Source organism: Rhizobium sp. USDA 4016, assembly GCF_056279705.1.
This window is the reverse complement of the sequence record NZ_JBWCCY010000002.1, coordinates 397,653-454,002: the sequence shown is the minus strand read 5'-3', so window position 1 is coordinate 454,002 and position 56,350 is coordinate 397,653. Positions and strand designations below refer to the sequence as shown.

Below are 56,350 nucleotides of genomic sequence, written 5' to 3'. Positions count from 1 at the left end.
CAACGCTGACCGTCACCACCGGCACCCCGTCGAGACGCTGCCCGTGCGCAATTTTAAGGTCTTCGACGGTTAGACGGAGTTTTTCAGCGAGATCCGCAGCCTCCACATCGTTGCGCAGGGCCGCGATTACGATGAACTCCTCGCCCCCGTAACGCCCAATCGTCGCCCCTATAGACGCCGCAGCGTCGTCAAGAGCCGTCGCCACAGCGATGAGGCATCTGTCCCCCTCCTGATGACCATAGAAGTCATTATACTTTTTGAAGAAATCGACATCGATCAGAAACGTCGCAAATTCGATCCCATGCGTTTGCCATTTCTCCCAAAAGTCACGCAACTTTTGGTCGACGGCCCTTCGATTTTCCAATCCGGTCAATGGGTCGGTATTCGACAGCCTGAGAAGTGCCTTTCCCCGCTCCGAGGCTTCCTGGTGCTGGAGGTCCGCCTCATGCGCGTTGAGGAAGACGTTGAAGCGTTCCTTGTTAAGCTTCCAATTCACATAGGACGTGAATGTGAAACACGATAAGTAGAACGTCACGAAAGCGAGATCGTAGGAAGGCCCGGGACTGAAGACTGCAAGCGATGCAAGGAATATCGCCAGCACCAGGCTCGATGCGATAACCGATAATGCAAAGCGAAAGCTGAAGAAGAGGTTCGCGCCCATCATGAAGATCGCGCCGAACACCATATAGTAGGACAGACTTTCAACTCTTGTCGTCAACAGCGTCGGAATGACCCATCCCGCATAGCCCAGGACCAAGGCGGCCGCGCATGTCAGATCGAGGCAGTTGGTACGAACGCCTCGCCGAAGTTGAACTTCAAGCACGAGCAGGGCTCCGAGCCCGACGATCACCCGCGCGATGATGGTGAAGATCGCCACATCGGGAACAAGAAGCAGGTCGGTCACGAAGAACATCAGATAGACCGTGACTGCCAACCAAAGGCCAGCGCGGGTCGACGTTCTACGACGCTGATCGCCCTGTTCGAGATAGAGAGCGCGCAGATCGCAGGACTGATAAGCCTTTTCCTGCGCAATGAGCGTTGTCTCGACTTCTGCCAGCGTGTGCCTCATGCACGGTTCACCCGAACTCATCGAAAGGTTTCCGTCCGCTTCCGCGTCGTCGAAACAATTTGCGGTCATTGCAGATGGCACGGCCAAGGTTGTCGCGACGATAGTTATTGTCGATGAAGTTTTGGTTAAGCCCCATGCCGGCACAAGGTTGCCGGGTCACAATGGGTTACCAATTTTCCGCTATTGCGCCATTTATTAAACTCTAGCGCGAGGCAATTTCTTTTTCTATAGTTAGCTTAGTATTAACGGAAACAACAAAGTGAACCGATCTCAGACAGCTCTCGACGGAGTTAGCCTCGTCACCCCTGATCTCATCGCGGGGAGTTCAAAATTATCAGACAGCGGGTATCTGCAAGAACGCTTCATTGAAGGGCGTGCAGAACTGGCGGTTTTGCTCGCCTTAAGCGAGCAGCAATTCAAGAACCGCTTGCCGGCGGCAGAAATCGTCCGGGATCTGACGACGCGGCTGAGTGAACTGAGGCAAAAGCTGCCTTCCTCTGTCTGGCAGCGCCTCACGCCGATTGCTCGCGAACATCCCGTCGCTGCCTATCTTCTTGAAGATCCCCTGACCCGCTGGTCCTTCGAAAAACCTCGCGGCTACTCGGGCGACGCTCAACTTCTCGACTTCATTTACGAGCATCCGAGCATGAACCCGGCGATCGAAAAGGCTTCCGCTCTGGGACGGGATCTTTATGCATACACAAAGCAAGCTTCGTCATCTGTCGCTGTGCGCGAAAGGCGGAACCTTCTGACCGCAAAGGTGGACGCCATCGCATCTGGTCGGCCGGGCGACACCGAGATCCTGACGATCGCCGCTGGACATCTGAGGGAAGCGGACCAGTCGACGGCGTTGCAGGACGGCGCGATCAGTCGCTGGGTGGCGCTCGACCAAGACCCGCTCAGTGTCGGATCAGTGGCGCGCGACTTTGCCGGAGGTCCGGTCGAGGCCATCAATGGTTCCGTACGCACGCTCTTGTCACGTTCTCAGCAACTGGGGCGTTTTGACTTTATCTACGCGGCCGGCCTCTACGACTACCTTGCGCACAATGTGGCAGTGAAGCTTACCGAACGTTGCCTGCAGATGCTCAAGCCCGGCGGTCAATTTCTGTTCGCCAACTTCGCGCGCGACATACACGTCGAGGGATATATGGAAACGTTCATGAACTGGGCTCTTCTATGGCGCTCTCAATCGGAGATGTGGTCGATTATAGGGGGCCTTCCAAATCAGGATCGGTTTGAAGCAAAGGTGGAGTTCGGCGAAAACAGGAACGTCCTCTACGCGATCCTGCAGACCTGAAGTTCGATGCTGATGCGGGCCGCCTGAGACATAGATCGCCTCGACCGGCTCTTACCGGAACGGCGGTCGTGAAGAGGCAGCAACAGCGCCGCGCCTTTGCGCGGCGCTTGAGCCATCTGTGCAGGTTCAAACCGCCAGGACCGCGGCGCAATCGCCAGGTTTTATCAGTCCCGGAAAATGCCGCGCAGCGAGGATGCCGGTCATTCTTGAGCAGAGCTCGACCGGAAGACTGCCGGTTCTTCCGACCGGATGGATGCGTGCCACAACCTCACCCTTTTTCACGGGCTGGCCGAGGTCGACTGCAAATTCGACGAGCCCTGCTTCCTCTGCGAAGAGGAAGCAGTCTCCATCCGGCATGTCGAGCCACTGGGTGGGCTGCTCTTCGACGACACCCTCAACGATGCCGGCATGCGTTAGAACGTTCATCACCCCGCGTTTGGCAATGGCCGCGCTTTTCGCCGTCGCCGTCCCGCCGCCGCCAAGCTCGGTGGTGATGAAGATCTTGCCCATCTCCTCGGCGGCCGTGTCGTACATGCCGACGGCGTCGATCTCCAGCATTTTCATCGAGTAGGGCGCGCCGAACGCCTGCACGAACTCGAAACCCTTTGCCTCCTGTTTCTTGTCTGGAAGAATGTGGGCGGCGCAAAACGGCAGAAAATCGAGTGTCCTGCCGCCCGAATGGAAGTCGAGCACGATATCGGCAAGCGGCAGAAGGACCCGCTGGAAATAATCGGCGATCTTCTGTGTGACCGTGCCATCCGGCCTGCCCGGAAAGCTGCGGTTCATATTGCCCTTGTCGATCGGCGAGGTTCTGGTCTGCGACAGGAACGCCGGATAGTTCATGGCGGGCACGATGATGACGCGGCCTTTAACTTCTTCTGCCCGAAGCGTGCGGGCAAGATCGAAGAGTGCGATCGGCCCTTCATATTCATCGCCGTGATTGCCGCCTGTCAAAAGAGCGGTCGGGCCGCGGCCGTTTCTAATGACGGTGATCGGGATCATGACCGATCCCCATGCGGAATCATCGCGGCTGTAGGGCAGCCGCAAGAAACCATGCTGAACGCCGTCCGCCTCGAAATCGACCGTCGCACTGATCGGCGATGGGCGCATTATTGTATCGCTCATCATCCCATCAGTCCTTGACCATCAACTTTCGCGGCACATTGGCGAGGCACTCGACGCCAGTCTTCGTGATCAGAATGCTTTCGGTCGTCTCGAAGCCCATGTCTTCGAGCCACAGACCTGTCATGAAATGGAAGGTCATGCCGGGTTTCAATTCCGTCTTGTCGCCGGGACGCAGGCTCATGGTCCGCTCGCCCCAATCCGGCGGATAGGAAAGCCCGATCGGATAACCGGTACGATTGTCCTTCAAGATCCCGTATTTTTTCAGGACCGCAAAGAAGGCATTGGCGATGTCTTCGCAGGTATTGCCGGGCTTTGCGACGGCAAGGCCGGCTTCCATGCCTTCGAGCGTTGCTTTTTCCGCATCGAGAAAAGCCTGCGTCGGCTTGCCGAGGAAGACGGTCCGCGAAAGCGGCAGATGGTAGCGATTATAGCAGCCGGCGATCTCGAAGAAGGTTCCCTCGCCCCGTTTCAACGGCCGGTCATCCCAGGTGAGGTGCGGGGCAGAGGCCTCCACGCCCGACGGCAGCAAAGGCACGATGGCCGGGTAATCCCCACCGATCCCGTCGACGCCTCTTGTCCCAGCATCATAGATCTCCGCGACGAGATCGCATTTGCGCATGCCGACTTCGATCTTGTCGAAGATGCGTTGATGCATGGCTTCGACAATGCGGGCGGCATTGCGCATATATTTGACTTCCGTCTCGCTCTTGACGGCGCGCTGCCAGTTGACGAGCGCCGTCGCGTCGACGAAACGGGCATTCGGCAGATGGTTTTGCAGCGAAGCGAAGGCTGCCGCCGAAAACCAGTAATTGTCCATCTCGACGCCGATCGAAATCTTACTGAGGCCGCGGTCCGTCAAAATGCCGGAGAGGTAATCCATCGGGTGCCGCTCGGTCGACTGCACGTAGTGATCGGGATAGCCGATGATGTTTTCGTGTTTCAGGTAGGCGGTGAGCTTCGCGCCATTGGCGTCCTGCCCGCGGCCGAACCAGATCGGTTCGCCGGACGGCGGCACGATCACGGCCTGATGCACATAGAAGGACCAGCCGTCGTAGCCGGTCAGCCAGGCCATGTTCGATGGATCGCTGACGATCAACAATTCGATGCCCTTGGCCTCCATCGCCTTTCGGGTCTTGTCGAGGCGGGCGCCGTATTCCTCGCGCGAAAATTTGAGTTTAGGCTCACTCATGGTCTTTTCTCCCTTGTCCGGTGCCGCACCGGTCAGCTTTCGAATATGGTTCCGGCGTTGGCGGCGTTGGCTCGCGCAAAGGCAAGCGTGGCGATGGCGGTGTCCTGTATGCCGGTGCCGGTCAGGTCTGCGATCGTGATTTGCGTGGCGTCCGAACGGCCCTGACGTTGACCGGCTACGATCTGTCCGAGCTCCGGAAATGCCGCGTCGGCGGCAACCGTGCCTGTTGCGATCGCGTGGTGAAGTTCGCCCAGCCGGCGCGTCTGCTTCAGGCTGTCGGCGACATAGAGCCAGGCTTTGGCGATTGCGACGGGGTCAATCTCGTTCTTGTGTTCCGCATCAGAACCCATGGCCGTCACATGCTGGCCGGCCTCCAACCATTCGGCTTTCAGGATCGGCGTTTGCGAAGGCGTGGTCGTGACGATGACGTCGGCCCCAGCGACCGCATTCTTCGGGTCTGCCACCGCGGTGACGGCCAACCCAAGCGCCTTCGCGAGCTGCGCGGCAACGCCCTGCGCCTTGGCAAAATCGCGCGCCCAGATCCGCGCCTCGCGGATCGGCCGTACCAGCATCAGCGCCTCAAGCTGCAGTTTCGCCTGCATACCGGCCCCGAAGATCGCCGCGACCTTCGAGTTCTCGCGGGACAGATGCTTTGCTGCGACGGCTCCTGCAGCTGCCGTTCTGACGTCGGTCAGGTAGCCGTTGTCAAGGAGCAGCGCTTGAACAAGGCCGGTTCTGCTGGAAAGCAGCACCATCATCCCGTTCGTGCTCGCAAGCCCGATTTTGGGATTGTCGAAGAAACCGGGACTGATCTTGATGGCGAAGCTTTCGATGCCTGGGACATAAGCCGTCTTCACATCGACTTCGCCACGATGTTCCGGAACGTCGAGCCTCAGGATCGGGGGCATGGAGACAGCTTTCGTCGCCAGCGCTTTAAAGGCATCTTCGACGCAGGCGACCGCGTCAAGATCGAGGCCGATGACCTTCCGAAGATCTGCTTCCGTCAGAATGACCATGGAGCTCATGCCACATCCTTTCTGATAGGCGCGGTCGCGCCGTTGATCACACTTCGATGCTGCTCCATGTCGACATTGCGGCCTGACAGGATCGCAACCACCGGCCCGGTGATCTCGATCTTGCCGGCAAGCAGCGCCGCAACCCCGACAGCACCCGCTCCCTCGATCACCTCGCGTTCCATTGAATAGGCATGACGCATGCCCGCGGCGATCTCCGGCTCGCTCAGAAGAACGACGTCATCAAGCAAGTCGCGGCACATCGAGAAAGTGAGCTGGTTATCGAGGCCGATGCCGCCACCTAGGGAATCGGCAAAGCTCTCCTCTTCCTGGACCTCCACCGGGCGCCCTGCCTCAAGGCTTGCCTTCATGGCGGCACCCCGCTCCATGGTGAGGCCGATGATGCGAACGTCCGGATTGATCGCTTTCAGCGCGGCTGCGACACCAGACGCGAGGCCGCCGCCGGACAGCGGCACGAGGACCGTTGCGGCCTCGGGGCAATCCTTGAAGACTTCCAGCCCGAGTGACCCCTGCCCCGCAATCACCCTGGCGTCATCAAAGGGTGGGACCGCGACCAGCCCGTCGTCTTGTACAAGACGGTCGACCTCCAACTGGGCGTCGTCTTGGGAGCGCCCGATGATCCGGACATTTGCGCCGAGCCGGCGGATCTCGGCCACTTTGTTTTCGGGAACCAGCCGCGACATGCAGATGGTCGCCGTAGAACCCGCCGCCTTCGCGGCATAGGCAAGCGCGCGCCCGTGATTGCCAGTCGAGGCGGCAACGACGCCGCGCGCCTTCTCCTCTGCCTTAAGCGAGAGCACGGCATTGGTGGCGCCGCGCAGCTTGAAACTGCCGGTAATCTGCTGGTGTTCGAGCTTCAGGTAGACAGCTGTGCCCACACGTTCGCTGAGCGCGTCCGACCTTATGATCGGGGTTTTCCGGACCCGGCTGGAGATGCGCTCGGACGCAAGAATGATGTCCCTTAGGCTGACTGGCAAAGACGTGGTCATGACATCAATTTTCCGGATAAGGCATCGTCATGAGACGGGCGACTTCCGGCCGCGCTTGATCCTCGCCGCAAAGCCTCAGGCAGGCCCAGGCAGTCGCAAGATTGCTGCTGACTACCGGCTTGCCGATCATCCGTTCGATCCTGCCTGCGACCTGGGCGGCACGCAGCGCCGTACAGGAGATGAAGAGGGCATCGGAGCCTGGCGCAGTGGCGTCAAGCGCAAGCGCTGCGATCTCGTCCGGCGCAATCCGCGCCATCTCGCGGTCGTCGATGAACCCAAGGCAGGTGAATCGGTCTATTTCGAAACCGAGATGTGCAAAATAATCCGCCATCGGCCTGCTTGTTTCGACGGTGTAGGGCGTCAGGACCGATATTCTTTTTGCGCCGAAGGCGCGCAGCGCGTCGACCGCAGCCGCCGTCGGCGTGACGACCGGCACGCCGGGCTTTGCAGCGGCGATTGCAGCCTCGACCTTGGCATCACCGATGACGACCGATGCCGACGTGCATGAATAGATGATCGCATCGAGCGGTTCGCCTGGCAGGATGAGACCTGCTCCTGACGTCAGCGAAGGCTGCATTTTCAGGAGGTTTTCCGGCGTCGTCGGATTGGCGTAATGGATGCGGCTCACATAGACGCCGATGCGGTTGCTCGCGACCATTCGCTGGAAGTCGACTTCCGTCGTATGGTCGGTTGCAAGGATCACAAGGCCCACGCGCTTTTCCAGAGGGCGCTCGTCCAGCCGCGGACGGCGGCTTGCCGTCAGGATATCGATCGTTGCCGTCATCTCAGTCTTCCGTCCGAGCGTAGCGCTCTTCGAGCCAGCGCAGGCCGATCACCGAGATCAGGCTGATCGCCAGGAAAAAGATACCGACCAGCGTCATCGGCTCGATATAGCGGTAGTTGCTGTTGGCGATGCTCTTGGCCTGGTTCATCAGTTCGAGCACCGTGATTGCCGAAAGCAGCGGCGTCTCCTTGAACATCGCGATGAAATAATTGGCGAGCGCCGGGATCATCGGAGGGATCGCCTGCGGCAGGATGACATGGATCCATGCCTGGCGCGTGGTGAGGTTGGTCGCCTTTGCCGCTTCCCACTGCCCACGCGGCACATTCTCGATGCCGGCGCGGTAGACTTCGGCAGTATAGGTCGCATAGTGGAGGCCGAGGCCGATGACGCCGGCGACGAGTGGCGCAAGTCTGATGCCGATATCCGGCAGCACGTAGAAGATGAAGTAGAGCTGCACCAAAAGCGGCGTGCCGCGGATGAATTCGGAGAAAAAGCCGACGCCGCGCGATACCGCGGTGATCGGCGAACGCCGCACAAGCGCGATCGCAAGGCCCAGGATGGCCGCAACCACCGCACCGAGTACCGTCGCAAGGATGGTGATCTTGAAGCCTTCGATGAGCGTCGGCATGATCTGCCAGACGAAATCCCAGTCCCATTCCATCGATCTAGACCCTCATTCCGTCGAGACCGCGGGTCATGCGCCGCTCGAGCCAGCGCATCGCAGTCGAAATTGCCCAGGCCATCAGGAAGTAAAGAACGAGAATGGTCGCAAACGGTATCAGCGTATTGCCCGTCTGTGCCCGCACGACCTGCGCCTGGAAGGTCAGATCCGTCAGCGAGATCAGCGAGACGACGGCGGTCCCTTTCAGAAGTTCGATCGCATTGTTGCAGAAGGTCGGCAGCATCAAGGGCAGCGCCTGCGGCAGGATGATGTAGCGCATGCGCTGGTAGCGCGACAGGTTGAGCGCGATGCAGGCTTCGCTCTGTTCGCGCCCGATCGCCTTGACGGCACCGCGAACGACTTCTGCCGCATAGGCGCCGACATTCAGTCCGAGAGCAAGAACGCCTGCCTGGAGCGGTGTCAGGGTGAGCCCGGCAAAGGGCAACACGAAATAGACCCAGAAGAGCTGCACGAAGATCGACGTGCCGCGAAAGAACTCGATATAGGCTGTTGCAAGCGCCCGCACGGCGAAGAAGCGCGAAAGCCGCGCAAGCCCAGCCACGAATGCCATGACAAGCGCCAATGCCGATCCCATGAGCGTGAGCTTGATGGTGACGAGCGCACCTTCCAGGATCAATGTGAGGTAGCCGGACCATACCGACATCTGGACGGGTCCCTTTCAGGAGATTGAGAAACCGGCTCCGCTCGTTGGCGGAGCCGGACGTCCGCAGGCTTACTTTGCTGCGCAGAGCTTTTCGCGGCTGGTCGACATTGCGGCTGCGGCCGAGAAGCCGTAGGGTTCGATGATCTTTGCGAACTCGCCGGATTCCTTCATCTTCTTGAGCTCGACGTCATAGGCGTCGCGAAGGGCAACGTCCTGCTTGCGGAAGGCCGCACCATCGCAATAGACGGGGGCGCCCACGACCGGTGCAACCGTCTCTAGGTTCGCATCATTGGCCTTTGCCATCAGATCGTGGATCGACAAAACCGGCAGGGAGTAGGCGTCGATGCGGCCATCCTGCAGCATCTTGATGCCGCTCTGGCCGTCCGGAACGACGATGACGCGATCGCGCGGCACGCCGGCCTCAAGCGCGAGCTTTTCTTCCGTGCCGCCGCCGGGTGCGCCGATCTTGGCATCCGCATTGTCGGCGATATCCTTATAGCTCTTGAGCTTCAGCGGGTTGCCCTTCTTGACGGCGAAGGCTTCCGCGTCGCAGAGCATCGGCTCCGAATAGGCGACGGCAGCACAACGCTCGGGCTTCATGAAGAGGCCGGCGGTGATCGCATCGTGGCGGCCGGCCTGCAGGCCCGGGATCATCGCGCCATATTCGGAAATCGAGGCGACAACTTCCTTGACGCCGAGGCGTTCGAAGATCACCCGTGCAACGTCAGGCGCTGCGCCCGACACCTTTCCGTCCGCGCCGACCGACGTGAATGGCGGCTCGTTTGCGATGGCGATGCGGGCAAAGCCCTGCTCTTTCAGCTCTTCGAGATCGACGGCCTGTGCTGGCGCAATCGCTGCCGAAAGAAGTGCGGACAATGCGGCTGCACCGAGAAGAATTGTCTTTTTCATGTTCCCTGCTCCTGGTTTTCCTTGGATTATTGCTTGAGGCTGCATAGCGGTCAGATGCGATGTCCGGCCGCGATGATCTTGCGCAGGAAGGTTTGCGTCCGCTCCTGCGTCGGATTGCGGAAAATGTCGTTGGGACTGCCTTCCTCGACGATCTTGCCGCGGTCGAAAAAGAGCACGCGATCGGCAAAATCGTGGGCGAAGCCCATTTCGTGCGTGACGAGCAGCATCGTCATGTCGGATTCCGACGCGAGGTGCTTCATGACGCTCAAGACCTCCTCGACGAGTTCGGGATCAAGCGCCGATGTCACCTCGTCGAAGAGCATGATCTTCGGTGACAGCGCAAGCGCTCTGGCGATTGCGACACGCTGCTTCTGGCCGCCGGACAATTGGGCAGGAACGCTCTTGGCCTTGTCAGCCATGCCGACCATGTCCAGGAGCTCCATCGCACGCTTTTGCGCATCCGCGCGCTTGATGCCTTTCGTCAGCATCGGCGCAAGCGTCACGTTGTCGAGGACACATTTGTGGGGAAACAGATTGAAGTGCTGGAAGACCATGCCGATCTTCTCACGCATGCGATGCAGGTGGCGCTCGTCTGCCGGGACAAGCTCCTTGCCGCGCGGCATGTGATAGAGCTGCTCGCCGTCGACCTCGATATGACCGCCGCTGATCGATTCAAGCGTCATCAGGATGCGAAGGATGGTCGTCTTTCCCGATCCGGACGGCCCGATCAGAGCCAGCTTCTCGCCCGGCATGACATTCATCGACAAACCGTCGAGCACGGTCAGCGGCCCGTACTTCTTGACGATGTTGTCGATGCGGATGATCGGCGCCGTCATTCATCTCTCCCTGTTGAGACAGGCAATGCACTAACGATGACGGCCGATCCAAATCATGTCAATTCGCAAAATAATATCATGACAATTATTCTGACGCTGCTCATTTCGCGAGCAGTCGCGTCAAATCGCAAGCAACAGCGCCTCGGGATTTCCTTGCGCCAGAGATGCGACAATCCCAAGGCCGGTGCGCAATTCGCCTTCCGTGGTCGAGCCGAGTGAGATGCGCACGGCGGGCGTCCACCCCTGGTCGGCGGTCCTGAAGGAGGTGCCGGGCGCAATCGCAACGCCACGCAGGCGGGCCTGCGACACGAAGGAATCCTCCTGGTGGGCGCCCGAAAGCGGCAGCCAGACGTGCAGGCTTTGGGGATGGGCGCGATAGGCAAGGCCCGTCAGCGTCTCTGCGGCGATCGCATGCCGGCTCTTCAGCGCCTCGCGCTGCCACCTGACAAGTTCCAGAGCCGTGCCGTCGCTTACCCACCGGGTGGCGATTTCGGCAATCGCCGGCGTCGCCATCCAGCTCGAAACGAGATGGCGGTTGGCAACGGCGGCGACGTAGCGGTCAGGCGCTGCGAGATAGCCGATGCGCAAGCCCGGTACGGTGATCTTCGTGAAGCTCGTGACATAGAGCGTGCGCTCCGGCGCAAAAGCGGCAATCGGCGGCGCGCGATCCTCCACCAGCGGACCCAGGATGTCGTTTTCGATGATCGCGATATCGTGGCGCGCGGCGACATCGGCAAGCTGCTGCCGGCGCTTGGCGCTCATCAGCGCCGCCATCGGGTTGATGACGGACGGCTGCAGAAAGACCGCCCGGATCGGGCCCTTGCGGCAAGCCTCGTCGAGCGCTTCGGGGATCATGCCCTCCTCGTCGATCGCCAAACCTTCCAGATGAAGGCCGAGATAGGTGGAGAGCGGCACGAGCGTATGGTGGCTGATTGCTTCGGTCGCAACGGTGGAGCCCGGCGGGGCAACGCTCATCAGCGCGACGGTCATGCCGGAGGTCGCACCATTCGTAAGGCAGATATTTAGCGGAGAGACGTCCAGGCCGCAGCGCGACAGCCAGTCCGCCGCAATGGCGCGGTGACGCGGAAAGACCATGTTTGGTCTGAAAGACAGGGCCGAACTTGATGGAAGATTCTCCGAAAGCCACGCGAAGGCTTGGCGCATTTTTTCAAGATGGACCTGCTCGCAGACCGGCTTGAGGATCGAAAGGTCGATCACCTCGCCGAGCCGCTCGGGCAGGTAGGGCGGTTCGGGCTCGCGCGGCTGCGTCTGCACGAAGCTGCCGCGGCCGATCTCCCCCGCTATCAGGCCGCGTCGGATCAATTCGTCGTAGGCCCGGCTCACCGTCTGCACGGAAAGCTGCAGGTCATCGGCCATCTTTCGGTGCGGCGGCAGCCGGTCACCGTCCGAAAGCTTTCCGTCGGCAATCGCACGGGCGATCTGCTCGGCAAGCGAAAGATAAGCCGGCCGGCGAAGCTGGGAGGGGTCGGGGCGCCAATTTGTCATGATTTAAACACTGCTGAAAATCAGTTCAATTGACAATGGCAAAATGCGCTTCCATTGTCTTTTCCTCACCTTTGGAATGATTTGCGCAGCCGGGAATGCCATGAAACTCGACGCCATCGATCTGCGTATCCTCGACGCCATTCAGCGTGACGGACGCATCACCAAGCTGGCGCTTGCCGAAAAGGCCGGCCTCTCGCCGACACCTTGCTGGATGCGGCTTAGAAAACTGGAAAAGGCAGGCATCGTTACCGGCTACCATGCTCGCGTCGCGCTTCGCCGGATCGCCCCGGTTGCGAGCGTCATGGTGGAAGTGACACTCGCCAATCATCGCCAGAGCGACTTCGAACGCTTCGAACGCGTGATTGCGACCATTCCGGGAGTCATCGGCTGCTGGTCGGTCGGCGGCGGGATCGACTATTTCTTGAAGATTGCAGCACCCGATATAGACGCCTACCAGCGGCTGATCGATGACCTGCTTGACCGTGAACTCGGCATCGAGCGCTATTTTACTTATATTGTCACGAAGACGGTCAAGGACGAGACGGTGCTTCCCGTTGGCGCTTTGATTGGTCGACCGAACAATCATGGATAGACGGTCATCCGTATCGGCTGGATGTCAGCCAACCAGATCCGCTCGGATCGGACGCGTTTTCGATCATCTGCGACGCGATGAAAGCCGACAAAGGGCCGCGCCTCATGCCTGGTAATTGGTCGGCGCGAGCGAGCAGTTGCGTTGAGCCACGGGCGAAGGGGATCGATGGGATGGAACCGTAAGCCTGTGCAGGTGTTAAGAACGGACAAGCAAGTGTTTGCTCAACTCAATAGGGGATTTCCATGAATAATCTCATTTGGCTTGTCGGCGCCGTCGTCATCGTAATCGCGATTTTGAGTTTCTTCGGCCTTCGCTGATCGCAGACGTCGGTGATGTGCGGCGGCTCAACCCGCGCCATCGCCGGCATACGGCAGCCTGCCGCGCGCACCGGCGTAGTGGGCTGCCGGTACTCATCTTTCAGCGCCAAAGAGCAAAGACCGCTGCAGGCGGCCTTTAAAATGGCGTCTGCTTGATACCCGTTCTCCCTTGAAGTGGTGTATATCACTGTCCTTCAGCCCATCAAGCGGATCGCTGCGTCTCGGATTGTCATGCGCAAACCGGCGCGTAGACAGATCAGCCGCGGCACGCCGGAGCCTTAGTCAATCTCTCTCTTCTGGCCACCGGCAATGGACAATTTCTCGCCTCCGCCTGTGGGAGACTTGCCCGTCGGCAATGAGGAGATAAATCATGACCGCGGTTTTTGCCCGCCCCGATTTCCACAATGCGCTTTCACGCCTCAAGGACAGGCATCTCCTGCGTGATCTCGCCTATATCGGCGGACGTTGGTCGGCGGGCGACGCCGGCAAAAGCTTCGAAGTCACCGATCCTGCTTCTGGAACAACAGTTGCCTGGGTAGCGAGTCTTGGCGCGGACGAGACGGCAACGGCGATCGACGCGGCGGCGCGGGCAATGCCGGCCTGGCGCGCCATGCTGCCGCAGCACCGGGCAAAAATCCTGCGCAACTGGTTCGATCTGATCCTGGCATCAAAGGAAGATCTCGCCTTGATCATGACGCTCGAGCAGGGCAAGCCGCTTTCGGAATCCTTGGGCGAGATCGATTATGCCGCCTCTTTCGTCGAATGGTACAGTGAGGAAGGCAAGCGGCTGAATGCCGAAAACGTCACCAGCCACCTTTTGGATGCTGAGATGATCGTCCGCCGCGAGGCGCTCGGTGTCGTCGGTATCGTCACGCCGTGGAACTTTCCGTCCGCCATGATCACGCGCAAGGCTGCGGCAGCAATGGCTGCGGGCTGCACCGTCGTTGCCCATCCTTCATCCGAGACCCCGCTTTCAGCACTCGCACTTGCCGAGCTCGGCGAGCGCGCCGGGATTCCGGCGGGCGTATTCAATGTTGTCACCGGTGATGCGGCAACCATCGTCGGCCGCATGTGCGAGGACGAGCGCATCAGGGCGATGAGCTTCACCGGCTCGACCGGGATCGGCAAGCTCATTGCCGCTCAATGCGCGTCAAGCATGAAAAGACTGGTGATGGAGCTTGGCGGACATGCACCACTTATCATATTCGACGATGCCGACATCGAGCGTGCGGCCAGAATTGCCATAGACGCCAAGTTCGCCACGTCGGGCCAGGATTGCCTGGCCGCCAACCGCATCTTCGTGCACCGCTCAATTGCCGATCGCTTCGCTGAGGCATTCGCACGACACATCAAGGCATTGAAAGTGGCAACCGGCCTTTCGGCGAATGCCGATATCGGCCCGCTGATGCACGAACGTGCCATCGTCAAGGTCGAGGAACAGGTCTGCGATGCACTGAAGCGCGGAGCCAAACTGGTCACCGGCGGTAAACGTCACGTCGCCGGCCAACTGTTCTTCGAACCGACGCTGCTGACAGACGTTCCTGCCGATGCTCTCATCATGCGCGAGGAAACTTTTGGCCCCGTGGCAGGCATCAGCGTCTTCGACACGGAAGACGAAGTGATCGCTAAGGCGAACGCCACCGAATACGGTCTCGTCGCCTATGTCGTCACGGAGAATGGCGCCCGGCAAATGCGCCTTGGACGTGCGCTCGAATACGGCATGGTGGCGATCAACCGGGTGAAGATCACCGGCGGTCCCATTCCTTTCGGCGGCTGGAAACAATCCGGACTTGGGCGCGAGGGCTCGAGGCACGGCATCGAAGCTTTCACCCAGCTCAAATATCTCTGCATCGACACGGCCGCCTGAGGCCCTTCCGTTTAACATCAAGGACAATGCCATGTTGGAACGAAGCAACGAACTCAACGCCTGGGACCGGGATCATTTCTTCCATCCCTCCACTCATATGGGCATGCACGCACGTGGCGAGGCGCCGACGCGGGTGATCGGTAACGGTGAAGGCGTCTACATCACCGATACGAGCGGCCGCTCCAGTCTCGATGCCTTTGCCGGACTTTACTGCGTCAATGTCGGCTACGGCCGGCAGAAAATCGCCGATGCGATCGCCGAACAGGCAAAGAGCCTTGCCTACTATCACGCCTATGTCGGCCATGGCACGGAAGCATCGATCAGGCTGTCGAAGACGATCATCGACCGCGCGCCAGAAGGCATGAGCCGCGTCTACTTCGGCCTTTCCGGGTCCGATGCGAACGAGACGAACATCAAGCTCATCTGGTATTACAACAACATCCTCGGCCGTCCGGACAAGAAGAAGATCATCTCGCGCTGGCGCGGTTATCACGGCTCGGGTGTCATGACAGGTTCGCTAACGGGGCTCGAACTTTTCCACAAGGCTTTTGACCTGCCCCGCGCGCCCATTCTCCACACGGAAGCTCCTTATTATTTCCGCCGGCCTGACCGCTCGATGGACGAGGAGCAGTTTTCGCAATTTTGTGCCGACAAGCTGGAGGAGATGATCCTTGCCGAAGGTCCGGAAACAATTGCCGCCTTTATCGGCGAACCAATCCTCGGGACAGGCGGTATCGTTCCGCCGCCCGCCGGATACTGGCAGAAGATCCAGGCCGTGCTGGAAAAGTACGATATCCTGCTGGTTGCAGATGAGGTGGTGACCGGTTTCGGCCGCTTGGGCACGATGTTCGGCTCGGACCACTACGGCATGAAGCCGGACCTGATCACCATCGCCAAGGGCCTCACCTCGGCCTATGCACCGCTTTCCGGTACGATCGTTTCCGACAAGGTCTGGCAGGTGCTCGTCCAGGGCTCCGATCAGATGGGGGCGATTGGTCATGGCTGGACCTACTCCGCACATCCGATCTGCGCCGCCGCTGGGATTGCCAACCTGGAACTGATCGATGAGCTTGATCTCGTGAGGAATGCCGGCGAGACCGGCGTCTATTTCCGCTCGGAACTGGCAAAGGCCGTCGGCACTCACAAGAACGTTGGTGAGGTGCGTGGAGACGGGTTGATGGCGGCTGTTGAGTTTGTTGCAGATCGGGACGATCGCAAATTCTTCGATCCCTCGCAAAAAATCGGTCCGCAGGTGGCCGCTGCACTGCTGGAGCGCGGCGTGATCGGCCGCGCCATGCCGCAGGGCGACATCCTCGGTTTTGCGCCGCCGCTTTGTTTGACCCGGGGCGAGGCCGATACTGTGGTCAAAGCTGCCGCCGAAGCCATCGACAGCGTCTTCAAATCCATCTGAAGGAGTGTGAGATGACCGTTGTTCCGAAGACGATGGCAGCCGTACAACTCGTTGGTCATGGCGGGCTCGACAAGCTGGTCTATAACGAATCCGCTCCTGTCCCGATGCCGGAAGCAGGCGAAGTGCTCATCAAGGTCACGGCCTGCGGCATGAACAACACCGACGTCTGGGTCCGCCAGGGCGCCTACGGCACCGAAGACGACCCGTCGGCCGTCTCCACGTGGCGCAGGAAGGGCAATACGCTGACGTTCCCGCGCATCCAGGGGACGGATGCTGTCGGCCATATCGTCGCGGTTGGCGCCGGCATCGACGCAAAACGGATCGGCGAGCGTGTGATGGTCGATTTCTCGATCTATAATCGCGAAGACGACAGCCTTGCCGACATCGACTATATGGGTCACGGCCGGGATGGCGGTTATGCCCAATACATGGCGCTGCCTGCGCAAAACGCCCATATCGTCGATACCGATCTCACCGACGTCGAACTTGCAACCTTCTGCTGTGCCTACCTGACCGGAGAACGGATGCTTGAGCGGGCGCGGCTTGCTGCGGGCGAACACGTGCTGGTGACGGGGGCATCGGGCGGTGTCGGATCGGCGATCATCCAGCTCGCAAGAGCGCGCGGCGCAATCCCGATTGCGATAGCTGGTCCTGGCAAGGAGCAGGCTGTGCTGGACATCGGCGCAGAAGCAGTCGTCACACGCGGCGGCGATGATCTCGTCGAAGCCGTCGATCGGGCATCAGCCGGCCGGCCGATCGACGTCGTGGCCGATCTCGTCGCCGGATCGATGTTCAACGATCTTTTGAAGATCCTACGCCCCGAAGGCCGCTATACGACGGCCGGTGCGATCGGCGGGCCGGTGGTTCAGCTCGACTTGCGGACAATGTACCTGAAGCAACTGGAGTTGCATGGATCGAGCCAGGGTACGCGCGCCGACTTCCGTCGGCTCGTCCGCTATATCGAGGACAAGAAAATCCGGCCCCTGGTCGGCGGCGTCTATCCGCTATCGGATTTCCATCGGGCACAGACGGACTTCATGGCAAAGAACTTCATCGGAAAGCTCGTCGTCGTCCCCGACTAAACGAGATTTGCGGTCTGGACCCGGCGCCGCAGCTCTCGCTCTCGGCGCCGGCCGCTCCAATTATGATTTGCCCGCAGCGCTGTCACATGGCCGGGACGAATTTCCAAAACACTCCTTCCTGGCGATCCGTATAATACTTGAACTCGCACTCAAACTTCCGGCCGTAGGCTTTGGCAGCCTTCAGGCATTGGTCGCTGACGGGGTTCATCCCTGTATCAGGGGCAAACCAGTCCTCAAGCAGATCGTCCGGCACATACGTACCGATGCGCAGCGGAAGAGTGGCGAGTACAACGTCCATTTCATTTGGCACCATGATCAAAGCCTCCTTTTCGGATTAACCGCGGTCGGATGAACCGGTTCCATGCTGCCTTCCACTACATCCCGCAGACCGCATCATGTCAACGAAACCACTGCCCAGACCGGCTTTGGCGGGCACCTTTCGACACTCCTCTGGACCGTTGCGGCGTTAGCAGGCGACCGCCGGTGACATCAGCGGTGCCAAGCGACCGTACCAGCCTGAATTCCTGATGTTACCATGGCCTAAACCACCGCGAATACGCTTCGAGAAGCCGAGAACGTGCTGCTCCATACCGCCGTCGATAATAAACTCGAAACTGTCTTCCTCGAACTGCTGGAATTCCCCATAGTGACCACCGGTTTCTCGGCCGTCACATTCAAATTTAGCCGCATCATGTAATCACAAACGAGATGGGTACATTAAGACTTGAATAAGGTGTATCGGCCGCGATGACGTATCTGAAAAATGGAATGCTAATCGCAGCCGTGATGCTGGCTGCATTGATAACGTCCTTGCCGCCGGCTTTTGCCAAAGATTGTGAGCAAGAAACGTTCGAGGAGGCGCGATACATTGTCTGCACCCTGGAACCGGGGAAAGCTGACCTGCGATTGTTCTGGAAGGGCGTGGATGGCGAGCCTTACCGCTATTTCTCGAGCGTCGCCGAAGCCGTGGGGAAAGAGGGACGAGCGCTGACATTCGCGATGAACGCAGGGATGTACCGCGCCGATTTTTCTCCGATAGGACTTTATGTCGAGGCGGGCCGAGAACTACGACCCGCCAATACGGCCCGAGGTGAAGGCTCAGCCGGTCTGCTGCCAAATTTCTATAAGAAGCCGAACGGCGTATTCTTTTTTGACGACACAAGGGCCGGAATACTCCCGACAGATCAATTTTTGAAACGTCGGCCCAAGGTGCGGTTCGCCACCCAGTCTGGTCCAATGCTTGTCATTCAGAACAAGCTGCACCCGGCCTTTATTTTAGGGTCGACAGACCGAACCCGTCGGAGCGGCGTGGGCGTCTGTGGCGGTGGCACGGTTCGCCTTGCCGCAAGCGAAGACATGGTGAATTTCCACGATTTTGCGCGCCTGTTCCGCGACCATTTGAAATGCCCCAATGCATTGTTTCTCGACGGCGGACGAGGTGTGGGGATTTACAATCCGAAGATGGGCCGCAATGACAGATCCTGGCATGGCGGGTTCGGTCCGATCTTTGGAGTTGTAGAATAACCCCACGAATGGCTACGACAATGAGCGCGGGAAGGTCATCATCGACCCGGGCCGCCGGGGCGGTTGGCCGCCAAAATTGAAGCCAGCCGATCTGAAAAGCAGGCGGTGCGCTCCTGGCCGATCCGGAGATCAACCTGGAGGACGTGGCCCGCCGCCTGGATATCTCGCCGGCGACGTTTGCCGATATTCCCGCTGCTGGCTCCAGCATGGGGTTAGCCGATTACGCAGATAGGAAAGGGTCTCGGAACGCGCTGCACAAGCGCTATAGTAAAGAGGCCTCTCTATCTGCGGGGAGAGTACGCACCGTCGTCGCTCGGACGCCCGCCTTGCCCGCTCGCTACGGCGCTATGGGAGCGCCCTCGTGACGCTGCTCGCGGACATTGTGACGTACGCAATCGCCAGCCGATAAAGCCTTCGCCCGCGCGCTGATGGTCAACCCCTCAGCGTGGGAGCGATGGGGCAATGGCGGTGATAGCGATGGCGTTAAGGGTTATGTTCCGGCTCCGGAAGTCGACGGCAGACACAGCCGATCGGCAGCCCAACACGGCCGCGGGAGATCAGAGCTGTATTCGTATCATCCTGAACATGACCCAGGTCCTTGCTGGAATTCTCTCAGGGCTCGATCGGAGGAAAATCAGGGGGCTTGCCACTAGGCAGCAAGCGCCGCAGCCATCCTGCGCAACTCAGGCATCATCTGCGGCTCTTCAGGTTCAACAATCTCCGAGCCAATATCCATCACGATGGACTTGACCAACGTTGTCTTATTCAACGCACTTTTCTTGACGAGTTCGTCAAACTCGTCGCCAACGCGCGGGGTTACCTTCATCGAAAGCCGTTTTGACGGGGCATCGTGCCAGCTTTTCCACTTCGCTCGATGAACCTCCGCGTTTCTGCGAAGCCGCTCGACCAAGGAATCATCGTTTACAGACCTGTGCACGAAGTACGCTATCAGCGATTTTCGCAGGATCACGCCAGCTGAAGGATCAATCCGATAGGACGCTAGGTCCAACATATCCATAAACGGCGCAGCCATAACCACTTCCAGGGGCCTACAGGCAATCTCGCGAGCAACCCGGATTGCTGGCGTCGACTGCGGCGGGATAGCCACAACAGTACCACACTCGTCGCAGGTAGCCGCCATGATCTGCTTCGCCACGCCGATCCCACTCTCGAAAGGCACATCGTGGTAGTCGAAGGTCGTCGTAACGACTTTCCGGCACTTCTCGCAGAGCGCCTTGCTCTTATCTCCAGCATACCAGATTTTCATGTTCGCCTACTTTGATGGATGTACACTTATGAAGACCGTATCCGGGTCAACAAATAGAACTTTATGTACCATCCATCTCGCTTGAGGATGTGGACTTCAATGCCCTCGAATTCATGGTGTTCAGAACTCGCATGATGAGTGCCATCGCATCTGTCGATGATCGTTATCAGTTGCTCGGGGGAAATATCCCCAGTCATCAAGGCATTCTTGTCCTCGATGTTCCCACGTGCTGCTGCTGATAAGTACCTTCCTTCAGTGCCCTGATGACGCGATACCTGACGCCCCTGAAAGCCATTTCTTCCTCAAGAAACGAAGTTCTTCGTAAAGTTCAACAAAAAATGCGTTCTGCGCTGCCAGTGCATGTCATCAAGATGATTAACTGTATGGCAAAGTCGCGTGCGCAGGCGACGGGCAAGCCATGCCTTGCCCGTTCCCCCGTTGCCCATAACGAGAATCCGCTCGAAGGCTGCTGATGCGTCTTCCATTGCCGCCTTTTCATTGGGCTGCACAGATGAGATTTTTACGTGTTTTTAGCGGGAGATATCGGGTGGCTGCAAATCAAAATTGAAACCATCATTCTGAAGCGGTTGCGGTCGCGCCCGTCCGAAAGCCGGATTGCGCCTCGGCACTTACGGCGAAGCCGCGATAGACCAAGCCTCCTGGGTCCGCTTGGAGACGGATGGAGCGATCCCAACTCATTGAGGTACCGCCGAGGATCAGCATTGCGGCGGCACCTAGCGTTTCATCTATTCCGTTGCCGACCGGTCAGCCGGCGGCCCGCATTTCCGCCTGTGGCTGCACATTCTGGTTCATGCGGAACAGATTCTGAGGATCGTAGTGCCGCTTGATCTCCGTCAGACGTTTGTAGTTGCCGCCATAGGCCGCTTCGACGCGATCGCTTTCATCCTCCGGCATGAAGTTGATGTAGGCTGTGCCGATGGCGTGCTTCTTCGTTGCCTCGAAAAGCTCGCGTGCCCAGCCAATGCACGTGCTGTCCATCGATTTCTCGCGCCAGCGCGCATGAACGTTCATAACGAAATGCGAGTTGCGCTGTGGAAAAGCCGTATCCTCCACCGCGATGCGGCCCGCTGCACCGCCCACATGGCCAATGAAGATCTCACATTCCGGCCCCGGAAGCTTGCGAACGGCATCGAGGAGAACTGCAATCGTCGCATCCGAGAGCTCTGCGAAATCCTGGCTCTTCCAATAATTGCGCGCGCCTGGCGTCAGCAGCGGGTCGAATGCCTGTTGCCAGGCGGCAAAAGGTGTCGGGCCGACAACATCAGCAATCGGATTGCCGATGTCACGAAGCGCCGCGGCAGCGACTTTTCCCGCTTCGATGTCGCCGCAATGGCACATGGCGAGTGCAAGGATTTCCCTGCCGTGCCATTCGGCGGGCAGGAAAGGCAGCGGCGGTGCCTTGCGCATGACCGCCCAGCATGTGAGTTCGTCCGGCGCCGTTTCGAGCACCTGGCGATATTGCCTGAGCACCATTTCCGCGTCGGCAAAAGGATGGACGACCAGACCTGCCAGAACCTCGCCCGGCAGGTCGTGGAGCCGGAACTCAAAGGAGGTTACGACGCCGAAATTGCCACCGCCGCCGCGTAGCGCCCAAAACAGATCCGGCTCTTCGTTCTCGCTCACGCGTACCAGCTTGCCTTCAGCGGTTACGACCTCCATCGAAATGATATTGTCGATCGTCAGCCCGAACTTGCGTGTAAGCCAGCCGAAACCGCCACCAAGTGTCAGTCCGGCAATGCCGGTCGTGGAATTGATTCCTGTCGGTAGAGCCAGCCCGAAAGCCTGTGTTTCGTTATCGACATCAGCAAGCGTTGCGCCCGGCTCGACCCGTAAACGCCGTGTGCCCGGGTCGACCCTTACCGATTTCATCGGCGACAGATCAATGACCAGGCCGCCTTCACAGACGGCATTGCCGGCGATGTTGTGCCCGCCACCGCGGACCGCCAAAAGAAGATTGTTTTCGCGCGCGAACCGGACGGATCTCATAACGTCGGCGGCACCAGCGCAGCGCACGATGAGACCCGGGCGCCGGTCAATCATCCCATTCCATATGGCCCGCGCCTCGTCGTAATCGACGTCCGTTCCCGTGAGCAATCTGCCGCGCAGACCTGCCGCGAAGGCATTAAGTGCAACGTCCGTCATGGCCGTTTGGCCCTTCTGCAGGGTCGTAAGGTTCAAGTTGTCCATGATTTCCTCCCCAAAGCGGCAGAGCCCCGTTCCGCCGTGGCAGCATCTTGCGCTTCGTTCCTTTGCTACGCAAGATAATGCTAATAGACATTCCTGCCGGGACCCTTCACAAGCTGGGTTTATTGCTTTAGAAGCGCTCCCGTAATCCGGTCGCAGCCCACCCGGTCAAAACAAGGGATCCGACATTATGAAAACCATCGTCATCTGCTCCGGCGGATTGGACTCCGTTTCGCTTGCGCACAAGGTTGCCGCGGAACACGAACTCATCGGCCTTCTCTCCTTCGACTACGGACAGAGGCACCGCAAGGAACTCGATTTCGCGGCTGCATGCGCCAAACGCCTGAATGTGGCCCATCAGATCATCGACATCAGGAACATAGGCAGCCATCTGACGGGATCGGCGCTGACCGACGACATCGATGTTCCGGACGGGCATTATGCCGAAGAGACGATGAAGGCGACCGTCGTACCGAACCGCAACGCCATCATGCTTGCCATCGCCTTCGGGCTTGCGGCGGCGCAGAAGGCCGATGCGGTCGCAGTCGCCGTGCATGGCGGAGACCACTTCATCTATCCGGACTGCCGGCCAAGCTTCATTCAGTCCTTCCAGGACATGCAGAATCAGGCGCTCGACGGCTATGCCAGCGTTTCGCTCTTTGCACCTTACGTCACCGTCTCGAAGGCCGAAATCGTGACCGATGGCGCCAGGAACGGAACTCCGTTCGCACAGACCTGGTCGTGCTACAAGGGCGGTTCGCGCCACTGCGGCCGCTGCGGCACCTGCGTCGAACGGCGCGAGGCGTTTCATCTGGCCGGCATAGACGATCCTACGGACTACGAGGACCCGGATTTCTGGGTGACCGCAACCGCGGGCTTTGTTGCTGAAGAGGTGAAATGATGTTCCGCATCACCAAGGAATTTCATTTCTCCGCCTCGCACCGGCTCACAAGCCTGCCCGCCGACCATCAATGCGGCCGCCTTCACGGACACAATTACGTCGTGGAGGTGGAACTTTCAGCAGCAACCCTCAACAGCCACGGATTTGTCCGCGATTACCATGAGCTTGCGCCGCTGAAGTCCTATATTGACGAGTCCTTCGACCACCGGCACCTGAACGAGGTCCTCGGTCATGATCAGGTGACGGCTGAGTGTCTGGCGAAGCATTTCTACGATTGGTGCAAGGATCGCCTGCCGGAAACCTCGGCCGTGCGCGTCAGCGAGACGCCGAAGACCTGGGCGGAATACCGGCCATGACCGTCGCCCGCAAGGCCGAAATCCGCGTCAGCGAGATCTTCGGGCCTACCATTCAGGGGGAAGGTATCTTGATCGGCCTTCCGACCGTTTTTGTCAGGACGGGGGGCTGCGATTACCGTTGCTCATGGTGTGATACGCTGCATGCCGTCGACAGCGAGTATCGCGATCAATGGCGTGCGATGTCGGTCGACGATATCTGGCAGGAGGTCTTGCGGCTTTCGGGCAACAAGCCGCTGACGGTGTCGCTATCAGGAGGTAATCCGGCGATCCAACCGCTCGGGCCGCTGATAGAACGCGGACACAGCGAGGGTTTCCGTTTCGCGCTGGAAAGCCAGGGCAGCATTGCCAAGGATTGGTTTGCCGATCTCGACGTTCTTGTCCTGAGCCCGAAGCCGCCGTCAAGCGGCATGGAGACCGACTGGTGCGCGTTCGAGGCCTGCCTGAAAATGGCTGCCGAAAAGCCGCAGCTTGCGCTGAAGATCGTTGTGTTCGACGATCGCGATTACCTCTTCGCCCGGACCGCCGCGGCACGTTACCCGACGCTTCCCGTTTATCTTCAACCCGGCAATCATACGCCACCCCCGCCCGCAGACGAAGACGCAAGCGTCGATATCGATGGCATCATGGACCGGATGCTCTGGCTGATCGACAAGGTGACGGAAGATCGGTGGTTCGAGGCGCGCGTGCTGCCGCAACTACATGTGCTGCTGTGGGGCAACAAGCGCGGCGTCTGACGATTCCTTCGGGCACGCCGGAGATGGCGACGCAGGGCTCAGCCATTCGTCGCCGATCCCGAGGCACAAAGGACATCAATCAGCGGAAGCGCGGCTGTTTCGGCGAGACGTTCGCCCGAATCTCATGAAGGGGTGCGTTCTTGCCAAGCAACCGCAAGAGCTTGCGTTCCTCTGCCGGATCAACCCCAAGTTTCTTGCAGTGATCGGCAACGTCACGATCGTGCGGGCCTGGCACATGCACCTGCCTGTTGTTCATATTCTTCATGGTCATTTTCCTCCTCGTGAGGATAACGCCTGACGATCACAAATCGTTCATTAGTCCGCTCTAAAGTTGACAGGAACGCCTTTCGACGAACTCAACCTCATACGCTTATACGCGTTCGAAAAACGGCGTTTTCGCGCAGGTTGCGGTTAGTCCGGCCTGCGAAACGCCACCGGTCGCAGTAGAGACGCGCCACGACGACGAACTGGCCGACGCATGGGCAGAGGCATGGGATCGAGGAGATTCGTGGAGGGACGGGCTATCCAGCGGCCTCTTGAGGCTGCCTGACAAAGGCACGAAAGCGCTCGGCAAAGCGTTGGGATCGCAGATGCCCGATTTGGAGAAGATGAGAGCTGATGGTCGTTCCGAATGATTTACCCGGTCTTGCGAGCCTGTGCTGGAACAGAAACCCGGCGCAGCCCATCGATCGCGAAACCGCGTGGCTGCTTTACCGCGCCAACTGGCGGTTCATCTACCAAGACGAACTGACGGCCGAGGAAATCGACTTGATCGAAGGCCTTGAGGCCGAGTTCGGCAATGGCGAACGGCTGCTCGGCACGGAAGGGCCGCCGCCTCCGTTCGCCCGTAAAGAGATCACACCGGAGGAAGCAGCCGAAATTCTTGGCACTGACCTCGTGCTCCTAGAAAGGCGCATTGAGGCAGGGGTGCTTCCGTTCCGAGAGATCGACGGCCAAATCAAGTTCAACCTCATGCACGTTCTCGATTTGAAGAGAGTCGAAGACGCGCAAAATAAACTGATGCTCGAAGCCAGCCAGATCATGGAAAGTATCGAGCCGCCCAAACCTCGACATTTGATCGACTGTCTCATAGCTGAACTACTCCCGGAGCATTCGTCTCCAGCTTCCGAGCGTCGCCTGCTCACCGAATAACTGGTCTCTAATGGTCTTCACCACTTTTCCGTCGCGGTCGACTGAACGCACTCATCAAGAGCGAGCTGCTCGCTTCGTGCTCGATTGAAATCTACGCAGCCATAAACGACTGCCCTATGCTTGAGCCACGCTGTGCACAAAAGATCGTCAGGAATGGCTGGTCGGTAGGCGAAGTTCGCGCGGGAGGGGCCTACAGTTTCTCAGCTTGCCCACTTGCCCTAGCTGGCGGCAAGGTCCGCGCTGCGGCTGTTAAGGACACGTTTGCCGACCGGCAGTTTCTGGCGTCCAAAAAAAGCGATAGCGGACATTCGGTCCAGTAGGTCCGAGGTCCTGACTGACCCGTAGGCAGACGCTTGCCGATGGCCGGCCAACGTCTGCACTGGACGTGGAAGCTGACGTCGCGTTGCTCCCGCCCGAGACATAAGGCGGGAGACCGCAACTTATTGTATCAAGCCGGCAGCGGCTCGTGGAAACGGCGCCAGCCATTTGCGCTGATTGCACCGGCAACGATCTCGCACCCGTTCGGCTCTAGGAAATGGGTGAACCCGGCGCAGCGTTCGCCGCGACTTGGGGTGTCCTGGTAAAGCGCCAGCGCTTGGTTGTCTTTCCGGCTGCCATCGGTCGAGACATACAGGCTGAAAGCCCGCCGGCGCTGGCAATCGCCGCACCGGTCACAGAGACATTCAGGAACTTGCGGCGAGACAGCACTCGGCTTGAAGCTGCCGATCCGTGGTTCACATCATCATCCTTATCATGGTCTTTTTCCGAGAGCAGCGGATACCAATCCGCTCAGTTTCCGGTGGCCAATCGTCACTCGTCGCAACTGGCTCAGGTGGTCTTGAGCGTGCCGTTCATCCCTTCCGGATAGAAGCCGCCCTTGCTCACTCCGTCCTTGTCGGTGAGGTAGACGATCCGCAGCACCTCCTGCGGCGTTCTGGTGAACGCGATCGCATCGGGCGTCGAGGGAACGATGTTGGCTTTTCCGTCCCCCTGGATCCCCTGGTCCTTATCGTCTGATCCGTCGATTTTGTCTCGGGCATCGGAGACAGCGTTGGCGGCCTTCCAGGCTTCCTCTCCCTTTCGGTATAGCGTAGATCGCGCCATTCCCATGTGATAGGCCTCGACCGCCAGGATGCCTGCGACTGCGGCGAGGAAGTCCTTGTTTTTCAGCACTGTCGCCGCACCGGCATAGGCGGTGACGCCGACATCCTCGAACAACATCCCGCCGAGAACGAAGTTCGTCTCGTTGCCGAAGGGGTCGAAGTCCGGCCCGAGGCCCGCTGCTTCCGCGACGGCTTTGAAGCCCGCACCGAAATCGATGGCCGGCCGGTCAACCGCGTTGGTTCCAAGCGTCTTGCGGTAGAAGCGGACGTGCGCGAGTTCGTTTTCCGCGACTTCCTGCATGAATTCGCCGATGGCGGGCGTCTCGAACGAGACTTGCTTTCCACCAACGACGTCGCCGGGTTTCGAACCGGCATCGGCTGCGGCGATGCCCATTCCGGTGGTGCCGCGGAGGTAGTATTCAGCCTCCATATATTCGAGGTTGAGCGCAAAGCGGAAAATGTCCTCGTCCGATATGTCCTGTGCCAATACCGGAGAAGGCCGCGCGATTCCGCTGAGTGCCGCTCCGGCACCGAGTACGATAAGTCCCTGAAGCGACTGACGCCGGGATAGGTGAAGTGCGCCCTGCATGGCGGTCTCCTATGTTTGTTGATTCAACACCGCTGTCAGCACCGCGGCACCGAATGCATTTTGCCTGACGATTAGATGGTCCGGGCCGCCAAAATATTCCCGTGTCCCGCTACAAAGGCCCTGCGAAAGGAGCCGGCGTAATCTCGGCGTGGACGGCGTCTACGTGCGCTCAGTCGCCGCGTTCAACAGATGAGTATCCTTTCGAACCAGGCGGATTGCGAGCCGATCGAGGACTGATTGCGCGAGGCGGTCACAACGAGCGCCAGCGAAGAGAAACGTATCCGTGAACACGGTGGCGAGCTTGTCCCGCAGCGCCTCGCGGAGCAGCCGGCGTGCGCGATAAAGACGGGTGCTCACTGTCTGAGGTCGCAATGCCAAAAGAAAAGCCGTTTCCTCAATGCTCATTTCCTCGACGTCCCGCATGACAAAGACGATGCGAAAGGGCTCTGGCAAGTCACCGACGGCTCGCTCCAGGAGGCCGCGGATTTCAGCGAGAGCGGCCGCCTCTTCGGGATCAGGCTTGTGCGCGCTGAACGGAGCGACCATGGCTTCGATGGCTTTCGCGTCTACGGCGGGTCGCCTTTTCCGGCGGCGTCCCAGCGCCTCGTTCAGCGCGATCCGGGTGAGCCAGGTCGACAGCCGCGCCTCCGCGCGGAATTCGGCAAGATGGTGAAGGCGTGGATATAGGTCTCCTGAAGTACGTCCTCCGCCTCGGTGTCGTCATTCAGGACGGCGCGGGCGACCCGGTGAAGCCGCTGATTGTGACGCTTGATGATTAGCCAGAATGCGGCGGGGTCACGCTGTCGCGCGTGTTCAACCAGCCCCGCGTCGTCAAGGTCCTCGATTCTCACTGCCTCGGTGGATCCGCTCGGCTTCATCATAGGCGCTCCAGATGCATCAGCTTACTATGAGATAAGCGTTTTCCGGCTTTTCGGTCTGCGGCCAGGTGGAGACTTGGGACTCTAGCGGACCAGAGGTCTGCTGACCAAGTAAATCGGACTTGTTGCGGAGCAGTTCCATCTTCCGGTTTCGGCGCTGAGACTTCCAGCGTGGTCGCCGGCGATGCCTGCTTTCAGGAAGCGGCAAAGATGATCTCTACAGCCGACATGAGGCGCGAAGAAACTATTTCGGCGTTGGGGCCGCAGAACGAACCCGCTTCGCGGGAGGGTGCACGCGGCGAGGTAGCGGCAAGGCCTCTGTCGTTGCAGCTCGATTGAGCGCGGTCCGGTTCGGGTGGACCATCTTGGCTCCTTTCAACCCAGAGGAGCCGAACAATGACGCCGATCCTGCCCGATACCCCTGTCAGTCCGCTACGCCAGCGGCTGATCGACGACATGAACATGCGCCACTTCTCAATGGCGACGCAGCGCAACTACATCCGCGACATTGGACGCTTCGCGACGTTCCTCGGGCGATCGCCGGACACGGCGACTGCGGACGAGCTGCGACGCTTCCAGATCGAACAGCACGAGGTCGGCATTCCCGTGCCGACCATGAACAGCATCGTGTCGGCATTGCGCTTCTTCTTCACCCACACGCTCGACCGGCCTGATCTCGCGCGCCGGCTGGTTCGTGTGAACCAGCCCCGCAATCTGCCGGTCGTGTTGAGCCGTGACGAGGTCGCTCGTCTGCTCAACGCGACGACTTGCCTCAAACACCAAGCTGCGCTGTCGGTTGCCTATGGCGCGGGCTTGCGCGTCGCCGAGGTCTCGGCGCTGAAGGTCGCCGATGTCGACAGCGAGCGCATGCTGCTGCGCGTGGAGCGCGGCAAGGGCGGGCGGTATCGCAACGCCATGCTCTCCGCCGATCTGCTCACTCTTCTGCGTCAGTGGTGGATCGTCGGGCGTCAGCAGGGTGTGATGCACCGCGACGGCTGGCTGTTCCCGGGGCAGCACCCGTTGAAGCCGATCAGCACCCGGCAGCTCCATCGCATCGTCGTCGAGGCTGCCCAGGCCGCAGATATCGCCAAGCGAGTCGGCCCGCACACGTTGCGCCACAGCTTCGCCACCCACCTTCTGGAGGACGGCACCGATATCAGGGTCATCCAGGTCCTGCTCGGACACGCCAAGCTCAACAATACGGCCCTTTACGCAAAGGTGGCGACCCGAACGGTACGTTCCGTGATCAGTCCGCTCGACAAGCTTGGCCTCTTCAAGATGGAAGAGATATCGCCCGACGGCTGAGCCGTGCACGCCTCGATCGAGGTCGCCGACATCTTCCGCGCTGCCGGGCCCGCCTACCGGGGCGCCCGTGAAGGGCACCTCAGCCTCGCCCAGCTCAAGGTCATGTCCGCGATCGAACACTGCCGCACCGCAGCCCTTGGCGGTCACCTCGAGGCCTGCGAGGATTGCGGCCAATGGCGGATCGCCTACAACTCCTGCCGCAACCGGCACTGTCCGAAGTGCCAGGGTGCTGCCGCGCGCACCTGGCTTGCCGAGCGGGAGGCCGACCTCTTGCCGGTCGGCTATTTCCATGTCGTCTTCACGCTGCCCGCCGAGGTGGCCGACGTCGCGTTCCACAACAAGGCGCTGGTCTACGACCTGCTGTTCAAGGCCGCATCGGAGACAATGCTGACGATCGCCGCCGATCCGAAACACCTTGGCGCCCGCATCGGCATCACCGCCGTGCTCCACACCTGGGGCTCGGCGATGACGCACCATCCCCACGTGCACATGATCGTGCCCGGCGGCGGCATTGCCCTCGACGGGAACCGATGGATATCGTCGCGCCCTGCGTTCCTTCTGCCGGTGCGCGTGCTTGGCAAGCTGTTCCGCCGCCTGTTCCTCGCGCGTCTGCTCGCGCTGCACGACGCCGGCCGGCTCGCCTTCTTCGGAACGGCGGCACATCTGACCGACCGCCGGGCATTCGTGCGGCACCTGTCACCGGTGCGCAAGAAGCACTGGGTGGTTTACGCCAAGCCACCCTTCGCGGGACCAGAAGCGGTACTCGCCTATCTGTCGCGCTATACGCACAGGGTCGCAATCTCGAACACTCGCCTCATCCGCTTCGACCGGAGCGGCGTCACCTTCCGCTACAAGGACTACCGCCGCGATGGCGCGGGCCGGCAGCAGATCATGACGCTTGCCACCGACGAGTTCATTCGCCGCTTCCTGCTCCATATTCTGCCAAAGGGCTTCCATCGCATTCGTCACTACGGCTTGCTCGCCGGCGCCGCCCGCAAGGACAGTCTCGCACGCGCTCGCGAACTCCTGAACGTCGCTGCGCCGCCCGATCACGATGCAGCGGACGAACTGGCTGACGTTCGCCCGCCATGTCCCTGCTGTGGCGGACGCATGATCATCATCGAGGTATTCGAACGCTGGAGGCAGCCGCGCGGACCACCAGACAGGACGACGACGAACCGGGAGACCACCCCATGACCCGGCATGGTTCGATTCACTCTCCAGCCAAAGGCCCCCAGCCTCCGGTGCCAAACCCACGTGCGTCCATGGTGATTATCGATGCCAAAAGCGCCGTGTCCGGCCGGGAGCCGAACCGACAGCGGTTACGGCATCCCGAACAGCAGCCAAAAACCGAAATCCCCATAACCATCACCCGTGGCCCGCGGGTTCCTTCCTCGGCGACTTTCGTACGCCCGTCGGCGCCCGAAACTCTTCACGGGAGCGGGCTGTCCGCTTTCAAGGCCCGAACTGCAATAGCGGCCATTCAGATCAGAGGCAGGCAGCTCCGCCAACGCGGTCATTGCGACCTGTTTGCCATGCGCGCGATGCGCGAAATGAACGTGACCAAGCAGGATTAGCTGCCTTCACACCCTAGTCGAAAAGCAAGAAAGGGGCTGGATGGCGACGCACCGGCCTTCTTCCAAGGACTTTCGAAATTGAGCCGAGCGCCCCATGGGGGGCTCGTGCTATAGTGCGTGCCTTAAAACTGGGAGAAAGGTACGAGTCCGTGGGCCAGCCCCAGGTGGAACGCAGACTGGCAGCTATTCTGGCTGCCGACGTCGTGGGCTTCAGTCGGCTGATGGGAGTCGATGAAGCCGGAACGGCGCGTGCGTTGCGGGGCCACCGCGAAGCCATCTCGCCGATTATCACAGACCACGGCGGTCGAATTGTAAAGACCATAGGCGACGGCGTGCTACTGGAGTTCCCCTCGGTCGTCGCGGCCGTCGCGTGCGCAGCGGCCATCCAGAAGTTGATGGCGGAGCGAAATGCGGTGGCACCCGCCGATCAACGGATGCTGTTCCGCATCGGAATCAATCTCGGCGACGTCCTGATCGAGGGCGATGACATTCTGGGAGACGGTGTCAACGTGGCGACCCGGCTTGAGGAGATTTCCGAGGCCGGCGGAATCTGCATCTCCGAAGACGTATACCGACAGATCGATGGCAAGGTCGATATTAGTTTTGCCGATATGGGCTTGCACCACCTTAAGAATATCGCGCGCCCGCTGAGGACCTTCCGAGCGCACCTCGAGCAGATCATCCCGTTGCGGGCGCCTGGACCCGCGTTACCGGACCGGCCATCGATCGCAGTACTGCCGTTTGGGAACATGAGCAGCGATCCAGCACAGGACTATTTTGGCGACGGCATCGTCGAAGAGATTATCATCGGGCTGTCGCGCATTCGCTGGCTCTTCGTTATCGCCCGCAATTCCAGCTTCACGTACAAGGGGCGCGCTGTCGACGTGAAGCAGGTCGGGCGCGAATTAGGCGTGCGCTACGTGCTGGAAGGCAGCGTGCGCAGGGCGGCCAATCGAGTGCGCATATCTGCCGAGCTTGTTGAGGCCACGACGGGCGTACATATTTGGGCGGATCGCTTTGAAGGGGAACTGGAAGACATTTTCGAACTGCAGGACCGAGTAACCTCGAGCGTGGTCGGCGCCATCGGACCGAAGCTCGAGCAGGCTGAGATCAAGCGGGCCAAGCACAAGCCTACCGAGAACCTCGACGCCTACGATTACTTCCTGCGGGGCTTGGCAGCCTTGCATTGCTGGAGCCGAGAAACCAACAATGAGGCTCTGCGGCTCTTTTACCGCGCCATCGAACTCGATCCGGAATTTGCTGCGGCTTACGGCATGGCGGCGCGCTGCTATTCTCAGCGGAAGGCAAGTGGTTGGATGGTCGATCACGCGCAGGAGGCTGCCGAAACCGAGCGGCTGGCCCGGCATGCAGCGGCCCTGGGCAAGGATGATGCGGTGGCGCTCTGCACCGCTGGAATCGCCTTCGCGTATGTTCTTGGCGCACACGATTATGGCGCAGATTTATTGCAACGTGCTCTTGGGCTCAATCCCAATTTGGCCTCAGCATGGCTGTTCAGCGGGTGGGCCAGGATTTGGCTTGGCGAACCGGAGGGGGCAATCGATCATCTCACGCGGGCCATGCGGCTGAACCCACAAGACCCCCAGATTTGTAATGCGCAAGCCGCAATGGCCGCCGCCTACTTCTTTGCTGGCCAATACGCGGATGCGTCATCATGGGCGCACGCGGCCATTCGTGAGCAGCCGGTCCACTTCATCGCAACCTGCGTCGCTGCAGCAAGCCACGCACTGGCTGGACAAGCTCCAGAGGCCACGGAGGCGATGACACGATTGCGTCAGCTTGATCCCGACTTCCGCCTCTCCAGCCTCAACGATTTCTTCCCCATCCGGCGACCGGACGACGCCGCACGATGGGCCGATGGTTTGCGAAACGCAGGCCTGCCACCGTGACGGCTCATTTCGCTATGCGAGAAACCTGACCGTAATTCGACGATGTCGCGGTCATGCCGGCGGGTAGGGCTGCGAGGACTGTCGCTTTATTTTTAAATGTAAGACTCGTTGGCCAATGATTTCAATTGGTTGCCGTGCCACTTAATTTGGGATTTAGCAGTTAATGTGAGATTTTGACTTGGCTTTTGGGAGATTCAGGCGATCGAGATAATCGATGGTGCCTTGGCAAATTGACGCATTTCCTGATGAAGTCGATGAAGCGCTTTGGGATGAAGCGTGCAAACGCGCAGACGGCATTCGGGAATTCCTGAAGCATCGAACTGGTCCGATGACCGCCGCAGACGTGAAACAACTTACAACTGAGCTCGACGTCAGCCGATCAACGGTTTACCGCCTTATCAAACTGCATACCGGTCGGCCCAGTGCGGCAGGATCGTATTGTGCAATACCCATTTGAGTTCTCCCTTCGGCCACCATTGGCCTTCAAGAAAACGAGGCGCCCCCCTGGTTCCCTCCGGATTGGCTCGGCGGACTTCTGCGCCGTTCGGCAACGCAATCACCGTCGCCGATCCCTGAAACCCGGCTGCGAACGATCCCATCATGTCGAGCATGGGTTCCATAAATGCCGAGAGGCTGGCGGCTCTACGTGCGTCTGCCCGGAAGTGGCCAGCTGAGCGGTCCTCTGAGTCAAATAGGTTTGGGCCTGCGGACTTAAATTCGTCGGCACGGGGATCACCTGCTCCGGCCGTTTAAGCGCTGTCGGATCACTTATCATAAGTCCTTCCTCCATGATTTCTGATTCAGCCGAAAGACAGGCGCCCATCTCGCTACTCTTGAAATGCCGGCACACTATGCTTCACGAAATTAGCTGCTGACTTTTCGCCCATCGCGTGATCGCATCTCTGGATGTAGGGGCCGGTCCAAAGAAGTGTTCTTGTTGCGAAATGTTCGAAACATAGACGCCCTTCTTGAAGAACAGAAACATCTGGATCAGATCGTACCCAAGCTCGGAAAACAGCTTTACCGGGCGCGCGAGCAAGCGGAAAACCAGCCAGGGCACAACCCGCACCTTGAGACGTTTCTTTATAACCTCGGAGACGAGATCGGCGATCTCTTGCTGGCTCTTGGGGCCATCGCGCCAGCCGACATCGATCGTTTGGTTGTTCATCTCGCTACCAAGAAACGTCGCGGCTTTGGCGAGATATGACGCCAGATCATCTGTCAGAACATAGGACCATCTCGTGGTCTTATCGCCCAACGCCAGGAACCGGCCAGCTTTCACACCCTTCGCAATGATGTCTGAGCTTTGATCGAGAAATGTGGGGGCGCGGACAAATACATATGGCACACCGGAGGCCTTGATCAGATCCTCTGCCACTTTCTTGGCGTGGAAATGCGGCACTGCTGACGCAGCCTCGCAGCTGACGATGCTGAGAAAGACAAATCGGCCAACATTGGCTCTTGCTGCGGCCTCAATAAGATTCTTGTTGCCCTGGAAGTCCGTGTCGAGGCTTCCTTTCATGTAACTGTTAGCCGAGCTGACGACGACGTCCACGCCCTGCAATGCACGATCCAATGAAGCTGGATCCATCATGTCGCCGCGCACCCATTCGACATCGGCGCTCTCATTTGAGGGCGCGCCCTTACGCGACATCGCAACGACGGCCACATTCGCATCATGCGCGAGGTTGCGGAGAATCTTGGCTCCGAGAAACCCTGTTGCGCCGACGACCAAGACCTTCTTTTTCGCCGTCGCGCTTGAACTTGCGGTCTCGGCAAGTGCCTTATTATCCGAGGCAGTGGAGGGATGGGGTGATTGAGTCAATCTAATCTCCTGTCATGGTCTGGCATCGGTTCTGGCGCTCAGGGCGGGGTAATCGATGTAGCCTCGCGCGGTACCGCCGAAGAAGGTGTTATGGTCTGGCTCGTTCATCCCGCATCAGCCTTCAGCCGCGCAACGAATCATCTGACCAACAGTGGATTCATTAGGGTCTCCATTCGTTGGAGTTCTTGTCCACTATTCCAATCTCGGGATAAATCCAGCAGAATTGAAATCAGTTTTCCATCTATGGAGCAATCAGATGAGTCATTTGAACGACATGGCGCTGTTCGTGGAGGTCGCTAGAGCCAGGAGCTTTCGGAAGGCCGCGGAGGCTCTCGGCATCCCAAACTCTACTCTGTCGCGACGCATTAGCGAACTGGAGAAGGCAATCGGCTTGAGGCTCCTGCATCGCACGACGCGCAAGATCGAGCTCACCGAGGCCGGCCAGCTCTATTATGAACGAAGCAAGCGAATCGTTGACGAGGCACGGCTCGCGCACGAACAGCTCGGCGCGATGCTTGAGCAGCCCAGCGGTGTCCTGCGGGTTTCGCTCCCAGTCGACCTCGCTATTTTTTACCTCACACCGATCATCGGCGATTTCGCGCGGCACTATCCCGGCATCACGTTCGAATTCGACCTGACCCCACGCCGTGTCGATTTGGTGGCCGAGCCGTTCGATGTGGCGATCCGCATAGGCAAACTGGAAGATTCCAGTCTGATCACTCGTCTGATCGGGCGGCATTCGCGCCACCTCTATGCGTCTCCTGGCTATATTGAAGCTTCAGGCGAGCCCGCCACACCGGCGGACCTGGCGAAGCATGAATGCATCGGCATGCTGCGGAGCCCGACCTGGACTTTGCACCAGGAGGTAAACAAGGTCGATGTCGCCGTTCGCGGCCGCTTCACGCTCAACAGCGTCGGGATGATCCGCGCCCTGGCGGTCAACCACCAGGGCATCGCCCTGCTTCCCGAGAGGATCGTCGCCGAAGACTTGGCCACTGGCCGGCTCCGACGCATCCTGCCCGAATGGCAGGGGTCGACGGTCAGCATTTACGCCGTCACCGAAACTCGCCTTATTCCAGCCAAGACCCAGCGGTTCATCGAATTCCTGTCCTCCACGCTGATGGAAGCTTGAACCTGGAGGTTCTTATGGAAGCACGCGGGATCGGCAGCTTTCGGATAGTTGCGGTTTTGATGGTCTAAGACCGGAATAAGGGCGCATAGTTGCCATAGCGCTCCACGGTCGGTGGCATTTGATATCGAGTACCGGAACACTTGATCCGAATCACGGTGCAGCCCGATGATGGCAATGGCTTGCTCAAACCTTCACAGGTGATGGTCGACCGCACCATGACCGTACCGCGATCAAAGACAGGCGCAGTATTCGGCAGGCTGGATTCGAATACGATGGCAAATAGTCGACGCGGCGATGGCCCGGTTCTTCGGTTTAGGAAGCCGCGGCCTATGACGAACAACGGCAAGGGAAGGTCGTGTCTCAAGACGACAGCGCGGTCGATGCGGCAAGGGACGCGGTCGACGATCGAAAAGAACGGCGCACAGCTCGGCGCGGAAATAACCATCATCGGCAAAGCGTAAAGGCGGAATTCGACAATGAGAGAATCCGACAACCCCTGGAATATGGCTCTGATTTGGACGGATCTTTCAGGACCTTGCCACGGCCGCCGAGCGACTGGGCGCCACACGAAAGCGTGATAACTGACCAGTATTTTCGTCAATGATCAGTAAGTCTGCCGTCAGGCCCGCGGTACGCCCGCCGGCCGCAGATGCTTTCTGAGCGCAGCGATGCGGAAAATGGCGTTTGCCGCACCGTATCCCCGATAACCGCGCCTTTCGACAATCTCGAAGAACAGACCTTCACCGTAGGTAGGACTGTAGAGCTGGAAATATTCGCCATGCTCGTCGCGGTCATAGAGGATGTTGTTCGCCTTCAATCGTTCCGCAAATTCCGCGTCCAGACCGAAACGGGCTTCCAGGTCGTCATAATAGTTCGGCGAGATCGCAAGGGATACGAAGCCGTTTGCGGAAAGGGCGGCGGCAGCGGAAAAGATATCCTGCGTTTTGAAGGCCAGATGCTGGATGCCGGAGCCGAAGGTTTCGGCGATGAAGTGGCCGGCAAGTGTGTTACGGTTTTCGGCACCGTTCATGGTGATGCGCAGCGACCCGTCGGCATTTTCTATGGCCTGGCTTCTCACTATGCCGGACGGATCGATGATGTCGACCATCGGCGTCTTATGAGCATCGAGGATCGATGTGTAGAACAGCAGCCAGGTGAGCAATTCCTCATATTTCATGGTCTGGGCTATGTGATCGATCGACTGCAGCCCGACAGGCTCAGGCGCTGCCGTGTCTTCGACCGGATCGAACTCGATCTCCCATATGCGGGCAAGCTCCGTCTTGGGGTCGAGGAAGTAGAGGATGCCGCCGCCGACACCGCGTACGGCCGGCATCTCGATCTCGCCAGCATCGAGGGGTTGCCGAAAGCGCTCGGCGCCCAGGGCCACGGCGCGTTCGACTGCCGCCTTCGCATCGTCGACCATCAGGCCGGCAGCATAAGCCGTCGTGCCGTGGACTGCGTATGACGCGCCGGCAAAGCCCTTCTGCTCGGTATTGACGACAAGATTGATACCGCCTTGGCGAAAGACTGTGACACTCTTGGTCTTGTGTCTCGAAACCTTTCGAAAACCGAGGCTTGCAATCAACCTTTCGAGTTGCGGCGCTTCGTCCTCATCGACCGTGAACTCGACGAAGGCAACACCTTCGACGGAGGCGCGCGGCGGCATCGCGGGGACGGGCAAGGAGCTTTCCGGCTCCTGCCGCTTTACCTGATCGCCGAGATAGATCAGAGAGCGCCGGCCATCGACTGCGATTGCTGTGGGCGAGCCGCCGCGGAACTGATCGTTGAAAATCTCCAGCGACAGATACCCATCGTATCCGGTTGCCGCCACGGCTTTCATGAAGTCCAGGACCGGCAAGTCGCCCTCGCCAGGCATGTTGCGGAAATGCCTGCTCCAGAAAAGCAGATCCATGTCGATCAGGGGCGCATCGGCAAGCTGGATGATGAAGATCTTTTCTTTCGGGATCGAGCGGATCGAGTTGACGTCGATCTTGCGCGACAGCGTATGGAAGCTGTCGAGGATAAGGCCGATGTTGGGATGGTCGGCACGACGCACGATCTCCCAGGCGTCGCGGTGATCGTGAATGTGCCGCCCCCAGGCCAGCGCCTCGTAACCCACCCTCAGCCCGCGTTTTGCCGCGCGCTCGCCAAGTTCATGAAAGTCGGCCGCGGCTCTGTCGAGACCGCCAAGCGATGCCGGCGACACATTGGAGCAGACGAGTACCAGATCCGTGCCCATTTCCTGCATGACGTCGAATTTGCGCTCGGCACGATCGAATGTGCGGCTGCGAAGCGGCTCGGGCATTCCCTCGAAATCACGGAACGGCTGAAATAATGTGATCTCCATCCCGAGATCACGCACCATCTTGCCGACCTGACGCGGGCTTTCATCAAAGATGAGGAAGTCGTTTTCGAATATCTCGACGCCATCGAAACCGGCCTTGGCGATCGCTTCGAGCTTGTCGCGGAGATCGCCGCTCAACGATACGGTCGCTATAGACGTCTTCATCGGCCTGCTCCCTTGTGCTGTCGAATGGAGGGTTATTCGGTCATGGCCTTGAAATGCGCGAGCATTCGGGCTGCATCCGGCGTTCGTCCTGTCAACAGACGAAAGGCGCCAACGGCCTGGAAGACCGCCATGCCTCCGCCATCGAGCGTCCGGCAGCCACGATGTTTGGCTTGCCTCAGCAGTTCGGTCTCCAAGGGGAAGTAGACGATCTCGGCGACCCAGTGCCGTTCCTCAATCAGTTCCGGCGGCAAGGGGGTGCCCGGATACTTCGTCATTCCGGTTGGCGTTGCATGTATGAGGCCGGCGGCCTGCCCCATCTCGGATGCCAGATCCCTTCCGGCGATGATGGAAGCAGCGGGAAAGAGCCGCGCCATCGTTTCCGTCAAGGCGGCAGCACGTTGCGCTTCGCGATCGAAGACGGCCAACCTCTGCAAGCCAAGAAAGAGCATTGCATAAGCGGTCGCAACGCCTGCGCCGCCAGCGCCGAGCTGGACGGCCGAAGAAAGATCGGCGTCCGGCAGCCCGCGACGGAAGCTCTCGGCAAAGCCCCACCAATCGGTATTGTGTCCATATCGCCGCCCATCCTTGAAAACGACGGTATTGACGGCCCCGAGCGCCCGCGCCTCGGATGACAGGTCGTCCAGGCAAGAGATGACGATCTGTTTGCAGGGATGGGTGATGTTGAGGCCGGCAAGGCCTTGAGCTTCGGCCTCGGTCAGAAGTTTCGGCAGGTCGGCTGGCGAGGCGCCGATCCGGTTAAGGTCGATCAGTTCATACTCGTAGTTCAGACCCTGGGCGGCACCCTCCTTCATATGCATGGCGGGTGTCAGCGACGCTTGGATGCCGGCGCCGATCAGGCCGGCCTTTAGCGGTCTTATGATTGTTTCGGCCATCCGTCTTTTCCGTGGTTCCGATGAGAAAGGGACCAGGCCCGCAGCTGCGGGCCTGGTCCTTTGCTTATTTGCCGCGAACGGTGTCGAGTTCCTTCATGAGCTGGGCGACCGTTTCTGCGCCGATCTGAGGGCTGAACTTGTCGATCAACGGCTTGACGGCGTCGCGCAGCTTCTGCGTCTCTTCCGGGCTCAGTTCGCTGACTTCCATGCCGGTCTTCTTGATCTCTTCGATCGCCTTGGCGTCGATCTCGCGCGAAACCTTGCGCTGATAGTCGCGCGCCTCGGTTGCGGCCGATTGGAAGAGGGCTTTTTCTTCATCGTTGAGCCCATCCCAGAACTTCTTGCTGATGAGCACGATCTGCGGATTGTACTGATGGCGGGTCACCGTCATGTACTTCTGCACTTCGAAGAACTTGGCATTGATGATGTTCGCAGCCGGATTTTCCTGGCCGTCGACAGTGCCGGTTTCGAGCGCCGTATAGAGCTCGGTGTATGGAAGCGGAACGGCGTTGGCGCCAAGGCTGTTGAAGAGCTCGATTGGGATTGGCGACTGGATCGTGCGGATCTTAAGGCCCTTGATGTCCTCAAGCTTGGTAACTGCGTGGCGATTGTTCGTCAGGTTGCGGAAACCGAGCTCCCAATAGGCAAGACCGACGAGGCCGGTATCCGGCAGAAGCTTCATCAGACCGGAGCCGAACGGTCCGTCCATCACCTTGTCTGCTTCCTCGCCGCTATTGAAGAGGAAGGGCAGATCGACGGCGCCGAACGGCTTGACATTGCTTGCAAGGATGCCGGCATTGAGCACCGTCATTTCGATGACGCCGCCCTGCAGCGCCGAGACGGTCTGAACGTCGCCGCCAAGCACGCCGCCGGGAAAAAGTTTCACCTCGATCTTGCCGCCGCTCTTCTCCTTCAAGAGCTCGGCGAACTTCTCCATTCCCATGACCTGGGGATGGCCCTTGTTGTTCGCCGACGCGAATTTCAGCTGGTGCTCGCGGATTTCGGCCATGGCCGGGCCGGTTGCCAGCAGTGCGATCGGCAACGCCAATCCCAATGCCAGCTTCGTCAATTTATTCAGCATGTCTTCCTCCCAGGTTGTGGCCGGCTTCTCCCTCCGGCCGCGTTGAAATTCGTTCGCCGTTGCCGACCAAACTACGATCAGTGTCCGAACCAGGAGACCGGGACGGTCACCAGTTGCGGAAACAGGACGAGCAGAAACAGAACGATCAGTTCGGCGATGAGAAAGGGCATGACGCCCTTCATCAACTCTTCCATCGAGAGCTTCGAGACGCCGCAGATAACATTGAGCACGGTGCCGACCGGCGGCGTGATCAGGCCAATCGCGTTGTTGATGATGAAAAGCACGCCGAAATAGACCGGATCAATGCCCGCCTGTTTGATGATCGGCATCAGCACCGGCGTCATGATCAGGATCGTCGGCGTCATGTCCATGGCGGTTCCGACGACGACGATCAGCACCATGATGGCGAGCAGCAGAAGGGTCTGATTGTCCATCAGCGGTTCGACCAGGGCCGCGAGCTCGCCGGGCACGTCGGCAACTGTGATCAGCCAGGCGGAAACCGCCGCACAGGCAACCAGGAACATGACGACGGAGGTGATCTTGGCGGCCGCCACGAAGACATGAAACAGTCTCGCCGGGGGTAGTTCGCGATAGATGACCATCGAGACGAAGAGCGAATAAACAGCGGCAACGACGCCGGCTTCGGTTGGCGTGAAGACGCCGAATTTCAAGCCGACGATGATAATGACCGGCAGCATCAGGGCCCAGATGCTGTCGATGAAGGCTTTGAGACGCACCGCGCCGCTCTGCTTCGGGGGAAGTGCGAACTGCTCCTTTCGAGCAACGATCAGCCAGGTCACACAGAGTGCGGCTGCGATCATAAGCCCCGGGAAAATTCCCGCCAGAAAAAGCTTGGTGATCGAAACGCCGCCGACCACGCCGAACAGGATGAAACCGATCGACGGAGGAATGATCGGCCCGATAACGGAAGCTGAGGCGAGGAGGCCGCCGGTGCGGGCCGGGTCGTGTCCGGACTTCTGCATCATCGGAAAAAGAAGCGCGCCCAGGGCCGCTGCATCGGCAACGGCCGACCCGGAAAGGCTCGAAAGGACACAGGCGGCGAAGATGGCGACAAAACCGAGGCCGCCGCGGACATGGCCCACCATCGCCATGGCAAGGTCGACAATGCGGCGAGAAAGTCCGCCGGTATTCATGACCTCGCCGGCGAGAAGGAAGAAAGGCACCGCCATCAGCGGAAAGCTGTCGGCGCCGTTCAGCACGTTCTGCGCCACGATCTGCGCATCGAACATGTCAAGATACATCATCAACGCAACGCCGCTGATGATAAGGGCAAAGGCGATCGGCACCCCAAGGGCCATGGGACCGAGAAGCGCTCCGAGGAAGATGGATACAGTCATTTCCCGCCCCTCAATGCTTTGTCACGAGCTTGGCAAGTGCCGGATCGTGATCCTCGAGCGCGACTTGTTCCTCACTGTCGCGGACAAGTTCGACCGTCGTGACATCGATGCGGCCCGTGGCGATCGCGAATGCGTCCCACAGGAGAATGAGAAATGCCGGAATTCCGAACGCCAGACCAGCGCCGTAGAAGAATGCCATCGAAATCCCGGTTGCCGGCGCTGCCACATGGACGTTGATCATGGTCTGCGTCCAGGCACCGCTGATCATCAGCCAGGTCGCCAGCAGCATCAGTGCATGCCCGGCGAGCGCGGCCATTCTGGCAGCCGTGGGTGGCAGGCGCCGCAGCACGGAATCGACACCGAGATGGCCATGCTCGCGCATTGCGACGACCGCGCCGAGAAATGTCAGCCAGACGAAGAACATCCGCGACAGCTCTTCGGAGGACGTGATGCCCTGATTGAAGGCATAGCGAAGGACGACGTTGCCGAAGACGAGCACGACCATGCCTGCCAGCAAGAGCGCGATCGTCGCCTTCAGCACGAGAAAATAGAAATCGATGATGCGGGTCATTCGCTCCTCCCAAAGCGTGGGCAACAGATCCAAGTGTTCTTCCGACGTCCGTCAGTCGCGCGGGAACGCGCATCTGAGCGCGGAGACCCCCGCGCCCCTCCTCCGGGACATGTTGCCTTGTCTTCAAAATGTACTAACTAGTTCGAATGTCAAGCGGCGATCTATTGAAACGGACGTGCAAGGTGAATATGACTTTGTCGTCGAGCGCCACGAATGGCAGCCTCCACGTTCAGGCTCCCGTTTTGACGATTGGAAACAGCGGTTTAGGGAATATGGTCGTGAGAGTGATGGCGGAGCGGGCTGAAAACGGACGAAAGAACGATCCGCAGCGGACGCAGGCGGATATTCTCGTCGTCGCGACGAAGGAGTTCGCGACCCATGGCCTCGCCGGTGCGCGCGTCGATGCGATCGCGGAGAAGACCCGCACCTCGAAGCGGATGATCTATTACTATTTCGGCAGTAAGGAGGGTCTCTATCTCGCCGTCCTGGAGCAATCCTACCGCAAGATCCGCTCGCTGGAAGCCGACCTTCAGCTTTCGAACCTTGAGCCGGAAGCAGCGCTGCGCACGCTCATCGCAACGACTTTCGATCACGACGAGGCCAACCCGGATTTCGTCCGGCTGGTGAGCATCGAGAACATTCATCACGCCGCGCATATGCTGCGCTCGGATGCCATCCGCGACCTCAACGTCTCGGTCATAGAGACGATCGCTAAAATCCTGGAACGTGGTTTCGAACAGGGCGTATTTCATCGCAAGGCCGATCCGATCGATGTCCACATGATGATCAGCGCCTTCTGCTTCTTCCGCGTCTCGAACCGCTACACCTTCGGCACGATTTTCAGGCGGGATCTCTCGGAAAGCGAGACGATCGACCGACACCGCGGGATGATCGCCGATGCCGTCGTCAGCTATCTCAAGTCCTGCCCGTCTCCTGCAGCATAGATTTTGAAAGAGCCGTCATGTCGTGAAGGCGATCGCCGTCTATACTTCTTTCTCCTCCCTCGAACATAGTTGCTGCTGGAGTGTGTTCGGGCGTGGTCTGATGCTTTCGATCGTGCGGGTGCACGAGGGCGGCACGCTTTGAGATGCACTTGTGAAGGAAAATATCCGCGTCAACGGTCCTTGCCGGCTGATCGTCTTGTATCGCAGGCGGACCTCGCATACCTCCGCCAGGGTCATCTCAGCCGGGAGGGTCTAGTCTAATGCGCGGTGTCCGAAAAATCAGCTAGCACGATATCCTCCATCAACGCTCTCATGAAGAGAAACGCACCGGCGACATCAAGAAATCCCTGAGAACACGATTTCGCCTCGAGGTGAAACGCGGAACGATATCTCCGTCCCTAGGGCGCGGGCGACGCCCGCGACGCTTCCGTCGCCGTCACCGCCAGCGCCTCTGCGCTCTGACCGGCACAGGTGATGCCGCTGGAAGTTTTACTCGCCCGGCAGGTTGCTGGCCGGGGTCTCCGAATTGGGCCAGACTTTGCAACTGTTGAAGGATTTCGAGCCGCACCTCGCCTTTCCTTTGAACACGTTGAGGATGCATGGATTGTCGTGATTCGTGCGCATCCACTTGGACAGCACAAAAGACCTCCTCACAGAGCCTCAGCGCGGAAAAAGCGGAAAGCTTGCAGTAGAGAGGTTCGAATACCAGGCCGCGTGGGGGCTTTTCCGAATAATAGAGCTCTACCCGTCAGGCCAGCCGCGCTACCGATTTCCGATATGGGCGAGGGCGGACCTCAACGGCGCATCTGAGACGTGGATAACCCCGATGTACGGGTGCGCCATGTCGACCACAAGAAAAACTCCCGCGGCCACCGACAGCGAGCATACTAGGATCACGCTTACCACGGTGAGATTTGCGGGAGCCTGAAGTCCGAACGTTGCGAACAGCAATGCGAGCCAGAACACCAAAATTACGAGAAACGCGGTCGGCAGTCCTTCGGTGTCGGTCTCGACCGCCATCCAGTGCGCTTCTGCAAGGTTGCCACTCACCGCGAGGGCGCGCATCTGGATCATGCGATGAGCGTCGTCCTTTGGAACCAGCGCGCGAAGTTCGGCCTGTATGGGCTCGATGGTCTGCGACACGTCGTAGGGATCGACGACTGCATCGCCCCACTCCTCCTGCCTCAATCTGACCTCGATGAGATCGCGTAGTCGGGCGCGAGCCATCGTGGTCTCGGGGCCATACTGGGCCATGACGCGGTCGAGCAGTACCACCCGAGCGGCCGAGCTTCGAAGTTCGGCGTCCGTAGTGTCGTAGACGTTCTTGGCAGATGCGATGAGAAGACCTAGGGCGAGCGCCGACAGCGTTCCGACGACAGCCGTCGCCAGCCGAATCACGTCCTTGGACTCGGAATCGAGATGATGAAGCGGTATGCGTCCGCGAAGAAATATACCCAGCAGCGACGCCCCAACCAGGCACAAGAATACGGCACCCCCGATGAAGATCGACCCCATCTCGATATCTCCTTCTTTCTCGAAAATGTCGGGCAGTGTCGATCTATCGCGTGCCAGCCGGTCTCGCCAAGGCAGGCGCGGACAGACTCACGAGGATCTCTTCGAGCAGCTCATGGATTCCCAGACGTTGGTCGTAACCGCCAACACATCGACATTCTATGCCTATTCCGGCACCAATCTTAACGTCGGTCCGACCGTTGACGGTCTCTTCGGTAAGTGTGTTGCAGGCGTTCAGCGCCACATTTTGGAGCGGCCGCCCCGTGCAAGGAGGACGGATTGCGGATATGTTTCGGATATCACGACGCTCCTTCACGATAGCAGCGCTCCCTTCGGAAAAAGGAACGTCAGCGCCACCCGGAAGCCCAGACCATTGGGGCCGTTGTCCGGAGCATCCGCCCAATACCGGATGCCGGCCGTCAGGCTGATCGGCTGCTTGTCGATGGTGATGAGCTTCGCAACCGTCAAGTTGATCGGAACGGACCAGTCGTTCGTTTCCCAGTTATAGGTGGACTCCGTATTCAGCGAGAACGTCCAGGCGTCCTTGGTCGTGTAGGAAATGAACGGCTGGAGGAACGTCGAACTCACATCCTCCCGATCGCTTTGCCCAGCGAACGACCAGATGTGGTTTCCGAGCATCCCGAACGTCCAGGGGCCATCCTGTTTGAGGACGACCGCTGTCGGACCCGCACCCCACTTGCCGCTTCCGAGGAACTCGTCCGTCGCCGTCGGAAGCAGGAACACCGGTCCCGCACCCCAGACGATGCCGCTCTCGTTCGGCTTCGATGGCGAGAAGAAGAAGCTCTGTGTGGTATCACCTAGACCGAACTGCGTTCCCGACGGTCCGGCGATGTCGTTCTGCCATGTGACTGGTAGGATGGTGCGCGAGATAACGTTCCAGTCCTCGTTTATCTCGAAGGGAATGACAGGCTGGATGTTCAGGGTCGCCTTGTCGCCATCGTCGGGACCATAGCCGTGGTCGTAGTTGAACTGGAACGGCACGCTGATGAGCGAGGCGATCGGATTTGAGAGCTTCTTCGCCAGATCTTCATTCGACTGGGCGTATGCCAGCCCCGTACCGAGCCCAAGTGCCGTCAGGGTCATCGCGGTCCGATGGGCTACGCTACCTAAGCTATTCATTGATGCCTTCTCCGTTGAACCACGATCGAATTTTAGAGCCGCCGCCTAGAAGTGAAACGCGACACCGATGATCGGACCCTGTTCGACGACGTCGAATACAAAGCCATCGTTGTTATAGTTCACGCCCACCGCCCGGTAGCCGGCGACCGCAGAGATCGTGTCGGTGAACTTGTAGCCGAGCGCCAGTGAGACATCCCAGTCGATATCCGCGCCGCCGCCGCCGACAAGGCCCCAGCCGGTGACGTAGATTTCAGGCGTGAAGAAGTAGTTTCCCCGGACACCCGCGAGCGCGTCGACCCAGGTCGCGCCGTCGTCCGCCTCACGGCCACCCAGGATGCCGCCGTTGAATCCGATGGTGGTATCGACCGACCAGACGCGGACGCCGCCGACGATGTCGAGATGACCCGACTGGTTCTCGAGCACGGAATATCCGGCCCCGAGCAGTCCGGCGAAGGTCTTCGAGGTCACGTCGACGCTGTCTGCGAGGATGCCGTTTCTCGTATTCGCGTCCGCTCCGAGCTTGGTGTACATGATGTCGCCGAAGATACTGAAGCGGTCGTACCGGGCTTCGCCTGCCGCCATGAAGGCCAAGTCGAGGTTCTCCAATATGTCGCCGAAGCTGGCGTCGATATGGACTTCGGGCAGACCGAATTGCGCCATGTCTCCCGACAGCCCCGCAGCCCAGAAGTAGGGGGCCGCGGTGTAGGTCCAGCCGCTTTCGCTTTCGACCACCTTGGCTTCCGGAATGCCCGGCGCGATGTCTGCGGTCCGTCCAGACGAAGCGGCTGCAAGGCTTGCACACAGAACCGCAGCATGTACCAGAATTACCCTCATGAAAGTCCCCTTGTATTGCAGTCACGTTGGCATTGGCGAATCAAAGCATCACTGATCGGTTGCCGAGGCTGGAAGCCACAGATACTAGCGTTTGCAGTTCGGCGTCGGTCGTCCTTCCCCGCAGTGCTTGACCGTTGCTGCGGCCGGCCGCGCGCCACTCGTGCCCGCCACACTGCTGATGTGGCTGGCGTAGTTGTCACGTGTGTCCTGATCGACCACAGCAACAGGCGCGGCTAGAACCAGACCGGCGACGTTGCCCGCCGCGGTCGCCGCCCCGGTGGTCGCCACCAAAATCTGGTCGCCAAGTCCGACACGACTGTCGGTCAGGGTCTGCCCCTCCGAAATACGCTGGCCTATGAGCCGGACGATCTGGGGAGATTCAGCAAACTTGCCGTGGTTCATGCTGTCGCCGGATTTGATCTTGGTGAGATCGATCACCATGATCTTGTTGTCCTCGAGCTCCTTCTTGTACGGAGCCTGCTCCGGATCGATGGCGCCGAGCCGGGACACGTCCCCCCAGACGCGGCGCGAAAACGCCAGCGCCTTGTCGTCGCGGGACACGAACAGAGTGAACTGCGGATGCTGCTTACCCATGTCGGCGACCTGCTGACGGAACACATCGACATCGACATCGGGAGCCGCGAGCATGACGTTCTTGAATTTCTCCGGCAGGCGGCCATTGCGAATGGCCATCTGCCGCAGCGATTCCAACGCAAGCCAGTTTCCCATCGAATGGGCGAGGATCGAGACTTCCTTCACCTCGGGATCCTTTGCGAGATACTGGAAGAGTGTCTCCAGGGCATTGCGGGTATAGTTGGTGCTCTCGCGGTCGTAGCCATAGGCCAGTAGGCTGCCGCGCGACGGCCATGTCACCAGCACGGGCGCGCTATGGACGCCGGAGTCATGGACGATCTGTGCGAAGCGGTAGACCGCATCTTCAAATCGGTTGTTGAAACCGTGAATGAAGACGAGGACACTACCGTCGGGGGTCTTTCTGACGCTCGCGCTCAGCCATCTCTTCGCTTCGTCGATGTCGAGGTCGTCGGCCTTCACGGTGGCGAAGTCCGTCGCCGGATTGGACGGCAGCCTCTTCGGCCAGGCGACCTGTCCTTCCTTGCGGACCTTGCTCGGAGGAATGGATATCGTCATGTCGGCGAACGCGGGGGCCAGCGCACGTTCTCCGTTGAACATCTCGCCCGGCACGGTCGACCGGGTGCGGGTCGTCGCGATCAGCATGTCGACTTTTGGCGACTGCGGAGACGTGTCAGCTACGGGGGTCAGCACATCCCTCGGATGGCCGCCACATCCGGGAAGTGCCGCAAGCACGGCACACGCAACAAGCCAACGAAGCCAGCTCTCCTGAGCCGACGCCCACCCAACGCAACGATAATTGCTCACCGATCGCCCTCATCCAACAAATGCTCACTGACAGCCCCTCGACTGCCTCGTCCTAACAGTAGTAGACCCCCACCGCGCAGCGCCGGACCGTTCGGCGTGCCACTCCGGCGACGCTGAACGGCGTCAGTGGCCTGCCGATCCTGGCTTCGGCCGGGGTCGCGATCCCGTCTGTCAGCGGGATCGACAGTTGCTCCGCCACCTCAAACCCGGAAAGTCCCACCGCGGCGGCGACAAGCAGTATTCTCGCGCGTCTGAACAGAGTCATTGCTTCGCTCCCTTTGCGAGGTCATCGGGAAGCTCGTCGGTGTCCTTGAGCTTGGCCAGGTCGACCTTCTGCGCGTCAGTAGTGTTCTTGAAAGTGTAGTCGTCAGCCACGACATCGGTGCCGGTCTTCCAGTCGCTGATCTGGATGCTGTACTGTGGCCCCTGATCGACCTGCGTCGCGGTGATCACGTAGCGGCAGGGGTAGGGGTGGTCGCCCTGGGCGATCCAGATCTGCCAGTCCACCTCCTTGGCGCGAAAGGCCAGGTGATCGCATTCCACACCGCCGATGACCCCGCTGCCAAGGTCCTTCACATCGGTCACGTCCTGCATCAAAGTGCCGTAGACATCCGGCAACAGGAGGTCGGCACCGGGAACAGGCCGATGCAGCTTGTCTCGCATTTCGTCCACGAGGTGATCGATCGTGCCGGGCACCTCGGCTTGCGCATAGAGATTGGCGTCCTTGCCGAACAGGGTCGCCGTCTTGCCATCGAATGTCATCTCGACATTGGCAAACCCGCCATGCCGGGTGACGCGGAGCTTGTCGGGCCGGCCCATTTCCATCTTGCCGGAGCTTGCAAGCAGGATCTTCTGATGGTCGGGGGTGACGACCTCGAGATTGGTGTCGTAGGCAAATGAGATCGCCTTCTGAGCGGCGAGATAGTCCGACATCGCCTTCACCAGCTTCTTGGCGTCGGCTTCGTCGGCACGGGTTACCGACAAGGATCCGGAAACGATCAGGGCGAGCGCCCCGGCCGCGAGTGCAGCCGAGAAACGATGCCGGGATTTTCGTGATGGTCTGGTCATCGACGCATGCCCTTCTGGGTGGATCGTTGCAATCCGGCGAACTCTACAGTCGGACGACGGCAAACGCCCGTAACATCTGGTAGCATCTGTACCGTAACGGCCCAGTGCACTGGCCCCGCGGCGCCTACCGTGGCATAAGCACGGCCGATCCATGAGGCCGCCACAGCATCGACGCCTGCACCTCGTCGGACGCGGGAAGGCCAGCCTTTCTGATGTCCGCGATCAGTCTTGCCCGGTCGGCGGGTCGGAAGTTTCTCGCCTTGAGTTCGGCCACCATGTTGGGAATGAAGTCCGGCCGCATCTCGTTGAAACGGGACGCCTCGCGACGGGCGTCGTCCATCATCCCCGCATCCACGTAGATGACCGCGGCGACGGCGTGGAAGAGCGGAAACTTCTGGAGATCCGCCTGCTTGATCTCGATGACCGAAGTCTTGTCGTCATGCAGCATGTAGGCGGCGAGCGCGCGGGTGCCATGGTAGTAGCCGCCGCCGCCTGGGTTGAGGGCAAGAGCGCGGTCGAGCAGTGCAGCACCACGTTGCCATTCGCCACTCATCGCGACGCGCGTGCCAAACTCTCCGAGCAGTTCGGTATCGTTTGGATTGGTCGCCAATGCCTGTTCGCCAACGTGGAGGGCTTCGGAAACCTCCTGATTGAAGAACAACGCCGTCATCAGCGCCTGATGGGCGCGCGTATTGCCCGGATCCAGTTGCACGGCGCGACGGGCGGCCTGCAAGCTGCGATCAATTGGCGGCAACCCATTGGTGCTCGGATTGAACCGGAACCGGTCCTCGTCGAGATAGATGATGGAGAGCATCGCCCATGCGGTGGCAAAGGATGGATAACGGGCGATGGCGCTCTCGAGGCACTCCCGCGCCTCCAAGTGCCGCGTGGCACTCAATTCCGCACGGTATCCATAAAAGCTCAGCGTGCAGCCATAGGCGCCGAGATCGTCAGGGGGCGGATTGGAGACGTCCGCCTGAGCCATGATGCCGTAGGGCTGGGCCACTGCGGTCGCCACCTTGTTGGCTACGTCAGACTGAATGCTGAAGAGATCACCACTCTTAATGTCGTCGTCGTAGGTCTGCGACCACAGGATTTCGTCATTGTCAGTATCAAGCAGGCGCGCTGTCACGCGAACGCGGTCACCCGAAACACGAACGCCGCCCGCAAGCAGGAAGCGAGCGCCCAGCTCGCCCCGCACCTGAGACGCCTCGACGCCGGACGGCAAGGACTTCGATGTCTCGCGACCGAAAACCCTGATTTCCTTGAAGCGAGGGAGGGCGGTCAGAAGCTCCTCGGTCAGGCCCGCCGTGTAAAGGGCGGCCTGCGGGCCATCTCCGAGATCAGCGAACGGGGCGACGACGAGCGTCGGACCTTCCTCGGTGGATCCCTGGGACGTAGAGCCCAACCTTATGGGTAGCAAGTAGGCAGAGACGACCAGCGCCACCATGACCACGCCGAGCATGATGCCAGCTCCAATACCGAATGGCATCAACTTCTGAAATCGATGACGCAGTGTCGCAAGCCGGTCGTCAGAAGAAGCCGGGATCTCTTCATTCCAGACGAAAGATGGCGCGTACCCGCCTTTGGGGATATCGATTCTGATCGGATCATTTTGTCCGGCGACCAAGTAGTAGCGCTCCAGCGTGCGGCGGAGCCGACCAGCCTCTATACGGACTACGGGATCGTCCTGCTTGAACCCTTCGCTCCGCTTGAACACTTCGACGGCAATCGAATAGCCCTTGATGCGTGCGGCGCGGCCCGCAAGCGCCTCCTCGGTCACATAGGTGAGGAAGGCCGCGCTTCGGCCCCTCTTCGGAAATTCGCAACTGGAAAAGATGCGTTCGAGCTGAGCGCGAATATCGTCCTCGTTCGGTGGAGCGCGTGACAAGCACGGCGCAACATCGTGCTCCGCTGGCAATTGGTTCTGCACGGCTTGCTCCTCACCCGCTCTTGAGGGACGCGTATGCAAGAAAAATATACATTACCTCTTTGGAATGTAACTTACACTAGAAACGGATCGTCGTCCATGACGATACGATTCCGTCGGCGCGCAGTTCTTGCGCGGCGAATTCAGGCCGGGACTCTATCTGAATATTGTGGAGATTGCCCCGATCTGCGGCACCGTTTCTCCGAAACGCGTGGCGCGATACTCGTATGTTACGGTTACATACTTGCGCTTTTACAGTGCCCGGTCACGATCGCGGTGAAGGCAACCCCGTGCCTCCTGACTGGAATAGGGCGGGAATTGCTGCCGAAGGGGGATATCATGACAGCGGTTAGAACGGCCTCGTCTCTGACACTGACGGTCGCCGCCACGGCGTTGAGCGCTTCGGCGTTTGCCAAGACGGCGTTCGAAATCCCGAAAGCCGTTACGACCTCCGACAAGGTCGAAACGCGCATGATAGGCCCGCTCGAGTTCAAGGACGGCACGTCCAGCAAGGAAACCGCCCGGAAGATTTACGACACGCTGGATTTCACCCGCGGCCTTGACGTCTTCTTCAACAGCTATGGAGGCGCATCCGCGTATGCGATGAGTCAGGGGTTCGCCAGCATCGGGGCTGACGCCAATTCGGTTGCGGTCTTCTCCGAGCTCTTGGATTCGACTTCGCTGTCGACACCGCTTCGGCAAGGTCAGGAGTAGCGACATGACAATGAGACACAGCAAATTTTCTGGGCTGGCGGCTCTGCTCGCTGCATCCACTTTCCTGGTTGGCCCGGTTGACGCCCAGGCCCAGACGGCCGTCGATATTGCCCCGGCAATCTCCACGCCGGACAAGGTCGAGACTCGCATCGGCACACTCGACTTCAAGGACGGCATGCCGGGCAAAGAAACCATCGACAAAGTCTATGACAACCTGGATTTCACGCATGCCTTCGAGGCATTCGTGAACACCCTGCAAGGGGTCAGCATACACGCTCTCCACAAGGGCTTTCTGAGTATCGGGGTCAAGGATAACGAAGTCCTTGTCTTCTCCGAGCTGATGGATGCCGAGTCGCTGTACCTGATGGCCAATGCGGACACGGTCTATTACATGGGAATGCTCGACCTGACCAAGGGTCCCATGGTGCTTGAGGTGCCACCCAAGGCGCTTGGCGCCATCGATGACTACTGGTTCCGCTGGGTCATCGACATCGGGTTGCCTGGGCCTGATCGCGGCGAGGGCGGGAAATACCTCATCCTGCCGCCGGGCTACATGGGCAAGCCTTAAGTTCAAGCCGCACTAGACGGCCGCCTAGATTCCCCGCGCTCATCACTCCGAAGGGAAAACTGCGATGAAACCCATAAGGCAATTTAGATTAATCGCCCTGTCAGCGCTTCTCTTCTTCTGGCGCAGGACGGGGCAGTCAACGTGAGCACGCCGACGCAAACAGGAGGATGACCATGAACATTTCGAGACGCAGTTTCGCTACGGCCTGTTTGGTCGCAGCTTCTATCGCCAGCTTTGCCCCGGCACTGGCGCATGCCCAGGACGTCACGCCGGAAGAAGCCCGCGCGATCGCCAAGGAGGCCTACATCTACGGCTTCCCGCTGGTGGACAGCTACCGCATCCAATACGCCTATTTCGTCGACGAGAAGAACCCGGAATACAAGGCGCCCTGGAACCAGATCAAGAATATCCCCCGCGTCTATACGCCTGCCGATACGGCGATCCAGACCCCCAATTCGGACACACCCTATTCGATGATCGGCATGGACCTGCGCGCGGAGCCGATGGTGCTCACCGTGCCGAAGATCGAGAAGGATCGCTACTTCAGCATTCAGCTCATCGACGCCTATACGTTCAACTTTGACTATGCCGGCAGCCGTACGACCGGCAACGGTGGCGGCAGCTTCATGGTCGCCGGCCCAAGTTGGAAAGGCGAGACGCCGACAGGCGTGACAAAGGTATTTCAGTCAGAAACCGATCTCGTCATCGGGGCCTATCGTACGCAGCTCTTCAACCCCGACGACCTCGACAATGTGAAGAAGATCCAGGACGGCTACAAGGCGCAGCCGCTGTCGGTGTTTCTCGGCCAGCCCGCGGTTGCGGGAGCGCCGGCAATCGACTTCATCAAGCCGCTTTCGGTGGACGACGAACGCAAGTCGCTCGAATTCTTCAACATCCTCAACTTCGTCCTGCAATTCTGCCCGACCGATCCGTCCGAGACCGAACTGATGGCGCGTTTCGCCAAGATCAATGTCGGCGCAGGTAAGACCTTGGATGTTGCGGCGCTCTCACCCGAGATGAAGATGGCCATGGAGCAAGGCATGGCCGACGCCTGGGCCGACCTTGAAGCCTTGAAGAAGCAGGTCGACGCCGGGACTGTGACCTCAGGCGATATGTTCGGCACGCGCGAATACCTCAAGAACAACTATCTGTACCGAATGGGTGCCGCCGTCCTTGGCATCTACGGCAATTGCAAGCAGGAGGCCATGTACCCCATCTACGCCGTTGACGCCGACGGGCAGAAGCTCGACGGCAGCAATCGCTATACCGTCCATTTCGACGCCGACAAGATGCCGCCGGTCCACGCCTTCTGGTCACTGACCATGTACGATTTGCCGGCAAGTCTTCTGGTCGCCAATCCGATCAATCGCTACTTGCTCAACAAGCCGATGTTGCCGCAGTTCGTGAAGGATGCCGACGGCGGCTACACCTTCTATGTGCAGAACGAATCTCCGGGCAAGGACAAGGAGCCGAATTGGCTGCCCGCGCCCAAAGGTCCCTTCTTTGTCGCGATGCGCCTCTACTGGCCGGAGGAGGCTGCTCTCGACGGCTCGTGGAAGCACCCGCCGATGACGAAAACGCCGTGACTCATGGTCCCGGTCGCCCGACGCCATGTCGAACTGCAGGCCGATCCTGGGCGACCAGCTTGCATTCTGGAAAGTATAGCCAGTTCTCGCTCCCAGCGCCCAGGCCAAGATATCGGCCGAACCGACCTTTCCGACCTGGCCCATTGCTTCCACATCCCAGTCGAAGTCGGCATATTTGCCGGCCGAGCGGATATCGAGGATGTGCCTGTCCTCTTCACCTGACGCTGTGAGGAAACCGGCGGCCTTGCGCTGATAGAGCGCGTAATAGGCGGAGGCCTCGATTGTCGGCGACAGCTGCCGCTCGATGCGCGCGCCGCTGAACAATACATCGCTGCTTGAGCGATCATTGAAAGGCTCATCATCCCGATACTGAACAGGCTGGCTGGCAAGACCGTAGAAGCGCCATGCCTCCATCTCCCACCCCGCCCAGACCGCATCGAAAGACTGGCGGACATTCGGCCCATCGCGCAACGACAGGAAGCGCTCCAGGTCGAACGCGAAGTCTTGCCGGCCGACCCTTGCGCTGAACCTTCCTGCGTCAGTCTCCTGCGTATAGCCGATGAATGCCAACCGAAGGTCAAATCGGTTTGCGTCGCTGGGCCCGACCACCGTCTTGTCGAAGGCACGCACATCCTCGAACTGCGTGAACAATTGCCAGTTTTCATTCAGGTGAACGTCGATGTGGAACTGCGTGCGCTGTAACCAATAGGAATCTCTGGGATTTGCCGCCACAGTGCCGAAAGCCGGCGCATCGCTGACTTCGAAGATTTCGCGTAGATTGAGCCCTAACGAGACGTAGCTGTCGGGATTGGAGGGAAACAACGGAATGTATTTGAGACTATCCAGCGGCTGAGTCCGCAGTTTTCGGATCCGCGAGAAGCGACCAGTCCTCCTGGGACCGGTCGGCTTTCATCAAGGGCCTCTCTGCCGCCGACGCATCGTCGTTCGCGAAGGCCGACTTATGATCGACCTGGGAGAGGGTAAGAACCGCCAGAGATAAGGGAAGCTTCCTTGCCCCGGTCGGGATCCTTAAGCATTGATTTCCGGGGTAGTCGTCTTCAGGCCAGCGAGTGCCCCGCCTCGCGGAACCAGGTTTGCGCATCCGCGCCGGCGGGAGTTTTCACCGGCGCTTCCGGTTCCGTTACGGCACGCCAGACGGCCTCTGCCACGTCTTCCGGAGTCGTGAATTCGGTGCCGGAACGCAGCGTTGTCAGGTAGTTGTGGACGAAAGCGCTATACGGCTCGGGGATATCCATTCCCATACGGGCGACGGCATTTTTTCCGAACCCGGTCGCCGGCGCCGAACCCGGCAGAACAAGTTTGGCGCGGACGCCAAAGAGAGCGGCTTCAAGCGCGAGGCTTTCGGTGAAAGCGTTCAGCGCTGCCTTGCTGGCGCTATAGACGGAGAGTGCTGGCAGCGGCTTGATGGTGACGCTGGAGCTGACGTTAACGATGACGCCTGACCGACGGATACGCATGTGCGGAAGAACGGCTTTGGTCATCGCCATCGCACCGAACACGTTCGTCTCGAACAGTTCGCGGATTTTCGACATCTCCGCGCGTTCCAGTACATTGAGCATGCCGACGCCGGCATTGTTGACCAGCGCATCGATCGGCCCGGCCTCTTCGACCGCCTTCATGATGCTGTCCGCCCTGGTGACATCCAGCGCCAGGATTTCGAGCCTGTCGTTAGAGGGGAGCAGGTCGTTGCGTGGCGTGCGCATGGTCGCGACCACGTCCCATCCTGCAGTCATAAATGTTTGCGCGATAGCGAGACCGAAGCCGGATGAGCAACCGGTGATGAGTATCTTTGGCATGTTCTGTCTCCTGACGATTAACTTGCCAAGAGATGGACCCGCTGCCTTGGACTTGCTATATTCAATTGTCCGAAGTTTTTTAGCATAAGTCCGAAATCATGATCGATCCAGTGGCCGAAGTCGTTTCCCTGCTCAAGCCAAGCCCGTCGATCTCAAAGCTTGTGACGGGCGGCGGTCAGTGGCTCGTCGAGCGCACGGAACTTGGAAGCCCCTTTTATTGCGCCGTAGTCGAAGGCCATTGCCGAATGACGATCACCGGTCGTGAGCCGATGTTGCTGGCGATCGGCGACTTTGTGCTGGTTCCGGAAATCTTTTCGTTCACGATGAGCAGCCTGGAACCGCCGCCCCGAGGAGCGGGTGCACAGCGTCTGGAGACCAGCCCGGGTGTCTTCCGGCTCGGAGACCCCGAAGCGCCCGCCGAAATCAAGGCGATGGTTGGCCATTGTGCCTTTGGCTCGGATGACAAGGCTCTTCTCGTCTCGCTGCTACCGGAGGTCATCCATGTCCGAGGCGAAGAGCGGCTGATGATGCTGGTTCGAATGATAAACGATGAAACGAGAGCCGACCGTACCGCTCGTGAGATGGTGCTTCACCGGTTGTTGGAGGTGCTGTTGATCGAAGCTTTGCGATCAACAGCAAG

Annotated in this window: 53 protein-coding genes and 4 pseudogenes (2 of these 57 only partly in view); 22 read left to right on the top strand and 35 right to left on the bottom strand. The window is 59.6% G+C overall.

Going from position 1 to position 56,350, the window contains the following annotated elements; all coding sequences use genetic code 11:
• Positions 1-1,069 carry the 5' portion of a putative bifunctional diguanylate cyclase/phosphodiesterase gene (locus tag ACZ9DP_RS03080; protein WP_476200191.1) on the bottom strand. 935 nt of this gene lie to the left of the window's left edge, so the window shows 1,069 of its 2,004 coding nt (coding positions 1-1,069); it begins with the start codon at positions 1,067-1,069; the stop codon falls past the left edge of the window.
• A 259-nt stretch (positions 1,070-1,328) separates the two neighbouring features.
• On the opposite strand from ACZ9DP_RS03080, the gene ACZ9DP_RS03075 reads away from it, so the two are divergent.
• Positions 1,329-2,366, top strand: coding sequence for a class I SAM-dependent methyltransferase (locus ACZ9DP_RS03075; RefSeq protein ID WP_476200190.1), 1,038 nt, complete (start codon positions 1,329-1,331; stop codon positions 2,364-2,366).
• Between the two features lie 126 nt (positions 2,367-2,492).
• On the opposite strand, the gene doeB is transcribed toward ACZ9DP_RS03075, so the two are convergent.
• From doeB to ehuR, 10 genes are all read right to left on the bottom strand, one after another.
• The gene (doeB, locus tag ACZ9DP_RS03070) at positions 2,493-3,491 is read right to left on the bottom strand and encodes a N(2)-acetyl-L-2,4-diaminobutanoate deacetylase DoeB (protein ID WP_476200189.1); all 999 of its coding nucleotides are present in this window, start codon (positions 3,489-3,491) and stop codon (positions 2,493-2,495) included.
• Positions 3,492-3,498: 7 nt separating this feature from the next.
• Positions 3,499-4,680, bottom strand: a complete 1,182-nt coding sequence (doeA, locus tag ACZ9DP_RS03065) for an ectoine hydrolase DoeA (RefSeq protein ID WP_476200188.1) — start codon at positions 4,678-4,680, stop codon at positions 3,499-3,501.
• Positions 4,681-4,712: 32 nt separating this feature from the next.
• Positions 4,713-5,705 carry an ectoine utilization protein EutC gene (gene eutC / locus ACZ9DP_RS03060; RefSeq protein WP_074072801.1) on the bottom strand — a complete coding sequence of 331 codons (993 nt, stop codon included), beginning with the start codon at positions 5,703-5,705 and terminating at the stop codon, positions 4,713-4,715.
• Positions 5,702-6,703, bottom strand: coding sequence for a hydroxyectoine utilization dehydratase EutB (gene eutB, locus ACZ9DP_RS03055; RefSeq protein WP_476200187.1), 1,002 nt, complete (start codon positions 6,701-6,703; stop codon positions 5,702-5,704). Before eutB ends, eutC begins: the two co-directional genes overlap by 4 nt.
• A 4-nt stretch (positions 6,704-6,707) precedes the next feature.
• A complete protein-coding gene (gene eutA, locus ACZ9DP_RS03050) occupies positions 6,708-7,487 on the bottom strand; it encodes an ectoine utilization protein EutA (RefSeq protein ID WP_476200186.1) in 780 nt (259 codons plus the stop codon).
• A 1-nt stretch (position 7,488) separates the two neighbouring features.
• On the bottom strand, positions 7,489-8,148 hold the full coding sequence (gene ehuD, locus ACZ9DP_RS03045; protein WP_074072804.1) for an ectoine/hydroxyectoine ABC transporter permease subunit EhuD: 660 nt from the start codon (positions 8,146-8,148) through the stop codon (positions 7,489-7,491).
• Positions 8,149-8,152: 4 nt separating this feature from the next.
• Complete coding sequence (ehuC, locus tag ACZ9DP_RS03040; RefSeq protein ID WP_074072805.1) at positions 8,153-8,812, bottom strand: ectoine/hydroxyectoine ABC transporter permease subunit EhuC; 660 nt, start codon at positions 8,810-8,812, stop codon at positions 8,153-8,155.
• Positions 8,813-8,881: 69 nt separating this feature from the next.
• Positions 8,882-9,721, bottom strand: a complete 840-nt coding sequence (ehuB, locus tag ACZ9DP_RS03035) for an ectoine/hydroxyectoine ABC transporter substrate-binding protein EhuB (protein ID WP_074072806.1) — start codon at positions 9,719-9,721, stop codon at positions 8,882-8,884.
• Positions 9,722-9,771: 50 nt separating this feature from the next.
• Positions 9,772-10,557: an ectoine/hydroxyectoine ABC transporter ATP-binding protein EhuA gene (gene ehuA, locus ACZ9DP_RS03030; RefSeq protein ID WP_074072807.1), complete on the bottom strand. Its 786-nt coding sequence runs from the start codon at positions 10,555-10,557 to the stop codon at positions 9,772-9,774.
• 120 nt (positions 10,558-10,677) lie between these two features.
• On the bottom strand, positions 10,678-12,063 hold the full coding sequence (gene ehuR / locus ACZ9DP_RS03025; protein WP_476200185.1) for a MocR-like ectoine utilization transcription factor EhuR: 1,386 nt from the start codon (positions 12,061-12,063) through the stop codon (positions 10,678-10,680).
• 100 nt (positions 12,064-12,163) lie between these two features.
• Here ehuR and ACZ9DP_RS03020 point away from each other — a divergent pair, with 100 nt between their 5' ends.
• Positions 12,164-12,655 (top strand): Lrp/AsnC family transcriptional regulator, encoded by a 492-nt coding sequence (locus ACZ9DP_RS03020; RefSeq protein ID WP_476200184.1) that lies wholly within the window; start codon positions 12,164-12,166, stop codon positions 12,653-12,655.
• 226 nt (positions 12,656-12,881) lie between these two features.
• On the opposite strand, the gene ACZ9DP_RS03015 is transcribed toward ACZ9DP_RS03020, so the two are convergent.
• The gene (locus ACZ9DP_RS03015; protein ID WP_476200182.1) at positions 12,882-13,160 is read right to left on the bottom strand and encodes a hypothetical protein; all 279 of its coding nucleotides are present in this window, start codon (positions 13,158-13,160) and stop codon (positions 12,882-12,884) included.
• 182 nt (positions 13,161-13,342) lie between these two features.
• Here ACZ9DP_RS03015 and ACZ9DP_RS03010 point away from each other — a divergent pair, with 182 nt between their 5' ends.
• From ACZ9DP_RS03010 to ACZ9DP_RS03000, 3 genes are read left to right on the top strand one after another with little or no spacing between them, the layout of a single operon-like run.
• Positions 13,343-14,839, top strand: a complete 1,497-nt coding sequence (locus ACZ9DP_RS03010; protein ID WP_476200180.1) for an NAD-dependent succinate-semialdehyde dehydrogenase — start codon at positions 13,343-13,345, stop codon at positions 14,837-14,839.
• A 31-nt stretch (positions 14,840-14,870) separates the two neighbouring features.
• Entirely contained in the window at positions 14,871-16,250 is a 1,380-nt protein-coding gene (locus ACZ9DP_RS03005; protein WP_476200179.1) for an aminotransferase, read from the top strand.
• 11 nt (positions 16,251-16,261) lie between these two features.
• The gene (locus ACZ9DP_RS03000; protein ID WP_476200178.1) at positions 16,262-17,332 is read left to right on the top strand and encodes an alcohol dehydrogenase family protein; all 1,071 of its coding nucleotides are present in this window, start codon (positions 16,262-16,264) and stop codon (positions 17,330-17,332) included.
• Positions 17,333-17,414: 82 nt separating this feature from the next.
• Here ACZ9DP_RS03000 and ACZ9DP_RS02995 read toward each other — a convergent pair whose 3' ends face one another.
• The gene (locus ACZ9DP_RS02995; protein ID WP_167378059.1) at positions 17,415-17,648 is read right to left on the bottom strand and encodes a hypothetical protein; all 234 of its coding nucleotides are present in this window, start codon (positions 17,646-17,648) and stop codon (positions 17,415-17,417) included.
• A gap of 431 nt (positions 17,649-18,079) precedes the next feature.
• On the opposite strand from ACZ9DP_RS02995, the gene ACZ9DP_RS02990 reads away from it, so the two are divergent.
• Entirely contained in the window at positions 18,080-18,856 is a 777-nt protein-coding gene (locus tag ACZ9DP_RS02990; protein WP_476200177.1) for a phosphodiester glycosidase family protein, read from the top strand.
• Positions 18,857-19,505: 649 nt separating this feature from the next.
• On the opposite strand, the gene ACZ9DP_RS02985 is transcribed toward ACZ9DP_RS02990, so the two are convergent.
• From ACZ9DP_RS02985 to ACZ9DP_RS02975, 3 genes are all read right to left on the bottom strand, one after another.
• Entirely contained in the window at positions 19,506-20,123 is a 618-nt protein-coding gene (locus ACZ9DP_RS02985) for a hypothetical protein (protein WP_476200175.1), read from the bottom strand.
• Between the two features lie 302 nt (positions 20,124-20,425).
• The gene (locus tag ACZ9DP_RS02980; protein ID WP_476200173.1) at positions 20,426-20,632 is read right to left on the bottom strand and encodes an ATP-binding protein; all 207 of its coding nucleotides are present in this window, start codon (positions 20,630-20,632) and stop codon (positions 20,426-20,428) included.
• 256 nt (positions 20,633-20,888) lie between these two features.
• Positions 20,889-22,331 (bottom strand): FAD-binding oxidoreductase, encoded by a 1,443-nt coding sequence (locus ACZ9DP_RS02975; RefSeq protein WP_074072815.1) that lies wholly within the window; start codon positions 22,329-22,331, stop codon positions 20,889-20,891.
• Between the two features lie 187 nt (positions 22,332-22,518).
• On the opposite strand from ACZ9DP_RS02975, the gene queC reads away from it, so the two are divergent.
• The 3 genes from queC to queE are packed head-to-tail and all read left to right on the top strand — an operon-like array spanning position 22,519 to position 24,319.
• Positions 22,519-23,229: a 7-cyano-7-deazaguanine synthase QueC gene (gene queC / locus ACZ9DP_RS02970; RefSeq protein ID WP_476200172.1), complete on the top strand. Its 711-nt coding sequence runs from the start codon at positions 22,519-22,521 to the stop codon at positions 23,227-23,229.
• Positions 23,229-23,585, top strand: a complete 357-nt coding sequence (queD, locus tag ACZ9DP_RS02965; protein WP_074073169.1) for a 6-carboxytetrahydropterin synthase QueD — start codon at positions 23,229-23,231, stop codon at positions 23,583-23,585. The genes queC and queD overlap by 1 nt, the downstream gene beginning before the upstream one ends.
• The gene (gene queE / locus ACZ9DP_RS02960) at positions 23,582-24,319 is read left to right on the top strand and encodes a 7-carboxy-7-deazaguanine synthase QueE (protein WP_476200171.1); all 738 of its coding nucleotides are present in this window, start codon (positions 23,582-23,584) and stop codon (positions 24,317-24,319) included. The genes queD and queE overlap by 4 nt, the downstream gene beginning before the upstream one ends.
• Positions 24,320-24,398: 79 nt before the next feature.
• On the opposite strand, the gene ACZ9DP_RS02955 is transcribed toward queE, so the two are convergent.
• Complete coding sequence (locus tag ACZ9DP_RS02955; protein ID WP_022712945.1) at positions 24,399-24,584, bottom strand: hypothetical protein; 186 nt, start codon at positions 24,582-24,584, stop codon at positions 24,399-24,401.
• 178 nt (positions 24,585-24,762) lie between these two features.
• Between ACZ9DP_RS02955 and ACZ9DP_RS02950 the strand changes: the two are divergent.
• Positions 24,763-24,954: pseudogene (locus ACZ9DP_RS02950) on the top strand (nucleotidyltransferase family protein); the annotation flags it as partial.
• Positions 24,955-25,087: 133 nt separating this feature from the next.
• Positions 25,088-25,471, top strand: coding sequence for a hypothetical protein (locus ACZ9DP_RS02945; protein ID WP_476200170.1), 384 nt, complete (start codon positions 25,088-25,090; stop codon positions 25,469-25,471).
• A gap of 828 nt (positions 25,472-26,299) precedes the next feature.
• Here ACZ9DP_RS02945 and ACZ9DP_RS02940 read toward each other — a convergent pair.
• Positions 26,300-27,163 (bottom strand): ferritin-like domain-containing protein, encoded by an 864-nt coding sequence (locus ACZ9DP_RS02940; RefSeq protein WP_476200169.1) that lies wholly within the window; start codon positions 27,161-27,163, stop codon positions 26,300-26,302.
• A gap of 159 nt (positions 27,164-27,322) precedes the next feature.
• Positions 27,323-28,044, bottom strand: a pseudogene (locus ACZ9DP_RS02935) (RNA polymerase sigma factor).
• 393 nt (positions 28,045-28,437) lie between these two features.
• Here ACZ9DP_RS02935 and ACZ9DP_RS02930 point away from each other — a divergent pair.
• From ACZ9DP_RS02930 to ACZ9DP_RS02915, 4 genes are all read left to right on the top strand, one after another.
• Entirely contained in the window at positions 28,438-29,346 is a 909-nt protein-coding gene (locus tag ACZ9DP_RS02930) for a tyrosine-type recombinase/integrase (protein ID WP_476200168.1), read from the top strand.
• Between the two features lie 3 nt (positions 29,347-29,349).
• Positions 29,350-30,543: an IS91 family transposase gene (locus tag ACZ9DP_RS02925; RefSeq protein WP_476200167.1), complete on the top strand. Its 1,194-nt coding sequence runs from the start codon at positions 29,350-29,352 to the stop codon at positions 30,541-30,543.
• A gap of 68 nt (positions 30,544-30,611) precedes the next feature.
• Positions 30,612-30,923 (top strand): hypothetical protein, encoded by a 312-nt coding sequence (locus ACZ9DP_RS02920; protein ID WP_476200165.1) that lies wholly within the window; start codon positions 30,612-30,614, stop codon positions 30,921-30,923.
• A 149-nt stretch (positions 30,924-31,072) separates the two neighbouring features.
• Complete coding sequence (locus ACZ9DP_RS02915) at positions 31,073-32,830, top strand: adenylate/guanylate cyclase domain-containing protein (RefSeq protein WP_028739320.1); 1,758 nt, start codon at positions 31,073-31,075, stop codon at positions 32,828-32,830.
• An 856-nt stretch (positions 32,831-33,686) separates the two neighbouring features.
• Here ACZ9DP_RS02915 and ACZ9DP_RS02910 read toward each other — a convergent pair.
• Together ACZ9DP_RS02910 and ACZ9DP_RS02905 are read right to left on the bottom strand one after the other, a co-directional pair.
• On the bottom strand, positions 33,687-34,655 hold the full coding sequence (locus ACZ9DP_RS02910; protein WP_194731990.1) for an SDR family oxidoreductase: 969 nt from the start codon (positions 34,653-34,655) through the stop codon (positions 33,687-33,689).
• Between the two features lie 12 nt (positions 34,656-34,667).
• Positions 34,668-34,792, bottom strand: a pseudogene (locus ACZ9DP_RS02905) (alkene reductase); the annotation flags it as partial.
• Between the two features lie 119 nt (positions 34,793-34,911).
• Between ACZ9DP_RS02905 and ACZ9DP_RS02900 the strand changes: the two are divergent.
• On the top strand, positions 34,912-35,787 hold the full coding sequence (locus ACZ9DP_RS02900; protein ID WP_476200163.1) for a LysR family transcriptional regulator: 876 nt from the start codon (positions 34,912-34,914) through the stop codon (positions 35,785-35,787).
• Between the two features lie 329 nt (positions 35,788-36,116).
• On the top strand, positions 36,117-36,248 hold the full coding sequence (locus ACZ9DP_RS02895; RefSeq protein WP_022712966.1) for a hypothetical protein: 132 nt from the start codon (positions 36,117-36,119) through the stop codon (positions 36,246-36,248).
• Positions 36,249-36,406: 158 nt separating this feature from the next.
• Here ACZ9DP_RS02895 and ACZ9DP_RS02890 read toward each other — a convergent pair whose 3' ends face one another.
• The 5 genes from ACZ9DP_RS02890 to ACZ9DP_RS02870 all read right to left on the bottom strand — a co-directional run bounded on the left by ACZ9DP_RS02890 (position 36,407) and on the right by ACZ9DP_RS02870 (position 42,199).
• A complete protein-coding gene (locus tag ACZ9DP_RS02890) occupies positions 36,407-38,296 on the bottom strand; it encodes a bifunctional sugar phosphate isomerase/epimerase/4-hydroxyphenylpyruvate dioxygenase family protein (protein WP_476200162.1) in 1,890 nt (629 codons plus the stop codon).
• Positions 38,297-38,328: 32 nt separating this feature from the next.
• The gene (locus tag ACZ9DP_RS02885) at positions 38,329-39,189 is read right to left on the bottom strand and encodes a shikimate dehydrogenase (RefSeq protein WP_476200161.1); all 861 of its coding nucleotides are present in this window, start codon (positions 39,187-39,189) and stop codon (positions 38,329-38,331) included.
• Between the two features lie 64 nt (positions 39,190-39,253).
• Entirely contained in the window at positions 39,254-40,270 is a 1,017-nt protein-coding gene (locus tag ACZ9DP_RS02880) for a TRAP transporter substrate-binding protein (protein WP_074072831.1), read from the bottom strand.
• A 77-nt stretch (positions 40,271-40,347) separates the two neighbouring features.
• Entirely contained in the window at positions 40,348-41,628 is a 1,281-nt protein-coding gene (locus ACZ9DP_RS02875; RefSeq protein ID WP_183930998.1) for a TRAP transporter large permease, read from the bottom strand.
• A 10-nt stretch (positions 41,629-41,638) separates the two neighbouring features.
• Positions 41,639-42,199 (bottom strand): TRAP transporter small permease, encoded by a 561-nt coding sequence (locus ACZ9DP_RS02870; protein WP_476200159.1) that lies wholly within the window; start codon positions 42,197-42,199, stop codon positions 41,639-41,641.
• Positions 42,200-42,486: 287 nt separating this feature from the next.
• On the opposite strand from ACZ9DP_RS02870, the gene ACZ9DP_RS02865 reads away from it, so the two are divergent.
• Entirely contained in the window at positions 42,487-43,143 is a 657-nt protein-coding gene (locus ACZ9DP_RS02865) for a TetR/AcrR family transcriptional regulator (RefSeq protein WP_074072834.1), read from the top strand.
• 762 nt (positions 43,144-43,905) lie between these two features.
• Here the strand turns inward: ACZ9DP_RS02865 and ACZ9DP_RS02860 are convergent.
• The 7 genes from ACZ9DP_RS02860 to ACZ9DP_RS02830 form a co-directional block, all read right to left on the bottom strand.
• Entirely contained in the window at positions 43,906-44,658 is a 753-nt protein-coding gene (locus ACZ9DP_RS02860) for a bestrophin-like domain (protein ID WP_476200157.1), read from the bottom strand.
• Between the two features lie 309 nt (positions 44,659-44,967).
• The gene (locus ACZ9DP_RS02855) at positions 44,968-45,759 is read right to left on the bottom strand and encodes a transporter (protein ID WP_476202181.1); all 792 of its coding nucleotides are present in this window, start codon (positions 45,757-45,759) and stop codon (positions 44,968-44,970) included.
• Between the two features lie 81 nt (positions 45,760-45,840).
• Complete coding sequence (locus tag ACZ9DP_RS02850; protein ID WP_476200155.1) at positions 45,841-46,629, bottom strand: hypothetical protein; 789 nt, start codon at positions 46,627-46,629, stop codon at positions 45,841-45,843.
• Positions 46,630-46,713: 84 nt separating this feature from the next.
• On the bottom strand, positions 46,714-47,955 hold the full coding sequence (locus ACZ9DP_RS02845) for an alpha/beta hydrolase (RefSeq protein ID WP_476202179.1): 1,242 nt from the start codon (positions 47,953-47,955) through the stop codon (positions 46,714-46,716).
• A 124-nt stretch (positions 47,956-48,079) separates the two neighbouring features.
• Positions 48,080-48,292: a hypothetical protein gene (locus tag ACZ9DP_RS02840; RefSeq protein WP_074072839.1), complete on the bottom strand. Its 213-nt coding sequence runs from the start codon at positions 48,290-48,292 to the stop codon at positions 48,080-48,082.
• The gene (locus ACZ9DP_RS02835; RefSeq protein WP_476200153.1) at positions 48,289-49,095 is read right to left on the bottom strand and encodes a DUF2092 domain-containing protein; all 807 of its coding nucleotides are present in this window, start codon (positions 49,093-49,095) and stop codon (positions 48,289-48,291) included. The genes ACZ9DP_RS02840 and ACZ9DP_RS02835 overlap by 4 nt, the downstream gene beginning before the upstream one ends.
• A 124-nt stretch (positions 49,096-49,219) precedes the next feature.
• A complete protein-coding gene (locus ACZ9DP_RS02830; RefSeq protein WP_476200151.1) occupies positions 49,220-51,028 on the bottom strand; it encodes an adenylate cyclase in 1,809 nt (602 codons plus the stop codon).
• A gap of 336 nt (positions 51,029-51,364) precedes the next feature.
• Between ACZ9DP_RS02830 and ACZ9DP_RS02825 the strand changes: the two genes are divergently transcribed.
• The 3 genes from ACZ9DP_RS02825 (at position 51,365) to ACZ9DP_RS02815 (ending at position 53,893) form a co-directional block, all read left to right on the top strand.
• Positions 51,365-51,739, top strand: coding sequence for a hypothetical protein (locus ACZ9DP_RS02825; RefSeq protein WP_476200149.1), 375 nt, complete (start codon positions 51,365-51,367; stop codon positions 51,737-51,739).
• Between the two features lie 4 nt (positions 51,740-51,743).
• Positions 51,744-52,307, top strand: a complete 564-nt coding sequence (locus ACZ9DP_RS02820) for a DUF1254 domain-containing protein (RefSeq protein WP_476200147.1) — start codon at positions 51,744-51,746, stop codon at positions 52,305-52,307.
• Positions 52,308-52,474: 167 nt separating this feature from the next.
• Entirely contained in the window at positions 52,475-53,893 is a 1,419-nt protein-coding gene (locus ACZ9DP_RS02815) for a DUF1254 domain-containing protein (RefSeq protein ID WP_476200145.1), read from the top strand.
• A gap of 57 nt (positions 53,894-53,950) precedes the next feature.
• Here ACZ9DP_RS02815 and ACZ9DP_RS02810 read toward each other — a convergent pair.
• Positions 53,951-54,715: pseudogene (locus tag ACZ9DP_RS02810) on the bottom strand (alginate export family protein); the annotation flags it as partial.
• A 236-nt stretch (positions 54,716-54,951) separates the two neighbouring features.
• Positions 54,952-55,710, bottom strand: coding sequence for an SDR family oxidoreductase (locus ACZ9DP_RS02805; RefSeq protein ID WP_476200144.1), 759 nt, complete (start codon positions 55,708-55,710; stop codon positions 54,952-54,954).
• A gap of 98 nt (positions 55,711-55,808) precedes the next feature.
• Between ACZ9DP_RS02805 and ACZ9DP_RS02800 the strand changes: the two genes are divergently transcribed.
• Positions 55,809-56,350, top strand: the 5' portion of a protein-coding gene (locus tag ACZ9DP_RS02800; protein WP_476200143.1) for an AraC family transcriptional regulator. The gene runs 367 nt beyond the window's last position; only the first 542 of its 909 coding nucleotides appear in the window; it begins with the start codon at positions 55,809-55,811; its stop codon lies off the right edge, out of view.

What these genes read in the sequence shown, in the direction of transcription:
- doeB (WP_476200189.1), bottom strand. Translation starts at nt 3,491, where the DNA reads ATGAGCGATACAATAATGCGCCCATCGCCGATCAGTGCGACGGTCGAT.
- doeA (WP_476200188.1), bottom strand. Translation starts at nt 4,680, where the DNA reads ATGAGTGAGCCTAAACTCAAATTTTCGCGCGAGGAATACGGCGCCCGC.
- eutC (WP_074072801.1), bottom strand. Translation starts at nt 5,705, where the DNA reads ATGAGCTCCATGGTCATTCTGACGGAAGCAGATCTTCGGAAGGTCATC.
- eutB (WP_476200187.1), bottom strand. Translation starts at nt 6,703, where the DNA reads ATGACCACGTCTTTGCCAGTCAGCCTAAGGGACATCATTCTTGCGTCC.
- eutA (WP_476200186.1), bottom strand. Translation starts at nt 7,487, where the DNA reads ATGACGGCAACGATCGATATCCTGACGGCAAGCCGCCGTCCGCGGCTG.
- ehuD (WP_074072804.1), bottom strand. Translation starts at nt 8,148, where the DNA reads ATGGAATGGGACTGGGATTTCGTCTGGCAGATCATGCCGACGCTCATC.
- ehuC (WP_074072805.1), bottom strand. Translation starts at nt 8,812, where the DNA reads ATGTCGGTATGGTCCGGCTACCTCACATTGATCCTGGAAGGTGCGCTC.
- ehuB (WP_074072806.1), bottom strand. Translation starts at nt 9,721, where the DNA reads ATGAAAAAGACAATTCTTCTCGGTGCAGCCGCATTGTCCGCACTTCTT.
- ehuA (WP_074072807.1), bottom strand. Translation starts at nt 10,557, where the DNA reads ATGACGGCGCCGATCATCCGCATCGACAACATCGTCAAGAAGTACGGG.
- ehuR (WP_476200185.1), bottom strand. Translation starts at nt 12,063, where the DNA reads ATGACAAATTGGCGCCCCGACCCCTCCCAGCTTCGCCGGCCGGCTTAT.
- ACZ9DP_RS03020 (WP_476200184.1), top strand. Translation starts at nt 12,164, where the DNA reads ATGAAACTCGACGCCATCGATCTGCGTATCCTCGACGCCATTCAGCGT.
- ACZ9DP_RS03010 (WP_476200180.1), top strand. Translation starts at nt 13,343, where the DNA reads ATGACCGCGGTTTTTGCCCGCCCCGATTTCCACAATGCGCTTTCACGC.
- ACZ9DP_RS03005 (WP_476200179.1), top strand. Translation starts at nt 14,871, where the DNA reads ATGTTGGAACGAAGCAACGAACTCAACGCCTGGGACCGGGATCATTTC.
- ACZ9DP_RS03000 (WP_476200178.1), top strand. Translation starts at nt 16,262, where the DNA reads ATGACCGTTGTTCCGAAGACGATGGCAGCCGTACAACTCGTTGGTCAT.
- ACZ9DP_RS02990 (WP_476200177.1), top strand. Translation starts at nt 18,080, where the DNA reads ATGACGTATCTGAAAAATGGAATGCTAATCGCAGCCGTGATGCTGGCT.
- ACZ9DP_RS02985 (WP_476200175.1), bottom strand. Translation starts at nt 20,123, where the DNA reads ATGAAAATCTGGTATGCTGGAGATAAGAGCAAGGCGCTCTGCGAGAAG.
- ACZ9DP_RS02975 (WP_074072815.1), bottom strand. Translation starts at nt 22,331, where the DNA reads ATGGACAACTTGAACCTTACGACCCTGCAGAAGGGCCAAACGGCCATG.
- queC (WP_476200172.1), top strand. Translation starts at nt 22,519, where the DNA reads ATGAAAACCATCGTCATCTGCTCCGGCGGATTGGACTCCGTTTCGCTT.
- queD (WP_074073169.1), top strand. Translation starts at nt 23,229, where the DNA reads ATGTTCCGCATCACCAAGGAATTTCATTTCTCCGCCTCGCACCGGCTC.
- queE (WP_476200171.1), top strand. Translation starts at nt 23,582, where the DNA reads ATGACCGTCGCCCGCAAGGCCGAAATCCGCGTCAGCGAGATCTTCGGG.
- ACZ9DP_RS02955 (WP_022712945.1), bottom strand. Translation starts at nt 24,584, where the DNA reads ATGAAGAATATGAACAACAGGCAGGTGCATGTGCCAGGCCCGCACGAT.
- ACZ9DP_RS02940 (WP_476200169.1), bottom strand. Translation starts at nt 27,163, where the DNA reads ATGCAGGGCGCACTTCACCTATCCCGGCGTCAGTCGCTTCAGGGACTT.
- ACZ9DP_RS02930 (WP_476200168.1), top strand. Translation starts at nt 28,438, where the DNA reads ATGACGCCGATCCTGCCCGATACCCCTGTCAGTCCGCTACGCCAGCGG.
- ACZ9DP_RS02920 (WP_476200165.1), top strand. Translation starts at nt 30,612, where the DNA reads ATGGTGATTATCGATGCCAAAAGCGCCGTGTCCGGCCGGGAGCCGAAC.
- ACZ9DP_RS02900 (WP_476200163.1), top strand. Translation starts at nt 34,912, where the DNA reads ATGAGTCATTTGAACGACATGGCGCTGTTCGTGGAGGTCGCTAGAGCC.
- ACZ9DP_RS02895 (WP_022712966.1), top strand. Translation starts at nt 36,117, where the DNA reads ATGACGAACAACGGCAAGGGAAGGTCGTGTCTCAAGACGACAGCGCGG.
- ACZ9DP_RS02890 (WP_476200162.1), bottom strand. Translation starts at nt 38,296, where the DNA reads ATGAAGACGTCTATAGCGACCGTATCGTTGAGCGGCGATCTCCGCGAC.
- ACZ9DP_RS02885 (WP_476200161.1), bottom strand. Translation starts at nt 39,189, where the DNA reads ATGGCCGAAACAATCATAAGACCGCTAAAGGCCGGCCTGATCGGCGCC.
- ACZ9DP_RS02880 (WP_074072831.1), bottom strand. Translation starts at nt 40,270, where the DNA reads ATGCTGAATAAATTGACGAAGCTGGCATTGGGATTGGCGTTGCCGATC.
- ACZ9DP_RS02875 (WP_183930998.1), bottom strand. Translation starts at nt 41,628, where the DNA reads ATGACTGTATCCATCTTCCTCGGAGCGCTTCTCGGTCCCATGGCCCTT.
- ACZ9DP_RS02870 (WP_476200159.1), bottom strand. Translation starts at nt 42,199, where the DNA reads ATGACCCGCATCATCGATTTCTATTTTCTCGTGCTGAAGGCGACGATC.
- ACZ9DP_RS02865 (WP_074072834.1), top strand. Translation starts at nt 42,487, where the DNA reads ATGGCGGAGCGGGCTGAAAACGGACGAAAGAACGATCCGCAGCGGACG.
- ACZ9DP_RS02860 (WP_476200157.1), bottom strand. Translation starts at nt 44,658, where the DNA reads ATGGGGTCGATCTTCATCGGGGGTGCCGTATTCTTGTGCCTGGTTGGG.
- ACZ9DP_RS02855 (WP_476202181.1), bottom strand. Translation starts at nt 45,759, where the DNA reads ATGACCCTGACGGCACTTGGGCTCGGTACGGGGCTGGCATACGCCCAG.
- ACZ9DP_RS02850 (WP_476200155.1), bottom strand. Translation starts at nt 46,629, where the DNA reads ATGAGGGTAATTCTGGTACATGCTGCGGTTCTGTGTGCAAGCCTTGCA.
- ACZ9DP_RS02840 (WP_074072839.1), bottom strand. Translation starts at nt 48,292, where the DNA reads ATGACTCTGTTCAGACGCGCGAGAATACTGCTTGTCGCCGCCGCGGTG.
- ACZ9DP_RS02835 (WP_476200153.1), bottom strand. Translation starts at nt 49,095, where the DNA reads ATGACCAGACCATCACGAAAATCCCGGCATCGTTTCTCGGCTGCACTC.
- ACZ9DP_RS02825 (WP_476200149.1), top strand. Translation starts at nt 51,365, where the DNA reads ATGACAGCGGTTAGAACGGCCTCGTCTCTGACACTGACGGTCGCCGCC.
- ACZ9DP_RS02820 (WP_476200147.1), top strand. Translation starts at nt 51,744, where the DNA reads ATGACAATGAGACACAGCAAATTTTCTGGGCTGGCGGCTCTGCTCGCT.
- ACZ9DP_RS02815 (WP_476200145.1), top strand. Translation starts at nt 52,475, where the DNA reads ATGACCATGAACATTTCGAGACGCAGTTTCGCTACGGCCTGTTTGGTC.
- ACZ9DP_RS02805 (WP_476200144.1), bottom strand. Translation starts at nt 55,710, where the DNA reads ATGCCAAAGATACTCATCACCGGTTGCTCATCCGGCTTCGGTCTCGCT.